Source organism: Nonomuraea sp. NPDC049646 (assembly GCF_044465525.1).
In the GTDB taxonomy this organism is placed as follows: Bacteria; Actinomycetota; Actinomycetes; order Streptosporangiales; family Streptosporangiaceae; genus Nonomuraea.
The window spans coordinates 223,996-280,304 of record NZ_JBITLU010000006.1; the positions used below are offsets into that span (position 1 = coordinate 223,996).

The 56,309-nt window shown below is 71.0% G+C and carries 48 protein-coding genes and 1 other RNA gene (1 of these 49 running past the window's edge); 17 read left to right on the forward strand and 32 right to left on the reverse strand.

Features of this window, described 5'->3' with window-relative positions:
- The first annotated feature begins 389 nt into the window (after positions 1 to 389).
- Entirely contained in the window at positions 390 to 1,820 is a 1,431-nt protein-coding gene (locus ACIBQ8_RS19565) for an AMP-binding protein (protein WP_397192627.1), read from the forward strand.
- 19 nt (positions 1,821 to 1,839) lie between these two features.
- The gene (locus ACIBQ8_RS19570) at positions 1,840 to 2,928 is read left to right on the forward strand and encodes a S1C family serine protease (RefSeq protein WP_397170172.1); all 1,089 of its coding nucleotides are present in this window, start codon (positions 1,840 to 1,842) and stop codon (positions 2,926 to 2,928) included.
- 72 nt (positions 2,929 to 3,000) lie between these two features.
- Here the strand turns inward: ACIBQ8_RS19570 and ACIBQ8_RS19575 are convergent, their stop codons facing one another.
- The 3 genes from ACIBQ8_RS19575 to ACIBQ8_RS19585 form a co-directional block, all read right to left on the reverse strand.
- Positions 3,001 to 3,540, reverse strand: coding sequence for an OmpA family protein (locus ACIBQ8_RS19575; RefSeq protein ID WP_397192628.1), 540 nt, complete (start codon positions 3,538 to 3,540; stop codon positions 3,001 to 3,003).
- Positions 3,524 to 4,093, reverse strand: coding sequence for a lipoprotein (locus ACIBQ8_RS19580; protein WP_397170176.1), 570 nt, complete (start codon positions 4,091 to 4,093; stop codon positions 3,524 to 3,526). The genes ACIBQ8_RS19575 and ACIBQ8_RS19580 overlap by 17 nt, the downstream gene beginning before the upstream one ends.
- Before the next feature lie 83 nt (positions 4,094 to 4,176).
- Positions 4,177 to 5,145: a GlxA family transcriptional regulator gene (locus ACIBQ8_RS19585; RefSeq protein ID WP_397170177.1), complete on the reverse strand. Its 969-nt coding sequence runs from the start codon at positions 5,143 to 5,145 to the stop codon at positions 4,177 to 4,179.
- 99 nt (positions 5,146 to 5,244) lie between these two features.
- Here ACIBQ8_RS19585 and ACIBQ8_RS19590 point away from each other — a divergent pair, with 99 nt between their 5' ends.
- From ACIBQ8_RS19590 to ACIBQ8_RS19600, 3 genes are all read left to right on the forward strand, one after another.
- Positions 5,245 to 5,670 (forward strand): hypothetical protein, encoded by a 426-nt coding sequence (locus ACIBQ8_RS19590; RefSeq protein ID WP_397170179.1) that lies wholly within the window; start codon positions 5,245 to 5,247, stop codon positions 5,668 to 5,670.
- A gap of 47 nt (positions 5,671 to 5,717) precedes the next feature.
- On the forward strand, positions 5,718 to 6,179 hold the full coding sequence (locus ACIBQ8_RS19595; RefSeq protein ID WP_397170181.1) for an SRPBCC family protein: 462 nt from the start codon (positions 5,718 to 5,720) through the stop codon (positions 6,177 to 6,179).
- Positions 6,180 to 6,247: 68 nt separating this feature from the next.
- Positions 6,248 to 7,567: a hypothetical protein gene (locus ACIBQ8_RS19600; RefSeq protein WP_397192629.1), complete on the forward strand. Its 1,320-nt coding sequence runs from the start codon at positions 6,248 to 6,250 to the stop codon at positions 7,565 to 7,567.
- 78 nt (positions 7,568 to 7,645) lie between these two features.
- On the opposite strand, the gene ssrA is transcribed toward ACIBQ8_RS19600, so the two are convergent.
- From ssrA to prfB, 6 genes are all read right to left on the reverse strand, one after another.
- Positions 7,646 to 8,030: a transfer-messenger RNA gene (gene ssrA, locus ACIBQ8_RS19605) on the reverse strand.
- Positions 8,031 to 8,332: 302 nt separating this feature from the next.
- A complete protein-coding gene (locus tag ACIBQ8_RS19610; RefSeq protein WP_397192630.1) occupies positions 8,333 to 10,198 on the reverse strand; it encodes a penicillin-binding transpeptidase domain-containing protein in 1,866 nt (621 codons plus the stop codon).
- Positions 10,199 to 10,218: 20 nt separating this feature from the next.
- Positions 10,219 to 10,686: an SsrA-binding protein SmpB gene (gene smpB, locus ACIBQ8_RS19615; RefSeq protein ID WP_397170184.1), complete on the reverse strand. Its 468-nt coding sequence runs from the start codon at positions 10,684 to 10,686 to the stop codon at positions 10,219 to 10,221.
- Between the two features lie 23 nt (positions 10,687 to 10,709).
- The gene (ftsX, locus tag ACIBQ8_RS19620) at positions 10,710 to 11,618 is read right to left on the reverse strand and encodes a permease-like cell division protein FtsX (protein ID WP_397170185.1); all 909 of its coding nucleotides are present in this window, start codon (positions 11,616 to 11,618) and stop codon (positions 10,710 to 10,712) included.
- A 20-nt stretch (positions 11,619 to 11,638) separates the two neighbouring features.
- Positions 11,639 to 12,328 carry a cell division ATP-binding protein FtsE gene (gene ftsE, locus ACIBQ8_RS19625; protein ID WP_020541427.1) on the reverse strand — a complete coding sequence of 230 codons (690 nt, stop codon included), beginning with the start codon at positions 12,326 to 12,328 and terminating at the stop codon, positions 11,639 to 11,641.
- A gap of 379 nt (positions 12,329 to 12,707) precedes the next feature.
- Entirely contained in the window at positions 12,708 to 13,823 is a 1,116-nt protein-coding gene (gene prfB / locus ACIBQ8_RS19630) for a peptide chain release factor 2 (protein WP_397170186.1), read from the reverse strand.
- Positions 13,824 to 13,870: 47 nt separating this feature from the next.
- Between prfB and ACIBQ8_RS19635 the strand changes: the two genes are divergently transcribed.
- Positions 13,871 to 14,902, forward strand: a complete 1,032-nt coding sequence (locus ACIBQ8_RS19635) for a hypothetical protein (protein ID WP_397192631.1) — start codon at positions 13,871 to 13,873, stop codon at positions 14,900 to 14,902.
- 19 nt (positions 14,903 to 14,921) lie between these two features.
- Here the strand turns inward: ACIBQ8_RS19635 and ACIBQ8_RS19640 are convergent, their stop codons facing one another.
- The 3 genes from ACIBQ8_RS19640 to ACIBQ8_RS19650 all read right to left on the reverse strand — a co-directional run bounded on the left by ACIBQ8_RS19640 (position 14,922) and on the right by ACIBQ8_RS19650 (position 20,791).
- Positions 14,922 to 19,790, reverse strand: coding sequence for an NAD-glutamate dehydrogenase (locus ACIBQ8_RS19640; RefSeq protein ID WP_397192632.1), 4,869 nt, complete (start codon positions 19,788 to 19,790; stop codon positions 14,922 to 14,924).
- Positions 19,791 to 20,048: 258 nt separating this feature from the next.
- A complete protein-coding gene (locus ACIBQ8_RS19645; RefSeq protein WP_397170189.1) occupies positions 20,049 to 20,246 on the reverse strand; it encodes a zf-HC2 domain-containing protein in 198 nt (65 codons plus the stop codon).
- Positions 20,246 to 20,791 (reverse strand): sigma-70 family RNA polymerase sigma factor, encoded by a 546-nt coding sequence (locus ACIBQ8_RS19650; RefSeq protein WP_364325670.1) that lies wholly within the window; start codon positions 20,789 to 20,791, stop codon positions 20,246 to 20,248. Before ACIBQ8_RS19650 ends, ACIBQ8_RS19645 begins: the two co-directional genes overlap by 1 nt.
- A gap of 150 nt (positions 20,792 to 20,941) precedes the next feature.
- Here ACIBQ8_RS19650 and ACIBQ8_RS19655 point away from each other — a divergent pair, with 150 nt between their 5' ends.
- The 4 genes from ACIBQ8_RS19655 (at position 20,942) to ACIBQ8_RS19670 (ending at position 26,525) form a co-directional block, all read left to right on the forward strand.
- Positions 20,942 to 22,360, forward strand: coding sequence for a DUF1996 domain-containing protein (locus tag ACIBQ8_RS19655; protein WP_397192633.1), 1,419 nt, complete (start codon positions 20,942 to 20,944; stop codon positions 22,358 to 22,360).
- 55 nt (positions 22,361 to 22,415) lie between these two features.
- Positions 22,416 to 23,261, forward strand: coding sequence for a ferric reductase-like transmembrane domain-containing protein (locus ACIBQ8_RS19660; protein WP_397192634.1), 846 nt, complete (start codon positions 22,416 to 22,418; stop codon positions 23,259 to 23,261).
- Positions 23,262 to 23,292: 31 nt separating this feature from the next.
- On the forward strand, positions 23,293 to 24,900 hold the full coding sequence (locus tag ACIBQ8_RS19665; protein ID WP_397192635.1) for an NADH-ubiquinone oxidoreductase-F iron-sulfur binding region domain-containing protein: 1,608 nt from the start codon (positions 23,293 to 23,295) through the stop codon (positions 24,898 to 24,900).
- 86 nt (positions 24,901 to 24,986) lie between these two features.
- Positions 24,987 to 26,525: an FAD-binding oxidoreductase gene (locus ACIBQ8_RS19670; protein WP_397192636.1), complete on the forward strand. Its 1,539-nt coding sequence runs from the start codon at positions 24,987 to 24,989 to the stop codon at positions 26,523 to 26,525.
- A 1-nt stretch (position 26,526) separates the two neighbouring features.
- Here ACIBQ8_RS19670 and ACIBQ8_RS19675 read toward each other — a convergent pair whose 3' ends face one another.
- The gene (locus tag ACIBQ8_RS19675) at positions 26,527 to 27,198 is read right to left on the reverse strand and encodes a L,D-transpeptidase family protein (RefSeq protein ID WP_397170195.1); all 672 of its coding nucleotides are present in this window, start codon (positions 27,196 to 27,198) and stop codon (positions 26,527 to 26,529) included.
- A 561-nt stretch (positions 27,199 to 27,759) separates the two neighbouring features.
- Here ACIBQ8_RS19675 and ACIBQ8_RS19680 point away from each other — a divergent pair.
- Positions 27,760 to 28,395, forward strand: a complete 636-nt coding sequence (locus tag ACIBQ8_RS19680) for a GNAT family N-acetyltransferase (protein ID WP_397192637.1) — start codon at positions 27,760 to 27,762, stop codon at positions 28,393 to 28,395.
- A gap of 10 nt (positions 28,396 to 28,405) precedes the next feature.
- Here the strand turns inward: ACIBQ8_RS19680 and ACIBQ8_RS19685 are convergent, their stop codons facing one another.
- From ACIBQ8_RS19685 to ACIBQ8_RS19695, 3 genes are read right to left on the reverse strand one after another with little or no spacing between them, the layout of a single operon-like run.
- Positions 28,406 to 30,370, reverse strand: coding sequence for an acetoacetate--CoA ligase (locus ACIBQ8_RS19685; RefSeq protein ID WP_397170199.1), 1,965 nt, complete (start codon positions 30,368 to 30,370; stop codon positions 28,406 to 28,408).
- Between the two features lie 58 nt (positions 30,371 to 30,428).
- Positions 30,429 to 31,286 carry a serine hydrolase gene (locus ACIBQ8_RS19690; RefSeq protein WP_397170201.1) on the reverse strand — a complete coding sequence of 286 codons (858 nt, stop codon included), beginning with the start codon at positions 31,284 to 31,286 and terminating at the stop codon, positions 30,429 to 30,431.
- Positions 31,283 to 32,212 carry a LysR family transcriptional regulator gene (locus ACIBQ8_RS19695; RefSeq protein ID WP_397192638.1) on the reverse strand — a complete coding sequence of 310 codons (930 nt, stop codon included), beginning with the start codon at positions 32,210 to 32,212 and terminating at the stop codon, positions 31,283 to 31,285. The genes ACIBQ8_RS19690 and ACIBQ8_RS19695 overlap by 4 nt, the downstream gene beginning before the upstream one ends.
- An 86-nt stretch (positions 32,213 to 32,298) precedes the next feature.
- Here ACIBQ8_RS19695 and ACIBQ8_RS19700 point away from each other — a divergent pair, with 86 nt between their 5' ends.
- Entirely contained in the window at positions 32,299 to 33,906 is a 1,608-nt protein-coding gene (locus tag ACIBQ8_RS19700) for a penicillin-binding transpeptidase domain-containing protein (protein WP_397192639.1), read from the forward strand.
- Between the two features lie 28 nt (positions 33,907 to 33,934).
- Here ACIBQ8_RS19700 and ACIBQ8_RS19705 read toward each other — a convergent pair whose 3' ends face one another.
- The 10 genes from ACIBQ8_RS19705 to ACIBQ8_RS19750 all read right to left on the reverse strand — a co-directional run bounded on the left by ACIBQ8_RS19705 (position 33,935) and on the right by ACIBQ8_RS19750 (position 41,901).
- Positions 33,935 to 34,642, reverse strand: a complete 708-nt coding sequence (locus tag ACIBQ8_RS19705) for an HAD family hydrolase (RefSeq protein ID WP_397192640.1) — start codon at positions 34,640 to 34,642, stop codon at positions 33,935 to 33,937.
- A 95-nt stretch (positions 34,643 to 34,737) separates the two neighbouring features.
- Positions 34,738 to 35,364, reverse strand: coding sequence for an HAD family hydrolase (locus tag ACIBQ8_RS19710; RefSeq protein WP_397192641.1), 627 nt, complete (start codon positions 35,362 to 35,364; stop codon positions 34,738 to 34,740).
- 34 nt (positions 35,365 to 35,398) lie between these two features.
- Positions 35,399 to 35,908, reverse strand: a complete 510-nt coding sequence (locus ACIBQ8_RS19715; protein ID WP_357990569.1) for a DUF6912 family protein — start codon at positions 35,906 to 35,908, stop codon at positions 35,399 to 35,401.
- A 31-nt stretch (positions 35,909 to 35,939) separates the two neighbouring features.
- Positions 35,940 to 36,587 (reverse strand): HAD family hydrolase, encoded by a 648-nt coding sequence (locus ACIBQ8_RS19720; protein ID WP_397170209.1) that lies wholly within the window; start codon positions 36,585 to 36,587, stop codon positions 35,940 to 35,942.
- Positions 36,588 to 36,646: 59 nt separating this feature from the next.
- Positions 36,647 to 37,957 carry a glycoside hydrolase family 3 protein gene (locus ACIBQ8_RS19725; RefSeq protein WP_397170210.1) on the reverse strand — a complete coding sequence of 437 codons (1,311 nt, stop codon included), beginning with the start codon at positions 37,955 to 37,957 and terminating at the stop codon, positions 36,647 to 36,649.
- A 59-nt stretch (positions 37,958 to 38,016) separates the two neighbouring features.
- On the reverse strand, positions 38,017 to 39,681 hold the full coding sequence (gene ptsP / locus ACIBQ8_RS19730) for a phosphoenolpyruvate--protein phosphotransferase (RefSeq protein ID WP_397170212.1): 1,665 nt from the start codon (positions 39,679 to 39,681) through the stop codon (positions 38,017 to 38,019).
- A complete protein-coding gene (locus tag ACIBQ8_RS19735; protein ID WP_352321677.1) occupies positions 39,678 to 39,941 on the reverse strand; it encodes an HPr family phosphocarrier protein in 264 nt (87 codons plus the stop codon). Before ACIBQ8_RS19735 ends, ptsP begins: the two co-directional genes overlap by 4 nt.
- A gap of 180 nt (positions 39,942 to 40,121) precedes the next feature.
- Positions 40,122 to 40,568, reverse strand: a complete 447-nt coding sequence (locus ACIBQ8_RS19740; protein ID WP_397170214.1) for a PTS glucose transporter subunit IIA — start codon at positions 40,566 to 40,568, stop codon at positions 40,122 to 40,124.
- A 10-nt stretch (positions 40,569 to 40,578) separates the two neighbouring features.
- Positions 40,579 to 40,815: a PTS glucose/sucrose transporter subunit IIB gene (locus ACIBQ8_RS19745; protein ID WP_352349299.1), complete on the reverse strand. Its 237-nt coding sequence runs from the start codon at positions 40,813 to 40,815 to the stop codon at positions 40,579 to 40,581.
- Positions 40,816 to 40,866: 51 nt separating this feature from the next.
- Positions 40,867 to 41,901 (reverse strand): SIS domain-containing protein, encoded by a 1,035-nt coding sequence (locus tag ACIBQ8_RS19750; RefSeq protein ID WP_352321673.1) that lies wholly within the window; start codon positions 41,899 to 41,901, stop codon positions 40,867 to 40,869.
- A gap of 177 nt (positions 41,902 to 42,078) precedes the next feature.
- Here ACIBQ8_RS19750 and ACIBQ8_RS19755 point away from each other — a divergent pair, with 177 nt between their 5' ends.
- The 3 genes from ACIBQ8_RS19755 (at position 42,079) to ACIBQ8_RS19765 (ending at position 45,559) form a co-directional block, all read left to right on the forward strand.
- On the forward strand, positions 42,079 to 42,819 hold the full coding sequence (locus ACIBQ8_RS19755; protein ID WP_357703032.1) for a GntR family transcriptional regulator: 741 nt from the start codon (positions 42,079 to 42,081) through the stop codon (positions 42,817 to 42,819).
- A gap of 69 nt (positions 42,820 to 42,888) precedes the next feature.
- A complete protein-coding gene (locus ACIBQ8_RS19760) occupies positions 42,889 to 44,205 on the forward strand; it encodes a PTS transporter subunit EIIC (protein WP_358282778.1) in 1,317 nt (438 codons plus the stop codon).
- A gap of 79 nt (positions 44,206 to 44,284) precedes the next feature.
- The gene (locus tag ACIBQ8_RS19765) at positions 44,285 to 45,559 is read left to right on the forward strand and encodes a PTS transporter subunit EIIC (RefSeq protein WP_397192642.1); all 1,275 of its coding nucleotides are present in this window, start codon (positions 44,285 to 44,287) and stop codon (positions 45,557 to 45,559) included.
- A 103-nt stretch (positions 45,560 to 45,662) separates the two neighbouring features.
- Here ACIBQ8_RS19765 and secA read toward each other — a convergent pair whose 3' ends face one another.
- Positions 45,663 to 48,452, reverse strand: coding sequence for a preprotein translocase subunit SecA (secA, locus tag ACIBQ8_RS19770; protein ID WP_397170217.1), 2,790 nt, complete (start codon positions 48,450 to 48,452; stop codon positions 45,663 to 45,665).
- 224 nt (positions 48,453 to 48,676) lie between these two features.
- Between secA and ACIBQ8_RS19775 the strand changes: the two genes are divergently transcribed.
- Together ACIBQ8_RS19775 and ACIBQ8_RS19780 are read left to right on the forward strand one after the other, a co-directional pair.
- Entirely contained in the window at positions 48,677 to 48,937 is a 261-nt protein-coding gene (locus ACIBQ8_RS19775; protein ID WP_397170219.1) for an HGxxPAAW family protein, read from the forward strand.
- Between the two features lie 502 nt (positions 48,938 to 49,439).
- Positions 49,440 to 50,633 carry a winged helix-turn-helix domain-containing protein gene (locus ACIBQ8_RS19780; protein WP_397170221.1) on the forward strand — a complete coding sequence of 398 codons (1,194 nt, stop codon included), beginning with the start codon at positions 49,440 to 49,442 and terminating at the stop codon, positions 50,631 to 50,633.
- A 329-nt stretch (positions 50,634 to 50,962) separates the two neighbouring features.
- On the opposite strand, the gene ACIBQ8_RS19785 is transcribed toward ACIBQ8_RS19780, so the two are convergent.
- From ACIBQ8_RS19785 to mtrB, 5 genes are all read right to left on the reverse strand, one after another.
- On the reverse strand, positions 50,963 to 51,661 hold the full coding sequence (locus tag ACIBQ8_RS19785) for a response regulator transcription factor (protein WP_352326269.1): 699 nt from the start codon (positions 51,659 to 51,661) through the stop codon (positions 50,963 to 50,965).
- 264 nt (positions 51,662 to 51,925) lie between these two features.
- The gene (gene hpf, locus ACIBQ8_RS19790) at positions 51,926 to 52,591 is read right to left on the reverse strand and encodes a ribosome hibernation-promoting factor, HPF/YfiA family (protein WP_397170222.1); all 666 of its coding nucleotides are present in this window, start codon (positions 52,589 to 52,591) and stop codon (positions 51,926 to 51,928) included.
- Between the two features lie 626 nt (positions 52,592 to 53,217).
- Positions 53,218 to 53,817 (reverse strand): ComF family protein, encoded by a 600-nt coding sequence (locus ACIBQ8_RS19795; protein WP_397192643.1) that lies wholly within the window; start codon positions 53,815 to 53,817, stop codon positions 53,218 to 53,220.
- 310 nt (positions 53,818 to 54,127) lie between these two features.
- A complete protein-coding gene (locus ACIBQ8_RS19800) occupies positions 54,128 to 55,849 on the reverse strand; it encodes an LpqB family beta-propeller domain-containing protein (protein ID WP_397170226.1) in 1,722 nt (573 codons plus the stop codon).
- Positions 55,836 to 56,309, reverse strand: the final stretch of a protein-coding gene (mtrB, locus tag ACIBQ8_RS19805) for an MtrAB system histidine kinase MtrB (RefSeq protein ID WP_397170228.1). Its footprint extends 1,263 nt past the window's final position; the window shows 474 of its 1,737 coding nt (coding positions 1,264–1,737); its start codon lies beyond the right edge, outside the window; its stop codon occupies positions 55,836 to 55,838. Before mtrB ends, ACIBQ8_RS19800 begins: the two co-directional genes overlap by 14 nt.

Genomic DNA, 56,309 nt, shown 5'->3' on the forward strand with positions numbered 1-56,309 from the left:
CGGCCGTCCCTGCGGGCCGGACGGCGGCTGGGGGCGCACCTGCGGACCCGACGGCGGCCCGGCGTACGGACGCGGCTGCGGACCGGACGGCGACTGCGGGCCCGACGAGGGGTGCGGGCCGGACGAGGGCTGCGGGCCCGAGTGCGGCTGCGGGGAAGGGCGCACCGGCTGGGACGCGCCCGGCCGCGGCGGACGCGGGATCTTGACCGTCTGCTCGGCGGGCGGCACGACCGGCTCGGCAGGCGGCACGACGACCTTGCGAAAAGGTTGGGTGTCCTGTGCTGATCTCTCGTCGCCGACGTCCGCCATGGCCTTGAGGTTACGTCACCGAAGAGCGGGATAATTCCTCTATTCCCCCAGCAGAATCTAATTCTGTATGGTCTGCGGACATGAGGGGTTTCTACGAGATCGCAGCCGCCGACCCGGACCGTCCCGCCCTGCTCGGCGACGACGGCGCGACCTACGGCGAGCTGCTCGCCCGCGCCAACAGGACCTCCCACGGCCTGGTCGCGCGCGGCGTCCGGCCGGGCGGCTCCGTGGTGACCGTGCTGAAGAACGGGCTCGACGCCCTCACCATGATGCTGGCCACCTACCAGATCGGCGCCTACCTGGTGCCGGTCAACTGGCACTACACGGCCGATGAGATCGACTACATCGTCGCCGACTGCGGCGCAGACGTCGTCGTCCGCCCCGGCGCGCTCACGGTCGCCGACCTGGCCGACGGCCGGCCGGACACCGCGCCCGAGCACCGCCGGGCCGGCTCGATGATGCTCTACACCTCCGGCACCACGGGACGCCCCAAGGGCGTGCGCCGCCGGCTGCTCGACCTCACGCCCGAGGACCTCTACCCCATCCTGATGCGCAAGAGCTGGCGGCACTTCGGCCTGCCGTCCGACGGGGTGCACCTGGTGTGCTCGCAGCTCTACCACTCGGCCCCCTACGGCCAGGCGATGATGGCGCTGCAGTTCGGCCACTCGATCGTGGCGCCGGAACGCTTCGACGCCGCCGAGGCGCTGGCGCTGATCGAGCGGCACCGGGTGACGAACGCGTTCATGGTGCCCACGATGTTCCACCGGCTGCTCGCCGTGCCGGACCGGAAGAGCTACGACCTATCCTCCCTCACCCACCTCTACCACGGCGCCGCCCCCTGCCCGCCCGCCACCAAGCAGGCGATGATCGACTGGCTCGGTCCCGTCCTGTGGGAGTACTACGGCTCGACGGAGGCGGCGGTGGCGACGATGGTGTCGTCCCAGGAGTGGCTGGAGCGGCCGGGCACGGTCGGCAGGGCCCTCGACGGCATGGCCTTCACGATCATCGGCGACGACGGCCACGAGGCGCCCCCCGGCGAGCCCGGGACGGTCTACATCGGCGGCATCAACCGCTTCGAGTACCACCGCGACCCCGGCAAGACCGCCTCGGCCATGCGCGGCGCCGCCTACACCCCCGGCGACATCGGCTACCTCGACGCCGACGGCTACCTGTTCCTGCTGGACCGCAGGACCGACCTGATCATCTCGGGCGGCGTCAACATCTACCCCGCCGAGATCGAGGCCGCGCTGCTCGAACATCCGTCGGTGGCCGACGTCGCGGTGATCGGCGTGCCCGATCCCGAGTGGGGGCACCGGGTCGTGGCGCTGGTCCAGCCGGTGCCGGGCGTGACGGGCGGCGCGGAGCTGACCGCGGAGCTGCTGCGGCACTGCGAGCCCCGGCTGGCCCGGATGAAACACCCCCGGGTGATCGAGTACCGCGAGTCGCTGCCGCGCACCCCGACGGGCAAACTCAGCAGACGGGACGTCCGGGAGGCGTATCTTTCCCGCTGAGCTGGGCAGAGACCTCCCCATGAGGGAGATCGTCGCCGGACTGGCAGCCGTCGTACTGCTCACCGCGTGTGGGCGGTCGCCGTCCGCCCCGACGTACACCTCGACTGCCACCGCGAGCCCGGCCACGACCACGCCGGGCTCGCCGACCGCCGGCGAACAGGCGCCCGGGAGCGCGCCGCAGTCGCTGGAGAGCGCGTACGAGCGGGTCATCACGGACGTCCTGCCGTCGATCGTGCAGATCAACACCAAGGTGGGCCTCGGCTCCGGCATCGTCTACGACACGGCGGGTCACATCGTCACCAACGCGCACGTGGTCGGCGAGGCGACCGAGATGAACGTCACGATCGCCACCGGCGGCGCGCCGCGCCCGGCCAAGCTGGTCAAGGCCTTCGGCGCCGGCGACCTGGCAGTGATCAAGGTCGACCGGCCCGATGGGCTGCGTCCGGCCAGGTTCGGCGACTCGGGCAAGCTGCGGGTGGGCCAGATCGTCCTGGCGATGGGCAACCCGCTGGGCCTGTCGGGCAGCGTCACGAACGGGATCGTCTCGGCGCTCGGCCGTACCGTCAGCGAGCCCCAGAGCCCCGAGTCGCCGGGGGCCACCATCAGCGGCGCGATCCAGACCTCAGCCGCGATCAACCCCGGCAACAGCGGCGGCGCGCTGGTGAACCTGGCCGGCGAGGTCATCGGCATCCCGACCCTCGCCGCCACCGACCCGCAGCTCGGCGGCGGGGCCGCGCCCGGCATCGGGTTCGCGATCCCGAGCAACACGGCCACCGACATCGCGGCCCAGATCGTGAAGAACGGCAAGGTCACCAACAGCCACCGGGCCGCGCTCGGCATCCGCGGCAGCACGGTCATCGGCGCCACCGGGCAGCCGAGCGGTGTGGGCGTGGCGAGCGTGGAGAAGGGCGGGGGCGCGGAGAAGGCCGGGATCCGGGCCGGTGACGTGATCCTCTCGATCAACGGCAAGAAGACCACGACCATGGCCGCGCTGTCGGAGGAGATCACCGCCTTCAAGCCCGGCGACCAGGTCAAGGTGGAGATCCTGCGCCCCGACGGCGGCACCCAGACCGTCACCGTCACCCTGGGCGAGCTCAAGGCCGAGTGACGACCCGGCCGGGCCGCTGCCCGGCCGATCCCCTCACTGCCCGGCCCATCCCCCGTTACCGGGGCCGACCGCTCACTGCCGGGCCGTGAAGACGACCTCCACGCGCCGGTTCTTCGCCCGGTTCCGCTCCACCGGCTTGCCCTCGACCAGGTTGGGCAGCTTGGGCCGCGTCTCGCCGTGTCCGGCGGCCCGGAGGGTCACGTTCCCGCCGCCGAGCAGGCCCTCCAGGGCCGCGCGCACGGCCTGCGCCCGCCGCCGCGACAGCCCCAGGTTGTACGCGTCGCTCCCCTGGTCGTCGGTGTGCCCCTCGATCCTGACGACGCCGCCCGCGCCCTCCGCCTCGACCTTCGCGGCCACGCCCGCCAGCCGTTTGCGAGCCTTGGGCGTGAGCCGCCACTTGTCCAGCGCGAACAGCACGTCGCTGGTCAGCGCGACCGTCACCGTGCGGCCCTGCCTGGTCTCGCTCTGCGCGCCGTCCATGGACTCGACCTCGCCGACGATGTCCTCGACCGGCAGCACCAGGTCCTCCACCGGGCCTGTGGCGCCCGGCGGCACCGGGACGGGCGTGGGCGCCAGGACGAGGGCCAGCGCCAGGCTAAGCGAGCGGAACATCGGTGAGCACGCCCAGCATCGGCATCTCGACGTTGACCTTCGCGACCTCCGGCGGCGGGGCGGCGAAGACCGCGTACAGCGTGCTGGCCTGCCCCGCCTCCAGGAACTGGCCCTGCGTGCCGGAGCACACGCACGTGGCGTCGGCGGCGGTGCCGTTGCGGGCGACGCGGTAGCGCTTGGCGTTCACCGGGTCGATCAGGGAGACGTTGGAGACCGTGTAGTCCAAGCTGCCGCCGCCCAGGCCGTTGTGCACGTTGACCTTGCCCTCGACGGCGGTGATCGTCCAGTTGAGGGTGACGGTCCTGCCCTGGCGGGTCAGGGCGGTGATCTCGACGCGGGCCCTGCCGTACTGGCCGCCGGAGCCGACCTTGGCCTCACGGGTGGCGATGACCGCGTCCGCCTGCGGGGCGGGCGTCTGCTGAGGCGCGGTCCGCGGCGGCGCGGGAGCGGTGGTGGCCGCCTCCTCGGCGGCGGTCTGCGGCTGCCCGCCGGGCGACAGGCCACACCCTGACAGGACGACGGCCGCCCCGATGAGAACGATCGTCTTACGCATCTGCTGATCACCTTAATGCTCAGAAAAGGCTCAAGTCAGACACCCTAGCCCGGATCCTCCATTTCGGGCGGGACAAATGACGATCAGCCGGACGCGGACGACTGGGTCAGCCGGTAACGGGAGGGCGGGATGCCGTACCGGTCCACGAACGCCTGGCGCAGCGTCTCGGCCGTCCCGAACCCGCAGCGCACGGCGATCGCGGACATGGGCAACGAGGTCGAGGCCAGCAGCTGAGCCGCCCCCTCGGTACGGGCCCGCCGCACGAACCGGCCCGGCGTCTGCCCCAGATGCCTGAGGAACAGCCGGGTGAGATGGCGTTCGCTGACGCCCGCCGCGGCGGCCAGCGTGGCCGCGCTGAGGTCGGCGGCCAGGTTCGCGCCGATGTGCTCGACGATCCGCCTGACCAGGCCGTCGGCGGGCGCCGGAGGGCTGACGAACATGCTCATCTGGGCCTGGTTGCCCGGCCGTTGCAGGTAGGTGACCATGCCGCGGGCCACCGTCCTGGCCAGTTCGGCGTCGTTGTCCTCCTCGACCAGGGCGAGCGTCAGGTCGAGCGCGGCGGTCACCCCCGCGGACGTGGCCACCTCGCCGTCGCGGACGAAGATCGGGGCCGGGTCCACGGTGACGCGCGGGTAGCGGGCGGCCATGTCGGCCGCCTCCCGCCAGTGGGTGGTGGCGCGCCTGCCGTCGAGCAGCCCCGCGGCGGCCAGCACGTACGCGCCGGTGCACACGGACGCCACCCGCCTGCTCTCCCGCGCCAGCCTGCGGACATGGCCGACGACCAGCGGGTTCGCCGCGGCGTCCACGTGGCCGGTGCCGCCGGAGACGATGATCGTGTCGAGCGGCCCGGTGATCCGCTCCAGCGCGAGCTGGCCGTGCAGCACCAGCGCGCCGGCGGTGGTCACGGGGTGACCGCCGGGGGTGGCCAGCCGTACCTGGTAGTACGGTGAGGCGCCGTGCCAGTTCGCGTTCTCCAGCGTCGAGGTGACGCACGCGATGTCGAGCAGCTCGGCCGCCTCGTAGGCGACGACCACGACCCGCCGGTACTCCATGGCACGACTGTAGGTCCGGCAGACAAAGAACCCAAGTTTCCGGACATATGCGGCTTCGCCCCCTCCTCCGCGTCCCCCTGCCCGGCCACAGTCGGAGCCATGACACCGACGCCTCCCGCACCCGCGGCCCCCTCTGCGGCCGGCCGCCGCTGGTCGAAGTTCGCCCTCCACTACGTGGAGATGATCGTCGCCATGTTCGTCGGCATGTTCGCGCTCGGCGCCCTGCTGTCGGCCGTCGGCCTCTCCGTCTCCCACGACGAGTCGCCCGAGCTCGCGTACCTGATCATGGCCGTCGACATGTCGGTGGGCATGGCCGTGTGGATGCGCTTCCGCGGCCACCGCTGGGCGCCGACGCTGGAGATGTGCGCGGCGATGTTCGTCCCGATCGTGCCGCTCTATCCGCTGCTCTGGCTCGGCGTCATCGACGGCGGCGTCCTGATGGTCGTCGCGCACGTCGCGATGTTCCCGCTCATGCTGGCCGCCATGTTCCGGCGTCTCGACGAGTACGCCGGCTGCGCCCACTAGCCCGGCCCCCTCGGCCGCGCGCCCACGAGAGTCCCTAAGATGCCGCTATGGCGCGTTTCGAGACCGTGACCCTGGTCTTCGCTCCCCCGGACGTGCTCTTCGACACGTCGCTGTCGGTCGAGACCCACACCGCGTCCATGGCCGGCTCGTCGGAACGCGCCGTCGCGGGCGTCACCACGGGCCTGCTCGGCCCCGGCGACCAGGTCACCTGGCAGGCCAGGCACTTCGGCCTCACCTGGCGGATGACCTCCACGATCAGCGCCTGGGACCGGCCCGGGTACTTCGTGGACGAGCAGGTGTCCGGGCCGTTCCGCCACTGGCGGCACGAACACCGCTTCGAGGCGGCTCCGCACGCGGGCGCCACCCTCATGACCGACGTCGTCGACTTCTCCGCCCCCGCCGGTCCGCTGGGCCGCCTGGCCGAGCTGCTGGTCCTGCGCCGCCACATGACCCACCTCATCACCATGCGCAACCGGCACATCAAGACGATCCTCGAACCGTCCCGTTGACCGAACCCGAGCCTCCCGGCGGTCGTCCGAGCGAGCGGCGAAGGCCGCCGCGCGGTACGCGGACCGGGATGCCCACGTCGGAACCGCTGCTGGTCCTGGCCCAGCTCACCGCCGCCTGGGCAGCCGGGTCGGTCTTCCTGCCGACGGCGTGGCTGGTCCTGCCGGCGGTGCTGTTCGCCGGCAGCGAGGCGGTGTTCCTCGCCGCCGCCGCACTGGTCGTGGCGGCCCTGCTCGGCTACCTGGTGATCGTGATCAGGGCCACCCGCGGCGCGTCCGTGCTCGGCGCGACCCGCGGCGGCCGGCTCCTGTGGGCGCTGCTGGTGCTGGGCCTGGGAACCGCAGGCTGGGCCCTCGGCTGGGCGGTGACCGACGTCGCCGGCCTCGGGGTGAGCCGCGACATGCTCCTGACGGCCGTGCTCGGCGGGGTTCCGTACGCCCTCGTGGCCGGGACGCTGCTGCGCGGGTGGCGTCACAGGGGCGTCGCGCTCGGGCTGGGCGTGGCGCTCCTGGGGGCGGGCGTGGCGGTGCTGCGCCAGGAGCCGCCGGACGACCTGGAGGCGCGCCTGACGGCCGGCGACCTCCACCGGGAGACCGCGTACGTGGTCGCCGTCCCCGGCTACCGGCCCGACGACCGCGACTACGGCGGCGGGCTGGGCGGCTCCGGCTTCACCCCGGCGGACCCGGCCGCCATCCCGCCCGACCGGTACGTCAGGATCGTCGCCCACGACCGGCTCCTGCCGGGCGCCGCCGTGTGCGGCCAGCCCACCGCGCAGGACGCCGATCTGCCGACCGGCTCCTGCACGGCCGAGCCCGGCGGCCTGGTCCACCGGCAGGGCCCGGTCGAGCACGGCTACCAGGTGCGGGTGGGCCGCCGGTACGTCACGGTGGTGGGGAGCGCCGCCGTCCCCCGCGACCTGCTCCGGTCGGCCGCCCGGACCCTGCGCCCGGCCACCGCCCGCGAACTGGGCGACCAGGAACAGACCGGCGACTACTACGCGGCCCGCATCCCGGGCTACACCCCACAGCTCATGGGCATCCCGGCGGGCCTGGTCTACACGCCCTCCGACCACACGGGCAACGGCGCCCAGAGCGTCCGCATCACGTTGTCCGTCAGCCAGGCCGGCGACGTCTGCCACCTCGCCGAGAAGTGCATCCCTGTCGGCTCCGGCCTCACCTACGTCCGCCGGGAGGACACGCACGGTTACGCGGTGCGCCGCGGCACGGTTACCGTCCAGGTGCTCGGCGGCCTGCGGGTGGACGCGGAACCGCTGCGCCGGGCCGCGCTCGACGTCCGCCCGGCCACCGACGACGAGCTGCGCCGCCTGCTGCCCCCGCGGGAGCCGCGCACCCCCCTGGACCGCCTCCGCCGCTGGCTGCGCACGTTCTGAGCTCGGACGCGCACGCCTTCCGGACAGCGAAAAGCCTCCGACCCGCCGAGTAATCGGCAGGTCGGAGGCTTTTTGATCACGTGGAGGTGGCGGGAATCGAACCCGCGTCCTTCAACCCCAAGTCAGGGCTTCTCCGGGCGCAGCCTGCTGTGCTTTTCTCAGCCCCGGCGATCACGCAGGCGAGTCGCCGACGGGCTCAGCCACTGTTTGATTTCCCGATCTCCCCCGTGGCCGGGTCGATCGGTTGAGCCTTCTAACGATGCCAGACACCGGGCCGAAGGCACTCCCGGGCTGACAGAGGTTTCGCTACTTAGGCAGCGAGGGCCAGGGAACCCTGGCCGACCTCAGTGCGCTTGGAATTGGCACTTATTGTTTTGCGGTCACAGGATTAACGAGGTTATGTCCGCAGTCCTCGGCCCGCTTCACCTGGCTTGCAAGATCGAAGTCGAAGCCAGTCACCCCCTGTGCAGTTGTCAACACGCCTTCACGCTGATCACGCAGAGGCGAGCAACACTGAATCTACAGGGGACAACGCCCCCAACGCCAACTTAATTCCAGCATGGCGAAACCCCCGGGAGCGTGGCACAGCAGCACGCGCTCCCGGGGGCCGACCGGCAGGGTCGAGCCGGTCCGGACGGCAGGACTTCCCCCGAGATGAAGTCCTGATCTCATCACGGCGACTGAGTCCGCAACCCCCCGAGCGGGCCCAGTCATTCAGTAAGACGCAGCCACGACCCGCAACGGTTGCTTGCCGTCACAAGATTTTCACGCAGAGTCATGAAGGCCCGAGAAGAAGCTGCCCGCGACGGCCGCCGCGTCGTAGTTCTTGGCCAGGACGGCGATCGCCACGTCCCCCTGCCAGCCGACGAACCAGGTCATGGGCTTGTCCTGGGTGCCCGCCGTCGCGCGCACGCCGTAGACCCTGCCCCGGCCCGCCTGCGCGGGGCTGCCGATCGCCCCGGCGCGCATCATCGCGGTCAGCGCGGTGCGCACCTTCGGATCCACCGGGACGGCGTCCGGCTGCTTGGCCGGGACGACCTCCGCCGCCGGATCGGGCGACGCGGGCGAGGTCACGAGCACCGGCGGCCGCCAGGTGCCCGACCCCACGGCCGCCGCGACCAGCGCCATCGACAGCGGGCTGACCTCGACGGTCTGGCCCGCGATGGCCCTGGCCTTGTCGGCGTCGCTGGACAGTTCGGGCATCGCCCCGCTGAACGACTTCAGCGGCAGCCGCCACGGCTGGCCGATGCCGAACGCCTTGGCGCTCGCGGCCAGGCCGCCGGCGCTGGCCCGGCGGGCCAGCGAGGCCAGCGCGGTCACGCAGCCCTTGGCGAAGTTGTCCTGGAACGTGGCCGACGACGTGACCCCGGCGGTCTGGCTGGTGTGCACGAACTTGGCGCCGCCCACCGTGCGCTCGGCCGGGCAGGCCAGCCGCTGCTTGGTGCTGACGCCGCTCTTGATCAGCGCGTCGGCCGCCACGATCGAGAAGGCCGTGCCCGCGGGGAACCTGCCCGCCAGCGCGTCCTTCTCCTGGTTGAGCCCGCTGGTGCCGACCGCGAGGATCTCGCCGGTGTCACGCTGGACGGCCACCAGCGCGCTGGTGGCCGTCTCGGCCACCGCCCGCTCGGCCGCCGCCTGGGCGCGGCTGTCGATCGTGGTCTTGACCGAGACGTTCTGGCGGCCCAGCCACTCCTTCAGTTTGGCCACCTGCCGGCCGGTCTTGAGATCGAGGGTGATCACCTTGGTCTCGGTGGAGCCGGTCAGATAGTCCTGGTACGCCTGCTGCAGGCCGCTCTGGCCGATCGAGTCGCCGGCCCGCTGGGGGCCGCCGAGCTTCTGCTCGTCCTCGGGGGTGAGCGCGCTGACCTTGCCGACGATCTGCTTGGGGGCGGCCGGGTCGATGGGCTGCGGCTGCGGGTCGGTCTGGATGCCGGAGATACCGGCCAGCTTCGACTTCATCGACAGGTAACGCGAGCGCCCGAACGTGACCAGCGGCACGAACTTGTCGGGCGGCGAGGACCTGATCCGGCTCAGCAGCCGGTCCTGGGCGTAGCCGGTGATCGCCGACAGCTTGGCCACGACGTCCTCGGCCCGGTCGCCCAGCGCGGACGGCACCACGCCCACGACGTAGACGTAGAGCTCGTTCTGCAGGGGGTCGTCGGCCCGGTCGACCACCGGCTGGCGCGGCTTGGGGTTGGTCTCGACCGCGAACCGCTGGCCCTCCTTGAGCTGCGGATGCAGCACCGACGGCGACCAGCGCACCTTCCACCTGCCGTCGACCAGGTGCAGCGGCAGCGAGCCGTCGTACGCCCAGAGCGGGGTGTTCTCCCCCAGGTCGACCTCGGCGCGGAAGTCGGCCTTGGACTCCTCGCCGGTCACGCTCACGCTTTTGATCTTGAAGCGGAACGAGGCCGCGTCGAGCTCCAGCTTGGCGTTGGCCAGGGCCTTGCCCACCTTGGCGGGGTCGCCGTCGGTGCGGCCCGCGGCCAGGGCGTAGTCCTCGGACTGCCAGCCCACGAGGAAGTCGCGCACCGCGTCGTGCGGCGAGGACTCCTCGAAGCAGCCGGTCAGCGTCATGCTCGCGACCGCCAGGGTGACGGTCGCGGCAAGGGTGCGGCGCGCGCGTGTCATCGGTTAGAGTGCCGCCGCTCTCATCGGTTGCGGTGCCGCAGGGCCCGCGCCATCTCCCGCTTGGCCTGCTGCTCGGCCAGCGACTGCCGCTTGTCCCAGTCCTTCTTGCCCCGGGCGACGGCGATCTCGACCTTGGCCCGGCCGTCCTGGAAGTACAGGACCGTGGGGACGATCGTGAGGCCGCCCTCCTTGGTCATGGCGGCCAGCTTGTCGATCTCCTTGCGGTGCAGCAGCAACTTGCGCTTGCGCTTGGCGGCGTGGTTGGTCCACGTGCCCTGCATGTATTCGGGGATGTGCACGTTGAGCAGCCACGCTTCGCCGTCGTCGATGCTGGCGTAGCCGTCGACGAGCGAGGCGCGGCCCTCGCGGAGCGACTTCACCTCCGTGCCCTGGAGCACGAGCCCCGCCTCGAAGGTGTCCTCAAGGTGGTAGTCGTGCCGGGCCCGCTTGTTCTGGGCGATGACCTTCCGCCCGGTCTCACGTGGCATGCTTCGACCTTACCGGCGATTCCTCACACCCTGAGGTATCGGCGGAGCGTCACGAACGAGGCCAGCACACAGATCACGACGCCGATGGCCATGGTGAGCGTGATGGTCTGGGCCACCGCGTCCCAGCCGAGCTGGGCCATGCCGCTGCCGAAGTAGCCGGCGATCTCCTCGAACAGCAGGACCTTCGTCACGATCAGGATGATGGCCGCGAAGACGCCGCCGATCAGACCGGCGATCACGCCTTCCATGACGAACGGCAGCTGGATGTAGAGGTTCGAGGCGCCCACCAGGCGCATGATCCCCGTCTCCCGGCGCCGGTTGAAGGCCGACAATCGCACCGTGTTGCCGATCAGCAACGCCGCGGCCAGCACCAGCACGATGGCGACGGCCAGCGCGTAGAAGGACAGCTTGTCGAGCAGGTCGAAGAACTTGCCGATGAGCTGCTTGTGGTCCATCACCTGGGACACGCCCGGCTGGCCCTTCACGGCGTCGATCACCGGCTGGTAGTTGTCGGGGTCGACCAGCTTCACGCGGAACGACTGCGGCATGTCCTCGACCCTGGTGGCCTGGACGAGCGTCGGGCTGGCCTGGTAGGCCGTCTTGAAGTTCTCGTACGCCGTGCTCTGGTCCTCGTAGAAGACCTCCTTGACGCCCTGGAGGCTCTCCAGGCGGGTCTTCAACGCCTTGGTCTGGGCCGGCGTGACGGCCTTGCCGTTGCACTCGGGGATCGCGGTGCCCTTGGTGCACAGGAAGACCGAGATCTCGACCTTGTCGAACCAGAAGGTCTTGAGCATGGAGACCTGGGCGTTGATCATCAGGCCGACGCCCAGCATCGCCATGCCGACTGCCACGGTGATGACGACCGCGATCGTCATGGTCAGGTTGCGACGGAGGCCGATCCAGACCTCGGAGAAGATGAAGTTCGCCCGCATGTTCTGTCTGCCGCTCCCTGTCAGTACGCCTGGCCGTACACGCCACGCGACTGGTCACGGACGATCTTCCCGTCCTCCAGCTCGACGACGCGTTTGCGCATGGAGTCCACGATGGCCGCGTCGTGCGTGGCCATGACGACCGTGGTGCCAGTTCGGTTGATGCGGTCGAGCACCTTCATGATGCCGATGCTCGTCGCGGGGTCGATGTTGCCCGTGGGCTCGTCGGCCAGCAGGATCATCGGCCGGTTGACGAACGCGCGCGCCATGGCGACACGCTGCTGCTCGCCGCCGGACAGCTCGTCGGGCATGCGATGGGCCTTGCCCTCCAGGCCGACCAGCTCGATGACCTCGGGCACGACCTTGCGGATGAACCGCCGGGGCTTGCCGATCACCTCTAGGGCGAACGCCACGTTCTCGTAGACGTTCTTGTTCGGGAGCAACCTGAAGTCCTGGAAGACGCAGCCGATGCGGCGGCGCAGGTGGGGCACCTTGAAGTTGGAGAGGCGGGCCAGATCCTTGCCGGCGACGTGGATCGCCCCGGAGTTGGGCCGCTCCTCCTTCAGGACCAGACGCAGGAACGTGGACTTGCCTGACCCCGAAGGGCCGACGAGGAACACGAACTCGCCCTTGTCCACGTCGACGGAGACGTGGTCGAGAGCGGGCCGGTTCTGGTTCGCGTAGACCTTGGTGACATTATCGAAATGGATCACGAGAGCATCACGGCATGCCAGTCTAGGGGTCAGGACGGAAGCGAGGGTGGCACATGCCCATTTCCCGCCGCCGGCCGATCGGGGGCGCCGTCTTTACTGATGATCGACGTTCCGATTGGCCAGACGACAGTCTAGGGGGAAGACTGGCATGGAACGTCCATAACGGAAACAAAACGATTGTGCGGCTAGACTTGGGGCTGTCATGAGTTGTGAACACCTCGTATGCGCGCAGTGCGCCCACCCCGTGATCGAGGGCCGCTGCCCCCTCTGCCGAGCCAACAGGGAGCGGATGCACAATCACGGCTTCGCCGGACTGTCACCCGCCCTCGTCGTCGTCCTGCTCCTGGTGCTGCTCTTCGCGACGCTGGTGCTCAGGCACCTAGTCGGTGCCTGACTCCGCCCTGCGCATCCAGCGGATCTCCGACTCGATGAACCCGTCGAGGTCGCCGTCGAGCACCGCCGACGGGTTGCCCGCCTCGGTGCCCGTGCGCAGGTCCTTCACGATCTGGTACGGGTGCAGCACGTAGTTGCGGATCTGCGTGCCCCATGACGTGGTGGTCGCGCCACGCAGCTCCGACATCTTCTCCGCCTCCTCCTGCCGCTTGCGCTCCAGCAGCTTGGCCTGGAGCACGTTCATGGCCGAGGCGCGGTTCTGGAGCTGGGAGCGCTCGTTCTGGCAGGAGACCACGATGCCGGTGGGCAGGTGGGTGATGCGCACCGCCGAGTCGGTGGTGTTGACGCCCTGGCCGCCGGGGCCCGAGGACCGGTAGACGTCGACCCGCAGGTCGTCTTCGTTGATGTCGATGTGGTCGGTCTGCTCGACGACCGGCACGATGTCGACGCCCGCGAACGAGGTCTGGCGGCGGCCCTGGTTGTCGAACGGGCTGATGCGGACCAGCCGGTGGGTGCCGTGCTCGCCGCGCAGCGTGCCGTAGGCGTAGGGGGCCTTGATGGTGAACGTGGCCGACTTGATGCCGGCCTCCTCCGCGTAGGAGGTGTCGTAGACCTCGGTGGAGTAGCCCTTGCGCTCGGCCCACCGCAGGTACATGCGCAGCAGCATCTCGGCCCAGTCGGCGGCGTCGACGCCACCGGCCTGGGAGTTGATGGTGACGAGCGCCTCGCGGGCGTCGTACTCGCCCGACAGGAGCGTGCGCACCTCAAGGGCGCCGATGTCGGTCTTGAGCGACTCCAGCTCCTTGTCGGCCTCAAGGCGCGTGTCGTCGTCGCCTTCCTCGGCCGCGAGCTCGTAGAGCACCTTCAGGTCGTCGAGACGGCGTGCGACGCCCTCGACGCGGTTGAGCTCGCCCTGAAGGTGGGAGAGCTTGCTGGTGACCTTCTGCGCCTGATCAGGGTCGTCCCACAGGTCTGGGGCGGCAACCTGCTGCTCCAGCTCCTCGATCTGCTTGCGCATCGCGTCGAGGTCGAGCACGTCCTGGATGCTGCGGAGCGTGTTCGCGAGCTCGTTGATCTCTTCTGCCGGATCGATGCCTGCCACGTCTCCCTAGGGTACGCGACCCTCGCGTGCACGAATAACATGGCGAGGTGCGTGCATACGGTCGGGGGAAGTTGCTGGCGCTCGCCGTCGGCGTGCTGGCCGCGGCTACCGCGTGCACAGGCCCTGCTCAGACGTCCCCGGCGGTGACCCAGGGAAAGGCGGGCGCCACGGGCGCGGCGAGCCCCTCGCCCAGCGCGCCGCCGCCCGCCGTCACGCGTCAGGAGGCGGCCGAGGCGGTCGCCGAGATCCTGCCCACCGACGACGTGCTGCGCGTGGAGAGCCCCGTGACGGGCCGGCTGCTCCTCGGCACCGACCTGGTCCGCGACGGGCAGCTTGCGCTCACGCAGGCCGCCTTCGAGTCCACCGGCGACCGCCCGCCGCGCTACGCCTGGGGCTCGCCCACCCTCTACGTGCCCAGGTTCGCCCAGGGCGAGCGGGCGCCCTGGTTCAGCGCGCTGGCGACGCGCAACGGGCAGCCGACGCTGCTGACGTTCGCCAAGAGCGGCGACGACTGGCTGCTCAGCTCGGCCGCGCAGCTGCTGCCGGGCCAGGAGCTGCCGCGGGTGCGGCTCGACGCCGACGGCTACGCGACGGCCCTGACGCCCGACGACAAGACCGTCACGATCAGCCCCCAGTACATGGGCCCGGTGCACGCCAGCGTGGCCGAGACCGGGTCGGCCGGGGTGACGGCTGGCCTGCTCGCCGACGGGCCGTACACGACGGAGGTGGCCAGGCAGATCGCCACCGACCGCGAGACGGCCAAGAAGGACGGGTTCAGCTACGACTCGATCTTCAGCGCCGACAACTGGCCGGTCTACGCGCTGCGCACGGCCGACGGCGGCGCGCTGATCCAGTACTCGCTGTCGCGCAACACCTCGACCCGCACCGTCGCCAACAACACCTACATCATCCCGGTGCCGCCGGAGGCGAGCTGGGCCATCTCGACCTCGTCGGTGCGCCGCAGCCTCAAGCTGACCGAGGTCCACCAGTACGCCACGGCGGTGCCCCCGCTGTCGGCCCCGGCCGCCGCCCGGGTCGTCGCCCACGACGGAGCCCTCACCCGCGCCAGCGGCGAGTGAGGGCCCCTTCGGGCGGCTGCTACGCCTCCGTGTGAGGCAGGTTGCTGGCGGCCACCAGCGTGCGGATCGCGCGCAGGGCCACCGAGAGCGTCGCCAGGTCGAAGTGGTCGCTCTCCCAGATCTCCGACAGCGTCTGGCGGGCGCGTCCCACGGCGGCGGCGTTGCCGTCGGTCCACCGGGCCAGCCGCTCCTCGGGCGGCAGGCCGGACGTGCTGTGGGCCAGCACGTCACGGGTCAGCGACGCGTGCGCGGCGTACAGGTCGTCGCGCAGCGCCGAGCGGGCGATGGAGTTCCACCGGTTGTCCCTGGGCAGGGCGATGACGCGCTCGCGCAGGCGGGCCAGCTGCAGGCGGTCGGCCAGGTCGAAGTAGACCTCCGCCACCTCGTTCACCGGACGGCCCGTCAGGGACGCCACCTCGACCAGGTCCAGCGTCGAGTAGGCCGGCACCATCGCCGCCACCCGCTCGGCCAGCTCCTGCGGCACCCCGCGGGCCACGAAGGAGTCGCGGCGCTCCTCGTACGCGGCCAGGTCGGGCCCGGTGAGCAGCTTGGGGATGTGCGCGGACAGCCCGTTGACGCCCTTGAGGAAGAAGGCGACCGACCCGGCCAGGTCGAGCGGCGGACGCCGGTTGACCAGCAGCCAGCGGGTGCCGCGCTCGACCAGCTTGCGGCCCTCCAGCAGCATGGCGATCTGGGTGGCGGTGTCGACCTCGTTGTCCAGCGCCTCCACGGCCCGGTAGAAGCTCGGCAGGTCGAAGACCTCCCGCGCCACCAGGTACGCCCGCACGATGTCGGACGTGGAGGCGCCGGTCTCCTCCGCGAAGCGGAACATGAACGTGGTGCCCATGGCGTTGACCAGCTCGTTCACCACGCAGGTCGTGATGATCTCGCGCCGCAGCGGATGGGCGTCCATGTACGTCCGGAACCGCTCGCGCAGGTCCGACGGGAAGTACGACACCAGGCACGAGGCCAGGTACGGGTCGTCGGGCAGCTCGGAGCCCAGCACCTCGGCGTCGGCCACCAGCTTGGTGTAGGCCAGCAGGACCGAGAACTCCGGCGCGGTCAGCCCGAGCCTGGCCTGCCGCCGCTCGGCCAGCGTCTTGTCCGAGGGCAGGAACTCCAGCTCCCGGTTGACCAGGCCGTCGCGTTCGAGCTTGCGCAGGTAGCGGGCGTGGATGTGGAGCATCTCGACCGCCTGGGCGCGGGCCGCGTCGAGCACCACGTTCTGGGCGTGGTTGTCGCGCAGCACCAGGTCGGCGACCTCGGCGGTCATCGACGTGAAGACCTGGTTGCGCTGCTTGTCGGTCAGCTCGCCGTCGCGCACGACCTGGTCGAGCAGGATCTTGATGTTCACCTCGTGGTCGGAGGTGTCCACGCCGGCCGAGTTGTCGATGAAGTCGGTGTTGACCAGGCCGCCGTTCAGGGCGAACTCGATGCGGGCGAGCTGGGTGAAGCCCAGGTTGCCGCCCTCGCCGATGACCTTGCAGCGCAGGTCGCCGGCGTCCACCCGGAGCATGTCGTTGGCCTTGTCGCCGACGTCGGCGTGGGACTCCGAGCCGGCCTTGACGTAGGTGCCGATGCCGCCGTTCCACAGCAGGTCGACGGGGGCCCGCAGGATGGCGCTGATCAGGTCGTTGGGGGCCAGCGAGTTGACGCCCGCCTCGATGCCCAGCGCCTCGCGCATCTGCGGGGTGATCTGGATCGACTTGGCGGTACGCGGGAACACGCCGCCGCCCGCGGAGATCAGCGAGGGGTCGTAGTCGTCCCAGGAGCTGCGCGGCAGGTCGAACAGGCGTTGCCGCTCGGCGAACGACCGGGCCGCGTCGGGCGTCGGGTCGATGAAGACGTGCCGGTGATCGAAGGCGGCCACCAGCCGGATGTGCTGGGACAGCAGCATGCCGTTGCCGAACACGTCGCCGGACATGTCGCCGATGCCGGCCACGGTGAAGTCGGTGGTCTGCACGTCCACGCCCATGGTGCGGAAGTGGTACTTGACCGACTCCCAGGCGCCGCGGGCGGTGATGCCCATGGCCTTGTGGTCGTAGCCGACCGAGCCGCCGGAGGCGAAGGCGTCGCCGAGCCAGAAGCCGTACTCCTTGGCCACGCTGTTGGCGATGTCGGAGAAGGTGGCGGTGCCCTTGTCGGCGGCGACGACGAGGTAGGTGTCGTCGCCGTCGTGCCTGACCACGTCGGCCGGCGGCACGACCTTGCCGTCGACCAGGTTGTCGGTGATGTCGAGCAGGCCGGAGATGAACATCCGGTAGCAGGCCACGCCCTCGGCCAGCACGTCCTCGCGGGCGCCGGAGGCGGGCGGCTGCTTGACCACGAACCCGCCCTTGGACCCGGTGGGCACGATGACGGTGTTCTTCACCATCTGCGCCTTGACCAGGCCGAGGATCTCCGTCCGGAAGTCCTCCATGCGGTCGGACCAGCGCAGGCCGCCGCGGGCGACCTTGCCGAAGCGCAGGTGCACGCCCTCGACGCGGGGCGAGTAGACGAAGATCTCGTACTTCGGCCGCGGCAGCGGCAGCACGCTGATCGCCTGCGGGTCGACCTTGAGCGAGATGTACGGCTTGCGCTGCCCGTCGACCGTCTGGAAGTAGTTGGTGCGCAGGGTCGCCTGGATCATCTCCAGGTAGGCCCGCAGGATGCGGTCCTCGTCGAGGGAGGCCACCTCGTCGAGGGCGCCCAGGATCTCCTCGTTGAGCGCCTCCACGAGGTCGACCCGCACGTCGTCGCCGCGCCTCGGGTCGAGCTTGGCCTCGAACAGGCGGACCAGCAGCCGGGCCAGCCGCACGTTGCCCAGCAGCACGCGTTCCATGTAGAGCTGCGAGAACGTGCTGCCGGCCTGCCGCAGGTACTTGGCGTAGACCCGCAGGATCTCGACCTGCTCCCAGGTCAGGCCCGCCCGCAGGATGAGGGCGTTGAAGTTGTCGGCCTGGACGCGGCCCTGCCACAGGGCGCTCAGGCCGTCCTGGAAGAGCCGCTTGAAGTCGTTCCTGTCCACCTCGACGGAGGGGGTGTAGCGCAGGCCGAAGTCGTAGATCCAGGCGTTCTTGGTGCTCGCGTCGCCATCCCGGTCGACCTCGTACGGCCGCTCGTCCACGACCTCGACGCCGAGCCGCTGGATCAGCGGCAGCGCCTCCGACAGGGAGATCGGCGAGCCGACCTTGTAGATCTTCAGTCGCCGCTCGCCCTCGGTGGCGTCGTACGGCTCGTAGAGGTTGATCGCCACCTCCTCGCCGTCGGCGACGAGCTGCTCCAGGCGGCGCAGGTCGACCACGGCGACCTTGGGCGGGAAGTCGGCCTTGTACCCCTCGGGGAAGGCGGAGACGTACCTCCTGGCCAGCGCGGGGGCCTCCTCCTCGGAGGTCATCTCGTCGAGGGCGGTGGCCAGGTCGTCCTCCCAGGAGCGGGTGAGCGCGGCCAGGCGCGCCTCCAGCTCCTCCACGTCGACGGAGGGCGCGGGGAGCTGCTTGCCGCGCTCGCCGCGCACGACCACGTGCAGCCGGGCCAGCACGGACTCGCCGATCATCGCGCTGTAGTCGAGCGACCTGCCACCGAGCGCCTTGAGCAGCACCTCCTGCATCTTCAGCCGCACCTTGGTGGTGTAGCGGTCGCGGGGCAGGTAGATCAGGCAGGAGATGTAACGTCCGTAGTCGTCGCGCCGCAGGAACAGCTTGACCTGCTTGCGCTCGCGCAGCCGCAGCACGCCGAGCGCGATCGGCAGGAGCTGGGCGACCGAGGTCTGGAACAGCTCGTCGCGCGGGAACGTCTCCAGGATCTCGATCAGGTCCTTGCCGTCGTGGCTGTCGGGCGCGTGGCCGGCGGCGTTGAGCACCTCGGCCAGCTTGCGCCGCAGCACGGGGATCCTGGAGATCGACTCGTTGTAGGCCACGTGCGTGAACAGGCCGAGGAAGCGGCGCTCCCCGATCACCTCGCCCTCGGGCGAGAACAGCTTGACCCCGATGTAGTCGAGGTAGGTGGCGCGGTGGACGGTGGCCCGGCTGTTGGCCTTGGTGATGATCAGGAGCTGCTTCTCGCGGGCCTTGGCGCGCACCTCCGCGGGCAGCGCGGAGAAGCTGTCGGAGCCGACCTTGTCGTCGCGCAGGATGCCGAGCGCGGCCCCGGGCAGGGCCTTCAGCATCTCGCCCTGGTCGGTGTGCTCCAGCCGGTACTCGCGGTAGCCGAGGAAGGTGAAGTGCCCGTCGGCGAGCCAGCGCAGCAGGTCGAGGCTGTCCTCGACCTCGGCGGGCTCCAGCGGCGGCGGGTTCATGCTCAGGTCTTCCGCCGTCTGGACGGCCAGGGCCCGCATCTTCCTGAAGTCCTCGACCGCGTACCGCACGTCGGCGAGCACCCGCTGCAGGTCGGCCTCGACGCGCCGGAGCACCGCGGGGTCGGCCTGGCGGTCGATCTCGATGTGGATCCACGACTCGACCAGCATCTGGCCGGTGACGTCCTCCTGGCCGCGGCCGAGCATCCGGCCCGTCATGTCGCGGCGCACCCGCATCTGGGGGTGGACCACGAGGTGGATGCCGATGTCCTGCCGGTCGAGCTCCATGGTGACCGAGTCGACCAGGAACGGCATGTCGTCGGTGACCACCTCGACCACCGAGTGCCCCGGGTCCCAGCCGTTCTCCTCCAGCGTGGGGGTGTAGGCGCGGACCACCGCCCGGCCCTGGGGGCGTACCTCGGCGAGCTGTCGCTGGGACATCGCCGGGCCGTACACGTCGACGGGGTTGCGGTCGAGCAGGTCCTCGGGTGCGACATGGCGGTAGTAGAACCGCAGGAAGGAGAGGGCCTCCTCCGCGCTCATGTGCTCGCTGCCGACCGCGCAACTTTCCGCGGCTCTTTGCAGCAGCTCATCCTTGGCCTCGTCGAGCGGCATTTCGCTCTCACTCCTTTGTGAGGGTTTGCCATGACTGTTCATAGCCAGGCTCTTAGTTCCCATAGCGAGGGGAAGTAGTGCAGACGTGTACGTCCGCGGAGTCGGGCGACAGTCGGTCGCCCTCCTCGCCGGACCGCCGACGCGGGGAGAACGGGCGCATCACCGTCGATGCCCACCGAACACCTCCCCCTGAACGCCCGGCCCTGATTCCGGGCGTGTGCCTCGCCGTACCGATATCACCCGAAAAGGGCATAGACGTCAACGTGACATCGACATGGGGGGATCGTCACCGGAGGCCGAGGGGGCAGTCCTGAGGTCGTCGAGCCGGTCGGGAAGCTCGGCCAGCTCGATGAGCTCGGCCTGGCACCGCTCGCACGCGTCGAGGTGGCGTTCGAACGCCTCGTGCTCCTCATCGTCGAGGACGCCGAGGACGTAGGCGGCCACCCCGTCGTGCATCAGCCGGCTACCCCCTTGTCCCGCAGCTGTTCGCGGAGAGCCCGGATCCCGTAGTAGAGCCGGGACTTCACCGTGCCCGGCGGAATCCCCAGAATCTCCGCCGCTTCACTTATCGTACGGTCTCGGAGGTAGGTCTGCTCAATGACTTCGCGGTGTTCGGCGGACAGGCTGCGCAGCGCGTCCGCGACGACGATCGCCGACAGCGCGCGCTCGGAGCCGTCCGGCACCGACATCTGGTCGACTTCGGGCGGCTCGACCTCGTGAGGCCGGGCGCTCTTCCGTCGGCGTCCGTCGATGACGATGCGGCGGGCCACTGTCAGCAGCCACGCCCATAAAAGGCTCGGTTCCCATTGCAGTCTTGCCGAGTTTCGCCAGGCCCTGACCAGCGTCTCCTGTACGACGTCCTCGGCCCATTGCAGATCGTTACCGGTCGATTTGCGTACGTGGCGCAGCAGAGGGCCGCCGAACTCCTGGTAGAGCACCGCGATGCGATGTTCCGCCTCGGCATCCGCACTCTCGAACCTGCCGTCGAGGTGACCTAGCACGGGGCACATCTTTACACCTTCGTTATTGGTCCGGCAGCCACTCCGATAACTCCAGTTATTTCTAACTATCTCCGGTCATGGGTGAACCTGATGGTGTAAGCCCGCGTACCTCCCACCATGCAACGGCTGACAACCATGAGAACCGGGCGCATGGCCGCGGCCATGACCGCTCTTGCCGTGGCGGCGGGCGGCCTGGTGTCCGCCGCCGTCATCGGCGTGGCGCCGGCGCGGGCCGACCACTGCGACCCCGCCCAGGCGAGCCAGGACGACGCCCGCCGCCAGGGCGACCGCGCCCCCGACCAACAGGCCCCGGACCAACAGGCACCCGACCAGCAGGACCCTGACCAGCAAGCGCCGGACCAGCAGGTCCCGGACCAGCAAGTTCCGGATCAGCAGGCCCCGGACCAGCAGGCTCCGGACCAGCAGGTGCAGGGCGGCGGGATCGTGCTGCGCGACCCGGCGCCGTCGCCGGAGCCGGAGAACGCCGGCGACGGCTTCTTCCGCCGCGACCGCTCCCGCCGCACCCCCACGGCCGCGCCCCAGGACCCCCAGGACCCCCAGAACCCGCAGGATCCTCAGAACCCGCAGGATCCCCAGAACCCCCAGAACCCGCAGGACCCCGGTGACCAGTCGCAGGACCGGCGTGGCCGGCCGACCCGGACCGCCTCCCCCTCCCCCACGGCCTCCCAGGACGACGACTGCAAGGACCTCGGCCCGTTCGTCACCGACTTCGTGGACATCCGCCAGGTCCAACCCCTCAGGCTCGACGCGGGCATAGGCAGGAACGGCTCACGCGGCACTTTCGTCGCCCAATGCGGCACCAACCGCAATGGTCACAACAATCCCGACAATTTCATCGTGGCCCCCGGCGTCAGCAACGGCGCCCACCATCTCCACGACTATGTCGGCAACCTGTCCACGGACGGCTTCTCCACCGACGAGAGCCTGGCCGCCGCCGGAACCACCTGCCGCCTAGGGGATAAATCCACTTACTTCTGGCCAGTTCTACGCGACCGCAAAGTGGACGCGAACGTCCAGGACCCCGACGGCAACGTGGGCCAGGTGATCCGCGCCCGTACGGTCAGCCTGCAGTTCCGGGGCAACGCGACCTCCAGGGTCGTCGCGATGCCGAGGTTCCTGCGGCTGATCACCGGCGACGCCAAGGCCGGGACGAACGGCGCCGCGAACGCCCGCGCCCGCTGGAGCTGCACAGGATTCACAAATCGCATAAGTCCCGATAAATATCCGCTTTGCCCGCGCGGAAGTCAGGTTCTTCGTATTCTGGATTTCCCCAGCTGCTGGGACGGTCAGAACACCGACAGCGCCAATCACCGCACGCACGTGGTCTTCCCCGGGCAGAACGGCGCTTGTCCGCAAGGCACCAAGGCGATTCCGCAACTGCGCATGCTCCTCGCCTACACGGTTCCACAGGGTCCGTCGTTCGCCGTGGACGCGTTCCCTGAACAGAAGCACAACCCGGTCACCGACCACGCGGACTTCGCCAACGTCATGCCCGAACGGCTGATGCAGTTCGTCGTCTCGTGCATCAACCGGGGTCGCCGCTGCTGACACGTCCCCATCAGCCTTCCGAGTCGTACCCTCACCCGACCTTGGAGGGAAATAGATGCTCCACAGACGACACCCCCGGCACGCCCCCACCAAGCTGGACACAAGGAATGTCCGGCTGGGGGCGAGCGCCTCGTTGACGGCCGTCCTGTTGTCGGTGTTCGCGCTGGCCAGGACAGAACGCGGCGTCGCGCTGCTCGGCCGAGGAGTGAGTTTCCTAGAGTTCTACGCGGGCGTGTTCGCCCTGGTGCTGCTGACCGCGACGGTCGCGCTCGGCCTGCTCACCACCGAACGCGTGTTCCTGTCCCCGCCCAACCGGGTCAGGGCCCAGCTCGCGCACCGCGCCACCGCCCTCATCGGGCTCGCCTACCTGGTCACGCACATCGTCCTCATGGTCAGCCTGGGACACGCGCCGCCGGGCGCCGCGATCGTGCCGGTCGCCGGGATCTACGTGGGGTTCGGCGCGCTCGCCTTCGACCTGATGGTCGTGGCGGTGGCCACGGGGATGCTCAGGGGCCGCTTCGCCGTCCGGGGCACGCCGTGGCTGTGGCGGCTGCTGCACTCGGCCGCCTACCTGGCCTGGCCCATCGCCATCATGCACGGGCTGACGGCGGGCCGGTCGCCGGCCGGCTGGGTGGCCTGGTCGTACGTGGCGTGCCTGGCCGCGGTCGGGTCCGCGCTGATCGTGCGGGTGCTGGCCACGCTGCGCAGGCCGCCCGTCGTACCGGAGAGGGTCGAGGCCCCCGCCGTGACGGCCGGGGTGGCGGCGGACGTGCCCGTCGAGCGGCCACGGGCGACGGCCGCGGCCACAGCGGCGGCGACAGCGGCGGCGACGGCGGCGGCGACGGCCGACGCGCCGGTGAGCCTGGCCGACGCGCGGCGCAGGTACCGGGAGGCCGGATGAGCCCGCGCCGCGCGACCCCGGGGAGCCGGTCGTGATCCCGCACCGGGTGCCGCGCGTGCTGCGGATGGGCCCGGCCCGGCTGACCGCCGGGCTCGACCACTGCCGGCGGCTCGACCTGCCCGCGCACCGGACGCTGCACGGCGAGCCGCGGCCGCGCGAGCTGGCCGAGCTCATCTCCATGGTGAACGAGGTCGACATGCGCGGACGGGGCGGCGCCGCCTTCCCGTTCGCCCGCAAGCTGCGGGCCGTGGCCGACGCGGCGGGCGCCGGCGAGAGCGTGGTGCTGGTCAACGGCGCCGAGGGCGAGCCGGCCAGCTCCAAGGACGCCATGCTGCTCACCCGCAACCCCCACCTCGTGCTGGACGGCGCCATCCTGGCGGCGGAGGCGCTGGGCGCCCGCGAGGTGGTCGTGGCCACGGTCGAGGGCGAGGTGGCCGAGTCGTCCGTGGCGGCGGCCGTGGCCGAACGCCGGGCCGCGAACGTGTCGGGCGGTTCGGAGAGCCGCATCCCGATCCGGGTGGTCGGGCTGGCGGAGAGGTTCATCAGCGGGGAGGGCGGTGCGCTCGTCCGCGGCGTGAACGGCGAGGAGGCCATCCCGCCGGGAAGGAAGCGGCGGGCCGCGACGAGCGGCGTGGACGGGCTGCCGACCCTGCTGTCCAACACCGAGACCTACGCCCAGTTCGCGCTGCTGGCCGAGTACGGCCCGCAGAAGTACGCCGAGGTGGGCACCAGCAAGGAGCCCGGCACGATCCTGCTCACGGTGAGCGGCGGCGCGGCCAACGGCGCGGTGATCGAGGCGCCGACCGGCGTCCTGCTGGCCGACGTGCTCGCGCTGTGCGAGGCCGAGGCCGGGGACGGCGTGCTGGTCGGCGGCTACCACGGCGCGTGGCTGTCGGCCGAGGTGGCCGGGTCGGCGGTGATCTCGCGCGAGGGCATGAAGCTGGCCGGCGCCACGCTGGGCGCGGGGATCATCGTGCCGCTCGGTGACGGCACCTGCCCGCTGGGCGAGGCGGCCAGGGTGGCCTCGTACCTGGCCGCCGAGTCGGCCGGGCAGTGCGGGCCCTGCCGTCTGGGGCTGCCCGACGTGGCGCGGGCCCTGTGCGCGATCGCCGAGGGCACGGGCTCCGTGGACGCCGTGCGCCGGTGCGTGCGGGCCGTCGAGCGGCGCGGCGCGTGTTTCCATCCCGACGGCACGGCCAAGTTCGTGCTCTCGGCGCTGGACGCGTTCGAGAGCGAGATCGCGCTGCACCTGGAGCACGGCTCGTGCGGCCGGCCGGTGCGCGGCGTGCTGCCGATGCCCGAGCCGGAGGTGGAGCCCGAGTACCGGCTGGAGGTGGACTGGACCCGCTGCCAGGGGCACGGCCTGTGCGCGCACCTGCTGCCGGAGTTCGTGGACCTGGACGACTACGGGTTCCCGTCGTTCCGGAACGTGCCGGGGTGGATGGTCAAGGACGCGCGGCGGGCGGTCGAGATGTGCCCGGCGCTGGCCCTTCGGATCGTCCAGACGAGCGGGGAGGCGCCGAAGCCGCCCGCGTCGCCGCTGCGGCTGGTCAAGGACGGCGTGCTGCGGAAGGCTCCCGGGCTGACGCGGGTGGGGGCCAATGGCAACATCTTCGGCTTTGGCGGGACAGCGGGGTGATGTCGGTAGTGATGTAGTTGTGACGAACTTGTCCGGAGGGCCAGGCGTCTCATCGATCGGTTCGACACGACCGACGGGGGACGCCCATGGACCGCCGCGACTTTCTCCACCTCACCGCGCTCGCGCCGCTGGCCCTGGCCGCCGACGCGAGGACGCCCGCCGCGCCGGCTCCCGGCGCCCCGCCGTACGGCCCGGGTCCCCATAGCCCGGGTCTTCACGGCAGAGGTCTTCACGGGCAGGGTCCACGCGGCGCGGAGCTGGTCGGCGCGCGCGGCGCCGGGCGGTCGGCGCCGCCGCCGGACTGGGCGCGGCTGCGCGGACGGCTCGCCGGCACGCTGGTGCTGCCCGGCGACTCCGGGTACGACGCCGCCCGCCGCCTGGTCAACCCGGCCTACGACCGGATCAGGCCGGGCGGGGTGGCCTACTGCGCGAGCCCGGCGGACGTCTCGGCGTGTCTGGCCTTCGCGCGCGCGAGCGGCGTCGCGGTCACCCCCCGCTCCGGCGGCCACTCCTACGCGGGCTGGTCCACCGGCACCGGCCTGGTCATCGACGTGTCCCGGATGAACACGGTCTCCTACGCCGCCGGACGGGCCACGATCGGGGCGGGCGCCAAGCTGGTCGACGTCTACGACGGGCTGGCCCGGCACGGCGTGAGCATCCCCGCGGGCTCGTGCCCCACGGTCGGGATCGCCGGGCTGGCGCTGGGCGGCGGCATCGGGGTGGTGTCCAGGAAGTACGGCCTGACCTGCGACACCCTGGAGTCCGTCCGCGTGGTCACGGCCGACGGCCGGCTGCTGACGGCGGACGCCACCCACCACTCCGGCCTCTACTGGGCCTGCCGCGGCGGTGGCGGCGGCAACGTCGGCGTCGCGGTCTCCTTCACCTTCCGCACCCACGCCACGCGCGACCTGACCGTGTTCTTCCTGCACTGGCCGTGGTCGAAGGCCGGGGCCGCGGTGCGCGCCTGGCAGTCGTGGGCGCCGTCCGCGCCGGACGAGCTGTGGTCCTCGCTGCACCTGGCGCGCGAGGAACGCGACCTGGACGTGCTCCTCGTCGGCACGTACGTGGGCCCGAAGGCGTCGCTCGACCGGCTGCTCGCCCCGCTGGTCGCCCGGGTCGGCGCGCCGTCGTCGAGGTCGGTGCGGACGACGTCGTACCGGGAGGCCATGATGATCATGGCGGGATGCGCGTCACAGCCGGTGGCGCAGTGCCGCCGGCCGCGGCGGGAGACGTTCGCCGCCAAGTCGCACCTGGCCTACGCCGAGCTCCCCGCTGGCGGCGTGCGCCGCCTGGTGGACGGGGTGGCGCGCGGCGGACGGCACGCCGTGCTGCTGGACGCGCTCGGCGGCGCGGTGGGCCGGGTCAAGCCGGCGGCCACGGCGTTCCCGCACCGGGCCGCGCTCTACAGCGTGCAGTACTACGCGAAGGGCACGGACCGGACGTGGCTGCGCCGGCTGCACGGCGAGATGACCCCCCACTTCGGCGAGCACGCCTACGTGAACTACGTCGACCCCGACCTGACCGGCTGGCGCGGCGCCTACTACGGCCCCAACGCCGCCCGCCTGGCCGAGGTGAAGTCCACCTACGACCCCGACCGGCTGTTCCGCCTGCCGCAAGGCGTCTGACCTACTTCTCCCGCACATAGACCGGCTCGCCGATCTTCACCATGTCGAACAGCCGCTTCGAGGTGGGCAGCGGCAGGCGGACGCAGCCGTGCGAGGCGGGCCGCAGCGGCACCTTCGACGAGCCGTGCATGGCGATGCCCCCGACGAAGTAGAGCGAGTCGTACATCGTGCCGAGCGGGCCTTCGGTCCAGCCGGGCGCGCGGCTGGTGACGTGGAAGTCGCCGGTCGGGGTGATCGCGTTGCCGCAGTGGCCGTTCTCGCAGTAGTTCACCCGCGCGCCCGTCGAGACGTGCGAGATGAGCGCCGGGCGGCGGTGGCGGTAGACGATGAGGAGCTGGTAGCGCAGGTTGATCTCGACCCGGTCCGCCTCGCCGCGCGGGACCAGCGGTTTCATCCGCACCGGACGGTCGAAGGCCCGCCACACCTCCGGCCCGACCGCGCCCTGGGGACGCAGGTGCCGGTGCTTCTGGAAGGCCCACACGCCGAACTTGGTCTGCTCGTCGTAGACGCCGTTGAGCCTGCCGTAGTAGTAGCCGTTGCGGTGCAGCCGCTCCTGGAGGCGTCTGACGGTCTCGCCGCGGTCGCCCGGCCGCAGCACGATCTCCGCGCCGGGCACCGCCTTGCCCGTCTTGCCCGCCCGGTCCACCCGGTCCGTCCTGTCCGTCCGGACCACCCGGTCCGTCCGGTCAGTCCTGTCTGCCTGGTAGGCCCTGTCTTCTACGTCGACCGCGTCCGCCGCGTCCGCCGTGTGCGCCCTGTCCGCCTTGTCCGGCGTGTCCGCCACGGCGGGCGTACCGGCCAGGAAGGGAAGCCCGCCACACCCTAGAGCGGCGAAAACAACCGCTCTCCGAACCTTTGTGATCATAGGTCAACGCCTACCCAGATCGCCGACAATTCACGACACTGGCAAATACCGCTAAAAGCAGGCATATCGCTTTTATGCGACGGCACAGTCAAAGCTTTAGCAAGTGTGGACCCAGGCGAGACACGCGCGAACTGGGCGGAACGAAGAAAAGGCGGATGCGCCATGGACGCATCCGCCTTTTCTCCAGAGGCCGGGGAGCGAGCTGCGCGTTCACCCGCCCGGCCTCTGTCCACCCCTCCGAACAGCCCCAACCTTAACCAAGGCACGACCCGCAACGCACACCGTTCCGCAAAACCTTTCCAGGAATCCTCGGGCGCGGGCAAAAAACGAGTCGCACCCGCGCGGGTACGCCTGGAAGTATGCCGGAATATGCGTAACTGGCCGCTCTTTGAGCTCTCCATCACCACGCCACGGCTGGAACTACGGCACCCCACCCTCGACGACCTCGACGAACTGGCCGACCGGGCGGCCGAGGGCGTCCACGAGGCCGATTTCATGCCGTTCTTCGTCCCGTGGACCGAGGCGCCCCCGGCCGAGCGGGCCCGCCGTACGGTCCAGTACCACTTCCGCAGCTGGGCCGGGTTCACCGCCGACGACTGGTCGCTGGAGCTGGTCGTGGTGCACGAGGGCCAGGTCGTCGGCACCCAGGGCCTCGCCGCGACCAGCTTCCCCGTCGCCCGCGAGGTCAGGACGGGCTCCTGGCTGGCCCGGCGGTTCCAGGGCCGCGGCATCGGCACGGAGATGCGCGGGGCCGTCCTGCACCTCGCCTTCGCCGGCCTCGGCGCGCGGCACGCCGTGACGGAGGCGTTCGAGGACAACCACGCCTCGCTGGCGGTGACCAGGAAGCTCGGCTACCGCGAGGACGGCGTCACCGTCCACGCGCGCCAGGGCGAGCCGGTCGTCACCCGGCGCTTCCGCATGGCCCGCGAGGACTGGTCGCCGTCCCCCGACGTCGAGATCCGCAACCTCGACGCCTGCCTGCCGCTGTTCGGCCTGGAGTCCTGAAGCGCGGCCGTCACGACGGCCTGAAGTGCCGCAGCACCTCCGGGTTGGCCATGGCGTCGGGGTTGGCCGCCTCCTCGACGGGCGTGCCGAGCAGGATCTTGCGCACCGGCACCTCCAGCTTCTTGCCGGACAGCGTCCGGGGGATGCCGGGCACGACGCGGATCTCGTTCGGCACGTGCCGGGGCGACAGCTCCTGGCGCAGGGCCGCGCACAGGGCGCGTTCGAGCCGCTCGCCGAACTCGGCGCCCTCGGCGAGGGTGACGTAGAGCAGCAGGCTGCCCTCCTGGCCGAGCTGCCCGGTGTCGATCACGAGGCTGTCGGCGATCTCGTCGAACCGCTCCACGACCCGGTAGAACTCGCTGGTGCCCATGCGCACGCCGCCGCGGTTGAGCGTCGAGTCGGAGCGGCCGTAGATGACGCAGCTGCCGTCCTCGTTGATCTTGATCCAGTCGCCGTGCCGCCACACGCCCGGATAGACGTCGAAGTAGCTGTCGAAGTAGCGCCGCCCGTCGGGGTCGTTCCAGAACATCACCGGCATCGAGGGCATCGGCCGGGTCAGCACCAGCTCGCCCACCTCGCCGATCACCGGCTCGCCCTTGGGGTCGTACGACTCCACCTTGGCCCCCAGCGACCGGCACGGGATGATGCCCGCCCTGATCGGGTGGAGCATCGTGGCCCCGACGAACCCCGTGCACACGTCGGTGCCGCCGGAGAACGACCCGATCGGCGTGCCGGGCAGCTCGGCGGCGACCCAGGCGAAGCCCTCGGGCGGCAGCGGCGAGCCGGTCGAGCCGATGCCGCGCAGCCGCTCCAGCCCGTCCGGACGCAGCCCGGCCTTCAGCGAGGCCATGATGTACGGCGCCCCCACCCCGAAGTACGTCACCTTCTCCGAGGCGGCGATGCGCCACAGCGCGGCGGGCGAGGGATGCGTGGCCGAGCCGTCGTAGAGCACCGGCGTGGCCCCCACCAGCAGGGCGCCGACGAGGTAGTTCCACATCATCCAGCCCGTGGTGGTGTACCAGAAGAACACATCGCCCTCGCCCAGGTCCTGGTGGAAGGCGAGCGACTTGAGGTGTTCCAGCAGCACGCCGCCGTGCCCGTGGACGATCGGCTTGGGCAGCCCGGTCGTGCCGCTGGAGTAGAGGATCCACAGCGGATGGCCGAACGGCACCCGCTCGAACTCCAGCGGCCCCGCCTCGGCCCGCAGCCCCTCCCAGCCGATGACCTCGCCGTGCGGCGCCGAACGGGCGTGCGCGGCGGCCGGCTCGGCCTCCTGGGGGGCGCGGCCCTCGCCGGCCGCCGACAGGTAGGGGATCCAGACCGTGGCGCGCAGCGTGGGCAGCTCGGCGGCGATCTCGTTCACGGCCTCGGAACGGTCGTAGGTCTTGCCGTTGTAGTGGTAGCCGTCGACCGCGATGAGCACCTTGGGCTCGATCTGCCGGAACCGGTCGACGATGCTCGGCACCCCGAAGTCCGGCGACCCGGCCGACCAGACGGCCCCGAGCGAGGCCGTGGCGAGGAAGGCGATCAGGGCCTGCGGGATGTTCGGCAGGTAGCCGGCCACGCGGTCGCCCCTGGTGACGCCGAGCCTGGCCAGGCCGGCGCGGACGCGGGCCACCTCGTCGCGCAGCTCGGCGTGGGTCAGCTCCTGGCGGGCGCCGTCCTCGGAGACGAAGACCAGGGCGGTGCCCTCGGTGCGCCGCAACGCGTTCTCGGCGTAGTTGACCTCGGCGCCCGCGAACCAGGTCGCGCCCGGCATCTCCCCCGACAACACCGGCCCGTCGCCGCGCTCCCCGATGACGTCGAAGTAGTCCCAGACCGACGTCCAGAACTCCTCAGGACGGTCGACGGACCACTGCCACACCTCCTCGTAGCTCGCGCCGGACCGTCCCAGCCACTCCAGGTAGCGGGTCAGCTTGGCGGCGGACACGACCTCGCCGGTCGGTTCCCAGAGAAGCGCACCTTCAGCAACCATGTGCCCCATCCTGTCGCCCGTCAGGTGGAAAGTCATACCTGACCTCCCCCATAACTTGCTACCTCCGTAGGTGGTCCACCGCCATACGGGCGGCGGTGCCGATCACCGCGTCCGCGCGCGGCTGGATGACCGCCGTGCTGAACGAGCGGGTGAACACCGCCACCGCGTACCGGCCGCCGTCGGGGTACTCGACCACGCCGACCTCGGTGCGCAGCGTCGGCAGCGACCCGGTCTTGCCGCCGACCTCGACGTCGTCGTACGGGAAGCCCGAGGCCAGCCGGTGCGGCCACACCTGCATGTTGAGCACGCCGCGCATCCAGGAGCACGACTGCGGCGAGGCGGCCTCGTCCCGCCAGATCATGGACAGCAGGCGGGTCAGCTCGCGCGGGGTGCTGCGGTTGGTGTGCGCGGGGTCGAGGGCCCGCATGCGGGAGATGTCGTCGGGATCCAGGTACGGCCACCCGTGGCCGGTGTCCAGCTCCATGGTCTCGTACAGGTCGCGGCCGCTCTGCCGCAGCCGGGTGCCGTCGAGGCCGAAGGCGTCCAGCATGGCGTTGACGTTGTCCATGCCCACCCGGTCGAGCAGCACGTCGGCGGAGGTGTTGTCGCTCACCGCCATCATCAGGTACGCCAGGTCGCGCAGCGACATCGTCACGTCGTCGAGCATGGCCGACAGCCCCGTGGGCCCGGAGACCCGCTGGCCGGACGTCACGGTCGTCGGAGCGGTCGCGTCCAGCCGACCGGCGTCGGCCTGCCGGCAGAACTCGACCAGCAGCGGCAGCTTGTACACCGACGCCAGGGGCATCGGCTCGTCGGCGCCGTGGCCGGACTCCCGTCCGGAGTCGATGTCGCAGGCGTGCAGCCAGCCCGTCACCCCGGCCATCCGGAACAGCGCCGCGTAGTCGGGACCGCTCATGCCAGCATCCCCGGCCTCCGGCTGATCCGCCGCGCGGGCGCGGCGCCCTCGTCGGTCATCCCGGCGCTCTCCTTCAACGTGCGTACGGCGACGTCCGAGAACTCGGCGACCCAGTGCTGCTTCGGGCCCGTCGCCGCGCGCCAGGCCGTGGAGACCCGGCACGCGATCGGCGAGCCTAGCAGCGGCCGCCAGGCCAGCCCAGGGACGTCCGCCCTGGGCCCGAACGCCACCGCCTGACCGGCCAGCACCAGGCCGAGCCCGGCGCCCTGGTGCACCTGGCCGGGCACGTACCCGTGCCGGCGGCACTCGGCCAGCGTCTCGGCGTGCCAGCCCGGCTCGCCCTCCTTGGGCGGCATCAGCAGCTCGCGCCCGGCCAGGTCGGTCAGGTGCACCTCGCCGGTCCCGGCCAGCGGGTCGTCCACGGCCAGCAGCACGCCGAGGGGCTGCACGAGCACCTGGCCGAAGTCCAGGCCGGGGGCGGCGACCGGATGGCGGACGAGCCCGACGTCGATCGCGCCCCCGGCCAGGGCGGACACCTGGTCGGACGTCCAGGTCTCGACCGGGACGAGCCGTACGTCCGGATTGACCGCCCGGAAGCCCGCGACCAGGGCGGCGATCACCGAGGCGGCCAGGTCGGGCGGCACCCCGATCTTGAGCACGCCGCCGTCGCCGCGGCGGGCCAGCTCGCGCAGCCGCTCGACCCGGGAGACGATCTCGCGGGACTCGGCGAGCAGCAGCCGTCCGGCCTCGGTCAGGCGTACCTGCCGGGCGGAGCGGTCGAAGAGCTGCACGCCGAGCTCCTCCTCCAGACGTTTGATGCGCTGGCTGAGCGGCGGCTGCGCCATGCCGAGGCGGATCGCGGCGTTCCCGAAGTGCAGTTCCTCCGCCACGACGACGAAGTAGCGGAGATGCCGGACCAAGTCCATGACCAGCCACTATATCCAGATTTATATCCATATTGCCGTCATATCAATATTGGACGGGACTCCTCCGTCTCTGGTGTCCTCGGGCCATGGCATCACAAACGGGGACACTGTACGGGCGCGCTCGGCCGGGGGGACCGCGTCGCGGACGGCGGCGCAGGTGGCCGCTGGTCCTGACCGTCCTGGTCGTGCTGGTCGTGGCGGCGGGGGCAGCGGTGTGGCTGTTGCGCACGAAGGGCTCACCCGAGCAGACGACCGACGAATACCTCTCGGCCTGGTCCGTCCAGGATTATGCGAAGATGCGCGGGCTCGTCGCCGACCCGCCCACCGACTTCGAGGCCTGGCACCGGCGTTTCCGCACCGACCTCAAGGTCGACCAGGCCACCTTCGCCCGCTCCCGCTCGACCGGCCCCTTCGCCGACGACGGCCCGGACGACGACGGCTACCTGGGCTTCTCCGCCAGCCTGCAAGGCCGGCGGGACTGGACGTACAGCGGCCGGCTCAAGCTGGTCGAGCGGGACGGCGCCTGGAAGGTCGCCTGGACCCCCGCGGCCATCCACCCCAAGCTCAGGAAGGGCCTCTCGCTGCGCCTGGTCGCCCAGAAGCGCGACTCCACCCGCGTCCTGGCCGCCGACGGCACCGAGATCGGCGGCGCGGACGCCCCCGGCTCGGTGCAGCAGCTCGTCGAGGGCATCAAGCAGACCTACCCTGACTGGTTCAATCTGGGGGGCGACTCGATCATCGGCCTCTACAAGGGCGACGAGCTGGTCGAGACGCTGGCCGAGCCGGGCGGCACCGAGCCGGTCAGCACCACGATCGACCTGAAGGTGCACGCGGCGGGGGCCGCGGCGCTGGACGGCGTCACCAAGCCGGCCTCGCTGGTGGCGCTGCGCGCCTCGACCGCCGAGATCCTGGCCGTGGTCAACAAGCCCGGCGGCTTCAACCGGGCGCTGCTCGGCAAGTACCCGCCCGGCTCGACGTTCAAGGTCGTGACGGCCTCGGCGCTGGTCGCGGACGGGGTCGAGCCCGGCAGGACGGTCACCTGCCCGGCCGAGAAGAACATCGGCGGCTTCCCCTTCCACAACGCCGGCTTCAAGGACTACGGCACGCTCTCCTTCCAGGACGCCTTCGCGCACTCGTGCAACACGACGTTCGGCGAGATGAGCGTGGCCGAGCTGAACGGCGGCAGGCTGGCCGAGGTGGCCAGGAGCTTCGGCTTCGGCGTCCCGATCAAGCCGGGCGTGCCCGCCGTGCGGGCCGAGTTCCCCGACCCCAAGGACGACACCGACCTCGCCTCGGCCTCCATCGGCCAGGGCCGGGTGCTGGCCAGCCCGCTCAACATGGCCTCGGTCGCCGCCGCCATCGCCTCGGGCGCCTGGATCCCGCCGCGGATCGTGTCCAAGGAGGTGGCCGCCGACGACCGTCCGCGCCCGCTGGAGCGGGGCGTGGTGTCGGCCCTGCGCAAGCTCATGCCCGCCGTCGTCACGGACGGCACCGCCAAGGGCGCGCACTTCCCGGCGGGCACCGCGGGCAAGACCGGGACGGCCGAGTACGGCTCGGGCGAGGAGCCGCCCGCGCACTCGTGGTTCATCGGCTACAAGGGTGACGTGGCGTTCGCGGTGATCGTGGAGGGCGGCGGCGCCGGCTCTGCCGTGGCGGCCCCCGTCGCGGCCCGCTTCCTCAACGCCCTGCCCTGACGCAGGGAGGGGGCGGCGCCGGGCGAGGTCAGCCGGCCTTGCGGTCCAGCGGGGAGGTCAGGCCGGCCACCGCGGCCACCACCTCCAAGGCGTCCGACAGGTCGGGCAGCACCAGGTCGGCGCCCGCCTCGCGCAGTTCGGCGGCCGTCGACCGCCCCGACGCGACCCCGATCACGGCGGCCCCGCCGATCCTGGCGGCCTGCACGTCGCGCGTGGAGTCGCCGATCACCACCGTGTTGGCCGCCGTGAACGGCGTGCCCAGCCGCTGCTTGGCCCTGCCCTGCGCGACCTGCAGCAGCGTCGCCTTGGGGTAGACCTCCTCGCCGTAGCCGCCGAGCTCGAAGTCGACGTACCTGTCCAGCCCGAACGCCTTGAGCTTGTGCACGGCGTTGCCCTTGATCGTGCCGGTCAGCACCGACTGCACGACGCCGTCGAGCCGGGCCACCGACTTCAGCGCGTCCTTGGCCCCCGGCATCATCCGGCCCTCCTTGGCCAGCCGGCCGCGCCGGTCGGCGAAGGCGAGGGCCAGGGCGGCCAGGAACCTGGGCAGGTGGTCGTCCTGCGCCGGGATGCCGTTGACGGCCAGCGTCTCGAAGACGATCTCGGAGTCGGGACGGCCGAGGGGCGGCACGAGCTTGACCAGCGGCCGGCCGGTCACGGCGCGGAACGCCTCGGCGTAGGCGTCCCGGGTCACGATGGCGACGTCGACCAGGGTGAGATCGACGTTCCAGAGCACAAGGCGGTTGATGGCGACCTCCTGAGGGGTTCCCGGCAAGGGTACGGCCCCGGCCCGGCCGGGGGCTGCCCCCCGGCGGATCCGGCATATCCCCCTCAGGCGTACTGAAGCGCCTGGGCGAGCGTGTCCACCACGGGCAGGCCGGTGCCCTCCAGCTCGGCCCGCGTGGTCATGCCGCCGGTGTAGAGCACCGCCCGCGCCCCCACGTGCCGCGCGGCGAGCCCGTCGTCGACGCTGTCGCCGATCACCAGGACCTCGCCGGGGTCGAGGTCGAGGGCCTGGATGTGGGCGGTCATGTGCACGGCCTTCTCGCCGCCCGTGACGCCGACCAGCCCGTCGATCCGGGTGAAGTGCCGGGTGATGCCGAAGGACTCGACGATCGGCACGAGATGGGCGTGGGGGGCCATCGAGCACAGCGACTGGGTGCCGCCCCAGCCACCGAGCACCACCTCGGCGTCGGGGGCCAGCCCGCAGGCGGCGCTGAGCCTGAAGTAGTGCTCGTGGAACCCGTCGTCCAGCAGCTCCCACTCCCCCTCGGCCAGCGGCCTGCCGAGCAGCCGCTCGTAGGCGACCCAGATGGGGCGGGTGTAGACCGCGCGGAACCCGTCGGCGGTCAGCTCAGGCAGCGCGTACGGCTTGAACAGGGCGTTGGTGGCGCCGACGACGGCCTCGACGTCGTGGAAGAGCGTCCCGTTCCAATCCCAGATGATGTGTTTTGTCATGTCCCATCAAGCTTATTCGACAGGTGTGACGATCCTATGACCCGAGCAGGTCCGGGATCTCCTGGGTGGCGTACCACATGAGCTCGTGGGCCTCGGCGCCGTCGACCGTGAAGCGGGCGTCGTCGTCGCCGTCGTCGGCGGCGGGCAGCGCCTCGACGGCGGCCTCGATGTCGCCGACGGCGTCGTGGTCGTCGACGTGCACCGCGGCCACCTTCGCCATCGGGACGGCCGCGGCCAGGCGCACGCGGGCCCGCTCCTCCAGGTCGACGCCGGCCGAGACCGACCCGTCGGGCACCTCGGCGGCCACCACCACCCGCCGGTGCGCGGCGGCCACGCCGTCGGCGCGGTCGGCGGCCAGCATGCGCAGCGAGGCGCGGGCCGCCTCGGTCAGCGCGACGTACTCCAGTTCCTCGGTGTCGCCCGAGGCGTACCACTCGGTCAGCGCGGGGGTCACCGCGTAACCGGTCAGGGGGGCCGGACCCAGCTCCCCCGCCTCGACCGCGCGGGCGAGGGCGGGGAGGGTGCACGGCAGATAGACGCGCATCACGAACCTTTCCGAAATCGCAAGGGCACCATCATGCCCGTCGCAGCGTGAGCCGGAGTACGGTCTCCAGCTCTGTGAGGGTCGTGTCGGCGTCGCGGTGGTGGATGCCGGTGATGCCGAGCGCGCGGGCGGCCACGATGTTGGCCTCGATGTCGTCGATGAAGACGCACTGCTCGCCGGGCAGCCCGACCTGGTCGAGGGCGTGGCGGAAGATGCGCTCCTCGGGCTTGCGCATGCCTACCTCGCCGGAGATCACGACCGCGTCGAAGAGGCCGTCCCATTCGTGGCGGGGGTAGGTGTTAGACCAGGAGTTAGACAACAAACACGTCTTAACACCATTTTTCCGTACGTCGCGGAGCATGTCGTACATGGCGTCAACCCGTTCGAAGCCCGCGAACATGCGCTCCAGCAGCCCCTCGGCCACCGGCGGCACGCCGTCCAGGGTGAGCAGCCGCGCGGCCAGGTCGCGCTCGAAGGCCGGGCCGTCGAGCTCGCCGCGTTCGAGCGCGTGCACGACGTTCTGTCCCTCGCCGCCCCGGTAGGCGTGGTCGACCAGCTCGCGCATCACCGAACGGTAGTGCTCGGCGTCGATCCGGTCGGCCGCGAGCCACCGGGCGATGGAGTCGGTCAGGCTGGTCGTGAGCACGCCACCCCAGTCGATGAGCACCCCTGCGACCACGACCGCCTCCTCGCTCGAATCCGGTTCTAGGATAGAACCCCGCGAATCGGCTTTCGCGCCTACCCCGCGGCCCGCACCTTGGCGGCCAGCCTGCGGTGCTCGGGCGAGCGCAGCACGCCGGCCGCCTGCTGCGCGGACGCGACGGGCGCCGCCGGCAGCAGGCCCCTCTTCTGCTTGAGCCTGAGCAGCCGGACGACCGACTGGTCGAGGCGGTCCTCGGAGATGCGTCCCGACTTCACCGCCGCCAGCACCGCCTGGTACGCCTTGCCCAGGTCGTACGGCATGAGCAGCAGGTCGGCCCCGGCCAGCACGGCGCGCACCGCCACCTCGCCGTCGCCGTACTTCTTGCGCACGCCCTCCATGTTGAGCGCGTCGGTGGAGATCACGCCCTTGAAGCCGAGCTTCTGCCGCAGCAGGCCGGTCAGGATGGGCTTGGACAGCGTCGCCGGGTCGCCCGACGGGTCGAGCTTGGGGAAGACGATGTGGGCGCTCATCACGGCATCGACCCCGGCGCCGACGGCGGCCCTGAACGGCGGCGCGTCGATCCTCTCCCACTGGGCCATGGTGTGCTTGATCACCGGCAGGCCGGTGTGGCTGTCGACGGAGGTGTCGCCGTGGCCCGGGAAGTGTTTGGCCGTGGCCGCCACCTTGGCGTCGCCGAAGCCCTTGACCGCCGCCGCGACCATCTTCGCCACCGCGGACGGGTCGTCGCCGTAGGCCCGCCTGCCGATGACCGGGTTCCGCGGGTTGACGTTGACATCGGCGACGGGCGCGAAGTCAAGGTTGACCCCGAGCGCCCGCAGCTCCTCGCCGGTCGCCCTGGCCACGGCCCTGGAGTTCGCCGGGTCCTTCGTGGCGCCGATCTCGGCCGCGCCGGGGAAGTCGGTCATCAGCGCGGACATGCGGGAGACCAGGCCGTTCTCCTGGTCGGTGCCGACCAGCAGCGGGACCTTCTTCGACGCCTCCTGCAGGCCGTTGGTGAGCCGGACCACCTGGGCCGTCGACTTGACGTTCGCCGGGAAGAGGATCACGCCGCCCAGGTGGTAGCGGGCGATCACCTTGGCCGGGGTCTGGGCGCCGTAGCGGGCCTGGTTCTCGCCGGAGACGGTGTCGGCCGCGGTGCCGTACAAGACGGGCATGAAGAGCTGGCCGACCTTCTCCTCCACCGTCAGCCGCCGCAGGGCCCGCAGCACCGGGTCGGACTCGGCCTGGGGCGGGCTCTGGGGCGTCGTGCCGGCCGTGGCGGTGGCGGGGGTGGCGGGGGTGGCCCCGTCGCCCGCCGGGGCCGCGCTCGCCGGGGCGCCGGCGCCGCCGCCGCACGCGGTCAGCGCCAACACCAGGAGCCCTGCCGGGCCGATCCGTCTGAACATGCCTTCCAAGGTATCCATGCCGCGGCCCGGACGAGTCCCGCGACCCGGAAAAGGCCCGTTCACACCCCCAGCGCCGCGAGCCCCGGCAGGTGGGTGCGCGCGACCGCGCGCGCGTTCGCCGCCGTGACCTGGGCCCGCGCGTTGCGCGCCGCCAGGGTGCACTGCTCCAGCGTGTGCGCGGCCAGCGCCGCCCGTACGGCCGCCAGCGCCCCCGCCCCCATCGACAGCGTGGTCGCCCCCAGCCCGACCAGCACGCACGCCAGAGCCGGGTCGGCGGCGGCCTCACCGCAGATGCCCACCGGCTTGCCGTGTCCGCAGGACATGGCGATCAGGTCGAGCAGCGCCGGCTGCCACGGGTCCTGGAGCCCGCTCACCGTGCCGAGCTGGCGGTCGGCGGCGAAGGCGTACTGGGCCAGGTCGTTCGTGCCGAGCGAGACGAAGTCCACCACCCCGGCGAGCTGCCCGGCCCGCAGCGCCGCCGACGGGATCTCGATCATGACGCCCACCTTGGACAGCCCGCGCGCCCGGCAGGCGTCGGCGAACCACCTGGCCTCCTCGGCCGTGGCCACCATGGGCGCCATCACCAGCAGCTCGGCCGGCGCGCCCTCGGCCGCCGCCGCCAGCGCGCGCAACTGCGCGTCCATCACCTCGGGGAAGCGCCTGAACAGGCGCAGCCCGCGCTCCCCCAGCGCCGGGTTCGGCTCGGCGGGTGCGGGCAGGAACCGCAGCGGCTTGTCGGCGCCCGCGTCGAGCGTGCGCACGACCACGGTGGCGCCGGGCACGGCCTCCAGCGCCGCCCGGTAGGCGCGCTGCTGCTCCTCGACGGCGGGGGCCTCGGCCCGGTCGAGGAAGAGGAACTCGGTCCGGTAGAGCCCGACGCCCTCCGCCCCGGCGGCCAGCGCCTCCTCCAGCTCGGCGGGCCCGGCGACGTTGGCCAGCAGCGGCACCGCGTGGCCGTCGGCGGTCCGGCCCGGCCCCTTGGCCGCGCCGATCGCCGCCTGCTTCGCCGCCGCCGCGTCCCGCGCCCCGGCCACGTGGTCGTCGGACGGCTCCACGCTCACCTCGCCCGTCGTGCCGTCCACCAGGACGGGGACGCCGGCGGGGATGCCGGTCGCCCCCGGGCAGGCGACCACGGCGGGCACGCCCATCGCCCGCGCCATGATCGCGGTGTGGCTCGTGGGCCCGCCCTGCTCGGTGACGAACCCGGCCACGTCCCGCTTGGACAGCAGAGCCGTGTCGGCGGGCGCCAGGTCGGTCGCGACCAGCACGTACGGCACCTCCGGCGCGGCCGGCAGGCCCGGCAGGGAGTGCCCGGTCAGCAGGGCGATCACCCGGTCCCTGATGTCGTCGAGGTCGGCGGCCCGCTCGCCCAGGTAGCCGCCGGCCCCGCTGAGCACGTCCCGGTACTTCGTGAACGCCTCGAAGACCGCACGGGGAGCGGCGAGGCCCCGGTCGATGAGGGTCCTGACCTTCACCACCAGACCGGGGTCCTCGGCCATCAGCGCCTGGGCCTTGAGGATCTCGCCGGCCTCGCCGCCCGCCTGGTTGCCGCGGGACTCGAGCTCGCCCGCGACCTGTGAGAGCGCGGCCGAGGCCCGCTCCTTCTCCTGCTCCGCCTCACCGGTGTAGGTGCTGCCCTCGGGGGGTTCGGGCACAGAGGCGGTCAGAACGTACGCGGGGCCGTGCCCGATTCCCGGGCTGACCCCAACCCCCCGCAGGTTCATGGCGCTCCGGCGATCGTGGCCAGTTCGTCCAGGATCTCCTCGGAGCCGTCGCCCTCCGCCGTGATCACGACGGTCTCGCCCTGCCGGACGTCGAGCGCCATGATGGCGAGGATGCTCTTGCCGTTGACCGGGGCCCCGCCGCCGCTGGCCTTGGCGACGCTGATGTCCATCGGGGCCAGCTGGGCCCGTTTCACGAACGTCGCCGCGGGACGGGCGTGCAGACCCACCTCCGCCGCGACCGTGACCTTGCGCTCACCCATGAGCCTCTCCTTCTGTACCCGGTCCAGACCAGCTGGACCCTTGCGTGAACGGCGGCCGGCCGCTCGCGGTCGGGCCGGGCGCCGGCATGGCTGGGGGCATGCCTATTGTGACGTCTTCTGCCGGTACGACCGTGCCGCTGAGGCGTCGCACGCCGGTCTCGGGGACCGCGCCGACGCTGTCTACCTCCATGTGAACAGCTCGTCCCCCACGCGCACCGCCCCCTGGACGATGCCGGTCACCGACTCCGAGAGGGCGTCCAGGGCCACGACGGGGCAGACCGGGGACCGTCCGCCGGCCTCGACGACGGACGGGTCCCACGCCACCACGGGCTGCCCCGCGCTGACCCTGTCGCCCTCGGCCGCCAGCAGCTGGAACCCCTTCCCCTTGAGCTGGACCGTGTCGATGCCCAGGTGCACCAGCACGCCCCTGCCGTCGTCCCCCACGATGACGTAGGCATGCGGATGCAGTTTCATAATTTTTCCCGCTATGGGGGCTACGGCCTTGCCGGGCCCCCGCAGCGGGTCGATCGCCGTTCCCGGTCCCACCATGCCCGCGGAGAAAACCGGATCGGGCACGGCGGCCAACCCCACAGCCGCCCCCTCGACCGGGGCGAGAACAGTCGTCATGGTCTCGCCCTTAGCCGATGATGTCCTCGATGTCGCTGGCGATCGTGTCCGCCTCGGGCCCCACGACGACCTGGACCACGTTCCCCGCGGCCATCACGCCGTGCGCCCCCGCCGCCTTGAGCGCGGCCTGGTCGACCTTGGACGCGTCGTGCACTTCGGTGCGCAACCGGGTGATGCAGGGCTCGATCTCGATGATGTTGTCGGCACCGCCGAGACCGGCGATGATCGCATTCACATCCGCCGCCATCCGGTCCTCCCTCGTTCCAACTCCGTGACCAGGCTAAACGAGGCTCCTCGCTCAGTCCGTCTGCGTGACCTTGTTGAGGCCGCGCGGCGAGTCGGGGTCGATGCCGAGGCGCCGGGCCAGCGCCTCGGTGAGAAGCTGGCCGGGGATGATCAGGCCCATCGGCGCCACCCATTCGGGCAGGTCGGGGCCGTTCAGCGCGGCCGTGCCGGCCTGCGCGAGCGCGTCGCCGCCGCCGATCGTGTACGCCGCCGCGCCCGCCGCCACGACCCGCTCGGCCAGGGCCACCGTGCCGGACAGCGTGGGGCTGTTCTCGGCGGCCACCAGCAGCGCCGGGGTGTCGGCGTCGACCACGGCGATCGGGCCGTGCAGCAGGTCGGCGTAGGACAGGCCCATGGCGTGCAGGTAGCAGGCCTCCTTGAGCTTGAGCGCGGTCTCCAGGGCCGTGGAGAAGGCGAGCCCGCGTCCGGACACGACCACGCCCGGCTTGTCCAGCAGCCCCTCGACGACCGCGTCCAGGTCGCCCGGCTCGGCGATCAGCTTCTCGACCGCGTCGGGCACCCGGCGCAGGTCCTCGGCGTCCACGTCGGCGCCCAGGCCCAGCGCGAGCACGGCCAGCGCGGCGAGCTGCGTGGTGTAGGTCTTGGTCGCCGGGACGGCCTTCTCCTCGCCGGCCAGCGTGCACAGCGCGACGTCGGCCGCCTGGGCGAGCGGGCTGTCCTCGCCGCCGTTGGTGATGCCGACCGTCTTCGCGCCGCAGTCCTTGGCCCAGGCCAGGGTCTCGACGATCTCCTCCGTACGGCCCGACTGGGAGATCGCGACGGCCAGCACGCCGTCGAGGTCGAGCTTGCGCCGGTAGGTCGTCGCGATGGACGGCGCCGCCAGCGCGCCCATCCGGCCCGCGTGGGACTCGACCAGGTAGCGGCCGTAGACTGCGGCGTTGTCGGAGGTTCCACGCGCGATGAACAGCAGCTGGCGAGTCTGCTCGCCCACCGCCTTCACCTCGCCCACCCTGGGGAGCAGGGCGTCGAGCGTGGCCCGCAGCGCTTCCGGCTGCTCGGCGATCTCACTGCGCATCTTGGTGGTCATCCTGAGCTCATCCCTCGATTCATACGGTGTCGGACTTGACCGTCTTTCGCGACATGTGGTCTAGTCCGGACTAGACCAGTACGAACCATAGCCCATGGCCACCAAACAAGAAATCTGCCCATAGACTGCCGCACCACCAGATCCAGATTTCTTCTTTGCCGATCGAGGGGAGGATCCGTGGCGCACATCGATCCGGATAGCCCGGTGCCCAAGTACTTCCAGCTTCGCGAGATCCTGCTGGACCTCATTGACAGCAACGAGCTCAGCATCGGCGCGGCCATCCCGTCCGAGCGCGAGCTCTGCCAGCGCTTCGGCCTGTCCAGGATGACCGTACGGCAGGCCGTCGACCACCTGGTCTCCGAGGGCCGCCTGCACCGCGTGCCGGGCAAGGGCACGTTCGTGGCCAGGCCCAAGATCGAGCTGGCGTTGCAGCTCACGTCGTTCACCGACGACATGAGGGCGCGCGGGATGATCCCGGGCTCGCGCGACCTCGACCGCCGCATCGTGCGGGCCAGCGCTCACCTGGCCAAGGAGCTGGGGATCCAGCCGGGTGAGGAAGTGCACTTCATCGAACGCCTGCGCACGGCCGACGGCGAGCCGCTGTCCATCGAACGGGCACACATCCCGGTCAAGCTCGCCCCCGACCTGGCCGATTACGACCTGTCGGACAAGTCGCTGTACGAGCTGCTGGAGAGCCGCTACGGGCTGGTCATGGACGCCGGCGAGCTCACCATCGACGGCGGCATCGCCGACCCGAGCGACGCCGACCTGCTGAAGCTGCCGCGCGGCGGCGCCGTGCTGCTGCTCCAGCGCAGGTCCTTCTCCGGCGGCGTCTGCGCGGAGCTCGGCGTGTCCACCTACCGCGCTGACCGCTATCAGCTGCGGACCATCCTCGAAATGCCCGTTAGACGGGGCTAGGGCCACTCCGCCGGGCCCGGACGGCCTGCCCGGCGGACGCCTGACTCCCACCCCCCGGAGGAACGCCCGGTGAACGAGACCACCGCCGCCGCCCGGCCTTCGCCGTTCGCACGCGTGATGAACGTGCTCCAGCGGCTGGGCCGCTCGCTGATGCTGCCCATCGCGGCCCTGCCCGCGGCCGCGCTGCTCTTCCGGTTCGGGCAGCCCGACATGCTGGGCTCCAACGGCCCGGCCCCCGGCGGCCTGGCCGACGTGCCCGGGTTCGCGTGGATGAGCCAGGTCGCCGAGGTGCTGGCCGCCGCCGGGGACGCGCTGTTCCAGAACCTGCCGCTGCTGTTCGCGGTGGGCGTGGCCATCGGCTTCGCCCGCAAGGCCGACGGCACCACGGCGCTGGCGGCCGTCGTCGGCTACCTGGTGTTCGACCGGGTGACCAAGGTGATGTTCTTCGGCTCCGACATCCGCGACACCGTGGCCATCCGCCAGGTCCAGGACCAGGGCATCAAAGAGGTCATCAACTACGGCATGCAGAACCCCACCAAGGTGCTCGGCGGCATCGTGATGGGCCTGGTCACCGCCCTGCTGTGGCAGCGCTTCCACCGCATCAAGCTGCCGCCGTGGCTGGCCTTCTTCGGCGGACGCCGGTTCGTCCCGATCATCACCTCCATCGTCGCGCTGCTCCTCGGCGTGCTGTTCGGCTGGCTCTGGCCGGTGCTCGGCGAGTGGATCCGGCACGCCGGCGAGGCCCTGGCCGCCATCGGCCCGATCGGCACCGGCATCTACGGCTTGATCAACCGCCTGCTCATCCCGCTCGGCCTGCACCACTTCGTGAACTCGGTCGTCTGGTACGTCGTGCCGCAGTGCGAGGTGGGCGGTCACGTGCTGGGCGGCGACTGGAACTGCTACTTCGGCGGCGCCCCGCACTCCGGCCAGTTCATGGCCGGCTTCTTCCCCGTCATGATGTTCGCCCTGCCCGCCGCCGCCCTGGCCATGTGGCGGGCCGCGCCGCCGCACCGCCGGGCCACGGTGGGCGGCATCATGCTCTCGGCCGGGCTGGCCTCGTTCGTCACCGGCATCACCGAGCCGATCGAGTTCGCGTTCATCTTCGTCGCGCCCGCGCTGCTGGTCGCGCACGCCGTCCTGACCGGCCTGGCGATGGCGCTCACCACGCTCATCGGCGGGCAGCTCGGCTTCGGCTTCTCCGCGGGCCTGCTCGACATGCTGCTGAACGCCAGCAAGTCCAACACCCAGAACCTGCCCGGCATCCTGCTGCTCGGCCTGATCTACGGCGTGGTGTACTACGTCGTCTTCACCTTCCTCATCCGCAGGTTCGACATCATGACGCCGGGCCGGGAACCCGAGCCCGACCTCGACTCCGGCGAGACCTAGCGGCCGTTTTCCGCCACGCCCGCCGTGGTAGGAACCTGGCATTCCCCCGCTGACGGACCACCGAGCGGGGGTGAGGACCATGGGCGCGTCGCCCTGGTCGGCGACGTTCGCGGTGCTGCAGCGTATCGGCCGCTCGCTCATGATGCCCATCGCCGTGCTGCCCGCCGCCGGCCTGCTCTTCCGCTTCGGCCAGGACGACCTGCTCGGCAAGGACGGCCTCGGCGGCCTCCTGCCCTGGATGCTGCCCGTCGCCAACGTCCTGGCGGCGGCCGGCGGCGCCCTGTTCGACAACCTGCCCGTCCTGTTCGCGATCGGCGTCGCGATCGGGTTCGCGCGCAAGTCCGACGGCTCCACCGCCCTCGCCGCCCTGGTCGGCTACCTGGTGTTCGACCGCGTCAGCCGCACGCTCTTCTACGACGCGGGCCACGGCGCGGTCTACGACAAGGTCGTCGTCACCACGCCACAGGGGCCGATGCTCAACCTGGGGGCCCAGAACCCCACCGGCGTGCTCGGCGGCATCGTCATCGGCATCACCGCGGCCCTGCTCTGGCAGCGTTTCTACCGGCTGAAGCCGCCGCCGTGGCTGGCCTTCTTCGGCGGGCGCCGCTCGGTCCCGATCATCACCGCCGTCGCCGCCCTGCTGCTCGGCGTCGTGTTCGGGCTGGCCTGGCGGCCGGTGGGCGACTGGCTGTCCGGCGTCGGCGACTGGCTCTCGGCCCACGGCACCGCGGGCACCGGCATCTACGGCGTGGCCAACCGGCTGCTGATCCCCGTCGGCCTGCACCACTTCCTCAACACCATCGTCTGGTTCACCCTGCCCGAATGCCACGCCGGCGTGAACGGCGCCACCCGGAACGCCGCCGGCGACCTGAACTGCTACTTCGCCGGCGAGCAGGGCGCCGGCATCTTCATGACCGGCTTCTTCCCCGTCATGATGTTCGGGCTGCTCGGGGCCGCCATCGCCATGTGGCGGGCGGCTCCGCCGGAACGCCGCAGGTCCGTGGGCGGCATCATGCTGTCGGCCGGGCTGACGGCATTCATCACCGGCATAACCGAGCCGCTGGAATTCGCCTTCATTTTCGTCGCGCCGGTGCTTTTCGTGGTGCACGCCCTGCTGACCGGGCTGTCGATGGCCCTCATGGCGGAATCGGGCGCGCGGCTCGGCTTCACCTTCTCCGGCGGGGCCATAGACATGCTGCTGAACGCCAGCAAATCGAACACCCACCGGCTCGGGCTGATCATCGGCTTCGGGCTGCTGTATTTCGTTCTCTATTATCTGATCTTCGCGTTCCTGATCCGCCGCCTTAACATCCCCACTCCCGGCCACGAACCCCCCGCCCCGCCGCCGCCCTAGCCGCCCCCACGCGCACGACGAAACCCCCGCGTGAACGACGAAGCCCCCGTCCTCCCTGCTCGCGCAGGGGGGACGGGGGCCCGCTCAGACCCGCCTCAGCGGGTCAGACGGCGTTCTTCGGGTCGCCGTGGCAGCGCTTGTACTTCTTGCCCGACCCGCAGGGGCAGGGCGCGTTGCGCTCGACGTTCCCGTACGCGGCCCGCTCGGCCGACGTGGTGCGCACCCGCGTGTGCTCGACGTCGCCCTGCTCGCCGGGGGCGGAGTATTCGAGCTCGGCCGGGCGCTGCGGCGCGCGCAGGGCGGTGGAGATGATCGACCGCGTCTCGGTGACCGCGGCGTCCTCCTCCTCGACGATCGGGTTCTCCTGCACCTCGACCTCGAGGTTGAACAGGAAGCCGACGGAGTCCTCCTTGATGCCCTCCAGCATCGCGGAGAACATCTCGAAGCCCTCGCGCTGGTACTCGATCTGCGGGTCCTTCTGCGCGTAGGCCCGCATGCCGATGCCCTCGCGCAGGTAGTCCATCTCGTAGAGGTGCTCGCGCCACTTGCGGTCGAGCACCGACAGGATGACCTGACGCTCGAAGTTGCGCGTGGCCTCGGCCCCGAGCTGCTCCTCGCGCCTGGCGTACGCCTCCAGGGCGTCGGCCTTGATCTTCTCGGAGATGAACTCGGCGGTCAGCTCCTCGCGGCTGCCGGCCTCCTCGACGAGGTTGTCGATGGTGACCGTGACCGGGTAGAGCTCGCCGAACGCCTTCCACAGCCGGTCGAGGTCCCACTCCTCGGCGAAGCCCTCGGAGGTGGCGCCCGCGACGTAGCCGTTGATCACGTCGCCGATGAAGCCGCGCACCTGCTCGTGCAGGTCGGCGCCCTCCAGCACGCGGCGGCGCTCGGAGTAGATCACCTTGCGCTGCCGGTTCATGACCTCGTCGTACTTCAGAACTTCCTTGCGGATCTCGAAGTTCTGCTGCTCGACCTGGTGCTGGGCGGAGGCGATGGCCTTGGAGACGATGCCCGACTCGATCGGCTGGTCGTCGGGGATGCTCAGCCTGTTCATGATCAGCTCGACCCTGGCCGCGTTGAACAGGCGCATGAGGTCGTCGCCGAGCGAGAGGTAGAAGCGCGACTCGCCGGGGTCGCCCTGACGGCCGGAACGGCCGCGGAGCTGGTTGTCGATGCGGCGCGACTCGTGCCGCTCGGTGCCCAGCACGTAGAGGCCGCCGAGCTGGGTGACCTCGTCGTGCTCGGCCTTGACGGCCGCCCTGGCCTTCTCCAGCGCCTCGGGGTAGGCCTTCTCGTACTCCTCCGGCGTCTCGACCGGGTCGAGGCCGCGCTGGCGCAGCTCCAGGTCGGCGCGGAACTCGGAGTTGCCGCCGAGCATGATGTCGGTGCCTCGACCGGCCATGTTCGTGGCGACGGTGACGGCGCCCTTGCGGCCCGCCTCGGCGATGATCGACGCCTCACGCGCGTGGTTCTTCGCGTTGAGCACCTCGTGCGGCACGCCGCGCCGCTTGAGCGCCTTGGACAGCCGCTCGGACTTCTCCACCGACGTGGTGCCCACGAGGACCGGCTGGCCGGCCTCGTAGCGCTCCTTGATGTCCTCGACGACCGCGTTGAACTTGGCGTCCTCGGTCTTGTAGACGACGTCCGGCTGGTCCTTGCGGACCATCGGCCGGTTGGTCGGGATCGGGACGACGCCCAGCTTGTACGTCTGGTGGAACTCGTTGGCCTCGGTGGCGGCCGTGCCGGTCATGCCGGACAGCTTGGCGTAGAGGCGGAAGTAGTTCTGGAGGGTGACCGTGGCGAGAGTCTGGTTCTCGTCCTTGATCTTCACGCCTTCCTTGGCCTCGATGGCCTGGTGCATGCCCTCGTTGTAGCGCCGGCCGTGCAGCACGCGGCCGGTGAACTCGTCGACGATGAGCACCTCGCCGTCGGCGACGATGTAGTCCTTGTCCTTCTTGAACAGCTCTTTCGCCTTGAGCGCGTTGTTCAGGAAGCCGACCAGGTGGGTGTGCTCGGGCTTGTAGAGGTTGTCGATGCCGAGCCAGTCCTCGACCTTCTCGACGCCGGCCTCCAGGATGCCGACCGTGCGCTTCTTCTCGTCGACGATGTAGTCGCCGGTGCTCTCCTCGCCCGGGTTCTTCGCCTCGACGCCCTTGCGCAGCCGCGGAACGATCTTGGCGAACTCGCTGTACCACTTGCCCGACTGCTCGCCGGGGCCGGAGATGATCAGCGGGGTGCGGGCCTCGTCGATGAGGATCGAGTCGACCTCGTCGACGACGGCGAAGTTGTGGCCGCGCTGGACGCACTCCTCCAGCGACCACGCCATGTTGTCGCGGAGGTAGTCGAAGCCGAACTCGTTGTTGGTGCCGTATGTGATGTCGGCCTCGTACTGCTTGCGACGCTCGTCGGGCGCCTGCCCGGAGACGATGCAGCCGACCTCCAGCCCGAGGAAGCGGTGCACGCGGCCCATGGTCTCGGCGTCGCGCTTGGCCAGGTAGTCGTTGACCGTGACCACGTGGACGCCCTTGCCGGACAGGGCGTTGAGATAGGCGGGCAACGTACAGGTCAGGGTCTTGCCCTCACCGGTGCGCATCTCGGAGATGTTGCCGAGGTGGAGGTTGGCGCCGCCCATGATCTGCACGTCGAAGTGCCGCTGGCCGAGCACGCGGCGGGCCGCCTCGCGGACGGTCGCGAACGCCTCGGGAAGCAGGTCGTCGAGGCTCTCGCCGTCGGCGTAACGCTGCTTGAACTCGTCGGTCAGCGCGCGCAACTCCGCGTCGGACAGGCTCGTGAAGTCGTCCTCGATGGAGTTGACCTGATCGGCGATCCGCTTGAGCTTGCGCAGAGTCTTGCCTTCGCCGGCACGTAGGATCTTGTCGAGAATGGCTGCCACTTTATGTAAAGCTCCTCGCAGGTCTACCCCGGCGGCGCCGCCAGGAGGAGAGGCCGAGACAAACTTCCCCGGTTGCCATCGTAGGCGGTTCCGCAACCAGACACAGCCACCGTGACGACGAGGGCGCCGGACACGTCTGGGAGAATGGGGCCAAGGCAGAGGGTATGCCGGTTGAGCGCCGGTTCGCACCAATAGCGGGATATCCGGCAAAGGAAGGATTAGTCATGGTTGAGGGGAAGAAGTCCGAGCACACGGAGAATCTCGGCAGCCACGGCGGGCGCGCCTCCTCGTGGCTGGCCGTGACTGTCATGGTGGTGGGCACCATCGTGGCCGGCTTCGGGCTGACGGCCGACAACTGGACGCTGGTCTGGGTCGGCGCCGGTGTGTTCGTCGTCGGCGGCATCCTCGCCCTCGTCTTCGACATCTTCACGGACGTGGTGATCGACGCGCCGCGCGTCGGCATGCGCGCCGAAGACCACCGCTGACCCACCCGGCGCACGGCGGGCCCCGACGGATCGGGCGCCCGCCGTTCCCATGCCCGGCCCCCTCCGGGACTCTTTGTTCTCGGCATCCAATTCCCCAACCCCGGTACATCGGCGTGTCGCCCCCGGCCCGCTCACCCCGGCCCCGGACCTCCTGTCCGTAGCCCCGGCCCGGACGTCCTGTCCGTAGCCCTGGCCCGGACGTCCTGTCCGTAGCCCTGGCCCAGACGTCCTGTCCGTAGCCCCGGCCCGGCCTGCGCGCGTGCCCGCCTGCCCGTGCCCCTCACTCAGCCCGGCCTGCCCCTCGCTCCGCCCGGCCCGCCCCTCGCTCCGCCCGGCCTGCCCTCTCTGCCGCCGCCTGCCCCGCCGCGCCGCGTGCCCCGCTCCGCCGCGTGCCCCGCTCCGCCTGCGGACGTACCGGGCGGGCCGATTCTGTCGGTGGGCGCCGCTAAATTCCTCGCATGGATAGCTCTACCGTCCCCCAACGCCGCCCGGGGTTCGCCGCATGACGAACGTGACCGACCTGACCGCCGACGAGGCGCGCCGGGTCATCCTGCGCGCCCAGGGGCTCATCGGCGCCGACGCGCGCAAGGGCGGGGTGCGCGGCATGCTTCGCCGGCTCGGCGCCGTACAACTCGACACGATCTCCGTCCTGGCCCGCTCCCACGAGCTGGTCGCCTACGCGCGCCTGGGCGCGGTGGGCAGGCCCACGGTCGAGCGCGCCTACTGGCACGATCCCGCCCAGAGCTTCGAATACTGGTGTCACGCCGCCTGCATCCTGCCCATCGAGCACTGGCCGCTCTACGCCTTCCGGCGCCGCGCCTACCGCGACCGCCGCTACCGCTGGCACGAGGTGCCCGACAGCGTCGACAAGCTGCTGCAGCAGGTGCGCGACTCGGGCCCGCTCACCACGTCCGACGTCGGCGGCGCCAAGAACGGCGGCCCGTGGTGGGACTGGTCCGACTCCAAGATCGGGCTGGAGTGGCTGCTCGACATCGGCGAGATCACCTGCGTGCGCCGCGTCGGCTGGCGCCGCGTCTACGACCTGACCGAGCGCGTCGTGCCCGCCGACCTGCTGGCCGACGACCTGCCTGACGAGGAGTGCGTCGTCCTGCTGGCCGCCATCGCGGGCCGGTCGCTCGGGGTGGCCAACCGTACCGACCTGCTCGACTTCCTACGGCTCAAGGGCAAGTACGCGGCGATGCTCGACCAGGCCCTGCTCAGCGGCGCCGCCGGGCTGGTGCCGGTCCAGGTGGCGGGCTGGCCGGCGAAGAGGGGCCAGGCCAACGCGTGGGCCGATCCGCAGGCGCTGGAGTCCGAGCCGCGCGGCCGCCACCGCACGACGCTGCTGTCGCCGTTCGACTCCCTGATCTGGCACCGCGGCCGCACCGAGCGCGTCTTCGGCTTCAAGTACCAGCTTGAGCTCTACGTGCCCAAGGAGAAGCGCGTCCACGGCTACTTCACGATGCCGGTGCTGGCCGGGGGCCGTCTGATCGGCCGGGTCGACCCGGCCCGTGAGGGCACCACCCTGGTCGCCCGTCAGGTCCATCTGGAGCCCGGCCTGTCCCCGGCCAAGTGGGCCGACGCCCTGCGCGACGCCCTGTGGTCGGCCGCCGACTGGGTGGGCTGCGACGCCGTCCGCGTCGAACGCACCGACCCTCCGGAGCTCGCCCACCTCCTGACCGGGCCCCGGCCGTAGCCCCAGGCGGGCCGGCACCACGGCCGCGCCCGCCACCGCCGGATATGGGGAACAGGGGACGAGGGACGGCGATCACGCCGAGCCACCGTTCCTGAAGGCCCCGAGTGACCTGAGGAACCCGAGGGATCTGAAGGGCGGGTTCAGGCGCGCGACCGGCAAGCTCTGCACGAGCCCGCGCCACAGTCACGTGATCGCGCGACCGGCGGCGCCGTCACGCGGTCAGGAGGCGCGGCCGGCGGCGCCGTCACGGGATCAGGGGGCGCGACCGGCGGCGGCGTCACGGGACCAGGAGGCGCGGCCGGCGGTCTCCGCACGGGACCGCGCCAGGGTCATGTGATCTCCAGCATGCGTTCGCGTACCGCGTATACCACCGCTTCCATCCGCGAGTGGAGCTGAAGCTTGTCGAGGATGTTGCGGACGTGGTTCTTCACCGTGTTCTCGGAGATGAACAGCTGCTTGGCGATCTCGCGGTTGTTCATGCCCTTGGCGACCAGGCGCAGGACCTCCATCTCGCGGTCGGTCAGCCGGGGCACGGGGAGCTGCGGCGGGCGTTCGGCCTCCTTGCGGCTCATGTTCGCGAACTCGCTGATGAGCTTGGCGGCCATCGCCGGGTTGATTAAGGACTGGCCCTCGTGCACGCCCCGCACCGCGGCGGGCACGTCGTTGATCTGCACGTCCTTCAGCAGGTAACCGGTGGCGCCGGCCTTGATGGCCTCGAAGAGGTCCTCCTCCTCGTCGCTCACCGTCAGCATGATGATGCGGGTGCTCGGGACGGAGGCCCTGATGCTCTTGGTCGCCTCGATCCCGTCCTGCCGGGGCATGCGCACGTCCATCAGCGCGACGTCGGGCATGAGGCGATCGGCCAGTTCGACCGCCTCCTGCCCGTCGCTCGCCTCACCGACCACCTCGATGTCGGGCTCCGCGGCCAGCGTCAACGCCAGGCTTCGCCGGATCAGCTCGTGATCGTCAACGATCAGCACGCGGATCGGCTCGCTGTCTGCCGTGCGGACCTCGCCGGACTCGGTCACGAGCCCTCCTCGGTCCGACTTGCGCCTGCCTTGCTCACGGGGAACCTGCTCATCGGACGGCCGCTCCGCTGTCACGCCCGGTCGGGGCCGTAGCGGCGGTCCGCGTGGCGGTTGTCCCGTCAGTACCCTCGCTTCGCTCGCTCATCTGAACCTGACTGAGCTCGCTCACGTCTCCTCCTCGTCGGGGGGCCAGAGCCGTCGGACCGCCATGATGGCACGTATGGCACGGTCCTCGGGTGGTCGAGAAGATCTTCCGGTGTGCGATCAGGGCTCTACGAGCCGCAACACGCCGTAGTTGTACCCGCGCCGGTTGTAGACCACGCTCGGCAGGCCGCTCTCCTTGTCGCGGAACAGGTAGAAGTCGTGCCCGACCAGTTCCATCTCGAGCATGGCCTGGTCGATGGTCATGGGTTCCGCTCTGTGGAACTTCTCCCGCACGACGAGCGGACCGTCGCCTTCCATCTCGATCGGGACGATGTCGTCGTCGAGCTTCTCCTCCTGCACCGGCAGGTCCTCGTAGGACTCGGCCGGCTCGGGGACGGGCTTGGTTCCCGGGGACGGCGGGCCGGCGATGTCAGGGAGCGTCGCGGTGAACTCCGCCACCGAGGGCGGGCAGTGGTTGCCGTGATGGACCTTGCGCCGGTCGGCCAGCCTGCGCAGGCGGCCTTCCAGCTTGTCAAGGGCTAGGTCGAGGGCTACGAACCGGTCGTCGGCCGAGGCTTCGGCGCGGATGGCCGGGCCTTTCGAATGGATGGTGAGTTCGACGCGCTCGCGCTGGTCGGCGAGGCGAGGGTTGCGTTCTTTGGACACCTCCACATCGACTCGGATGAGTTTGTTGTCCAGACGTTCGATCCTGGCCAGCTTGGTCGTCACCTGGTCTCGGAACCGGTCACTCACTCCTGTGTGCCGACCCTTGACGATGATGTCCATGCAACAGCCCCCCTTCGTCTAACGACTGAGCAAGAGCGCCCGACGATGTGCGTACCGGACGGGGTTTCCTGTCCGCCTCTCTGTCACCGCTACCCTCTTCCGCCACGACGTCACCGGGTTCTCGGGTGGCACCCGTCCGGCCGACCTGGTCTTCGACCCCACATTCGCCTGCTGAGGATTTCGCAGCTCTGTTGCCACTACTGCCCTTCTCTTCTGACGAGGGACATCTGGACCCTCGGGAAGGCAGGACTTACCCCTAAGCCGCACCGTGATCGGTCGACAAAGAGTCGCCTTACGTGGACCGTTTTGCCTGCGGCTGGCCTCGGCTAGCAGAGCCGGGGACACCGGCTCTGCGCAACCACGGACCCGGACGGGTGCCATGTCAGAACGCTATCCGCATCCTGGGCGAATGTCAGCCGGAGCCTCGGCCAAAGGATCACTTTCCGTGATTTTCCCGGGGTTCCGGACGCCCGAATGACCCCGGCGCCGGCGCTCGCCAAGCCCTGCGGCCACGCGCCTTCCGGCCGTCTGAGCTGTGCCACCTCTTGTTCCCCCGAAGAGACATCCCCCCTTCAAGACGCCCCCAAGAATTGGATCTTTCTTTACCGACAGTGATGCCAGGCGTTTCAAGATCTTCGGCGTGTCGCGGCGACGGTGGCCGCCAACGGCACCCGCAGCCCGGCGGCGCGCAGTGCTCGCGCGGCTTCGGTGAGCGAGGCGCCGGTGGTCACGACGTCGTCCAGCAGCACCGCAGACGGCCCTGGAGGGCCTTTCGGACGCCCGGCCACACAGAGGGACCCGGCGAGGTTGGCGGCGCGCTGTGTGGAGCTCAGGCCCGCCTGGTCGGACACCCGGCGAGTCTGCCGCAGCGCCGCCCACGGCTCGGCCGGCACGCCCGAGGCGACCAGATGACGGGCGACGAGCACCGCCACCCGGCCCATGGGATCGTGCCCGCGGACCCGCAGCGCCCTCCTCGCGCTCGGCACCGGCACGACGGCGAGCGGCCCCCGAACCCGTCCGGCTCCGGCCCCCGCCGCCGCGCCCAGCGCCGTGAGCACGGTGAAGGCCAGCACCTGCGCCAGCACGCCGGCCAGCCCCACCGCCCCCCGCTCCTTGTAGGCCAGGATCGCCGCGCGGGCCGCGCCCTCGTACGGCGTGGCCGACCAGCACTCGGGCAGGCCGGGCGGGCCCGGCTCAGGCCCGCGCCTGGCGGGCGCGACCGCCATCCCGGCCGCGCACCCGGCGCAACACCGCGCCCCGGCACGCCCGCAGCCCACGCAGGACTGCGGCAGAAACACATCGAGCACCCCCGCCAACACGCCGCCCAGCATGCCCGCCCCCACCGACAGTTCCAGGACACACGCCTCCCAGCCCGGCCGGGAACCCCGGTCAGCGAGACGAGGTGGAAGGCGGCGCCGAGGGCGGCCTCAGCCCGGGCGAAGAAGGAAACGCCCCACGCGGAAAGCAGCGCCAAGGACGAGCCTCACCCCGGGTGAAAGACGGAACGCCCCTGCGGATGCGGTCCCGGGGACGGGTTCAGCCCAGGGGGAAGAACGGGTTCTTGGCGTTGGGTTCGATCTTGCTGGTCCAGCCCTGACGGTCCTGGTTGAGCTCGATGATCTTGGGCCCCTTCTCGGTGCTGGCCTCCGCGAGCACCCGCCCGTTCAGCGCCGTCACCCTCGCCAGCCGGTCCTTCAGCGGGATCCCGATGGTCTCGCCGTCGCCGATGTCGATCTCGTTCAGGATCTGCCCGGCCTTGCTCTGGATGAGGACGAGCAGGTGCTCGTCGTCCTCCCAGGCGATGTCCTCGATCTTGTACTCGACCTCCGTCGAGGTCAGCGTCTGGAGGTTGCCGAGCATGGGCCCGTTGAGCCCCTCGCTCAGCGCCCCGAGCTGCACGGTGTTCTTGCCGGTGCGCAGGGCCACCCGCACGCCGTCCCTGGCGATCCGGAACGCGGTGACGTCGAGGCCGTCGAGCCCGGGGGCGGAGACGCGCTCGGGGCCGCGCCCGCCGTTGGGGTCGTACCGCAGGACCACCTTGTTGTGCTGGTCGAACGTCCACAGGGAGCCGTCGCGGCGCCAGGTGGGGTCGGTGAGGTCGGCGCCCTCGATGACCTGCTGCCAGCGGCCCTCGGGGGTGAGCCCGGCGATCGAGATGCCCGTGGAGGTGCGCGCCGCGACGATCGCGCCGGTCTGCTGGGTGGACAGCGCGAACGCCTTGAAGTCGGTGTTCCCCTCCCCCGCCGGCCCGGACACCGCGACGCCCGAGCTCTCGTTGCTCATGACGTGCACGGACCCCTTGCTGGTGTAGTACGGCGTGCTGCCGCCGTTCTCCAGCCAGTGGGCCTCCAGGTTGGGCGGCTCGGTCCAGTACTGCTCGCCGTCGACCTGCACCTCGATGGTGCGGCTGTTGGCGACCTTGTTGCTGGTCAGGCTGTACTTGAGCTGCGCCACCAGGGCGGCCTTCTCGCCCAGGTCGAGCGGCAGCAGCGGGCCCGAGAAGTTGATCAGGACGCGGTCGTCGCCGGTGCCGACCGACTCGACCTGCGTGCCCTCGGGGAACACGGTGCCCACGGCGCCGCGCAGCGCGCTGCTCGGCCCCTTGAGCAGCCGCTTGACGATGGTCTGGGCGAAGGTCTCGGTCGGCTTGAGCCGCAGGCACACCCGGTCGACGACCAGGCGCTCGCGGGCGCTGTTGAGGTAGTACAGGTTGGTCAGCCGGTACGCCCGCGCCACGTCGGACTTGGTGAGCAGCAGCCCGTCCGGCAGGTCGTCGACCCGGTAGACGCCGCGGGCGTCCTTCTTCAGCACGAACAGCCGCTCGGGCGCGTTCCCCGACAGCGGCACGTACGCGTCGTCGGGGTCGATGCGGGCGACCTGCTTGCCCTTGAGCCCGTACGTCTCCGCCTCGTCGCCCTCGCCCGGATCCACCTCGTAGACGTCCTCGATCACCGTCACCGGGCCGGACGCCTTCCACTTGGCCTGGGCCTTGGGCGTCAGGTACCTGGCCAGCACGGTGGGGTCGTCGGGGTAGGCCGCCATGGCCGCCTGGAGGCCCTTGATGAGCAGCTCGGGGTCCCAGTCGTCGCGCGGCGGGACGGCGATCATGCGCTGGAACGGCTTGTTCAGCGGATCGCCGCCCCCGGTGTCGCTCACCGTGTACGGCCCGCTCACCGGGATCACGGTGCATCCCGAGCCCGCGCACGCCACGGCCGCGGCGAGGGCGACCGCCGCGCCCACCCGTCTAGTCCTCCTCATGGCCGCCTCCGTCCCCCGAGGCCGGGAGCAGCACCGGCGTCATGTGGCTGCGCCAGGTGCGCCGCATCTCGATCTCGGGCGGCACCAGCGACAGCGGCGAGCCCTTCAGGTCGGCCCCGGCCAGCCTGGGCAGCGTGAGGCGGAACTGCGAGCCCTCGCCCGGCTGCCCCCACGCCTGGAGCCAGCCGCCGTGCAGCGTGGCGTCCTCGCGGGAGATGGCCAGGCCGAGCCCGGTGCCGCCGATCGTCCTGGCCCTGGACGGGTCGGCCCGCCAGAACCGGTCGAACACCATGGTCTCCTCGCCCGGCTTGAGCCCGATCCCGTGGTCGCGCACGGCGACGGCGACGGCGTCCCGGTCGGCCCCCACGGTCACCACGATCTCCCTGCCCTCGCCGTGCTCGATGGCGTTGAACAGCAGGTTGCGCAGGATGCGCTCGACGCGGCGGTTGTCGACCTCGAC

What these genes read in the sequence shown, in the direction of transcription:
- ACIBQ8_RS19565 (WP_397192627.1), top strand. Translation starts at nt 390, where the DNA reads ATGAGGGGTTTCTACGAGATCGCAGCCGCCGACCCGGACCGTCCCGCC.
- ACIBQ8_RS19570 (WP_397170172.1), top strand. Translation starts at nt 1,840, where the DNA reads ATGAGGGAGATCGTCGCCGGACTGGCAGCCGTCGTACTGCTCACCGCG.
- ACIBQ8_RS19575 (WP_397192628.1), bottom strand. Translation starts at nt 3,540, where the DNA reads ATGTTCCGCTCGCTTAGCCTGGCGCTGGCCCTCGTCCTGGCGCCCACG.
- ACIBQ8_RS19580 (WP_397170176.1), bottom strand. Translation starts at nt 4,093, where the DNA reads ATGCGTAAGACGATCGTTCTCATCGGGGCGGCCGTCGTCCTGTCAGGG.
- ACIBQ8_RS19585 (WP_397170177.1), bottom strand. Translation starts at nt 5,145, where the DNA reads ATGGAGTACCGGCGGGTCGTGGTCGTCGCCTACGAGGCGGCCGAGCTG.
- ACIBQ8_RS19590 (WP_397170179.1), top strand. Translation starts at nt 5,245, where the DNA reads ATGACACCGACGCCTCCCGCACCCGCGGCCCCCTCTGCGGCCGGCCGC.
- ACIBQ8_RS19595 (WP_397170181.1), top strand. Translation starts at nt 5,718, where the DNA reads ATGGCGCGTTTCGAGACCGTGACCCTGGTCTTCGCTCCCCCGGACGTG.
- ACIBQ8_RS19600 (WP_397192629.1), top strand. Translation starts at nt 6,248, where the DNA reads ATGCCCACGTCGGAACCGCTGCTGGTCCTGGCCCAGCTCACCGCCGCC.
- ACIBQ8_RS19610 (WP_397192630.1), bottom strand. Translation starts at nt 10,198, where the DNA reads ATGACACGCGCGCGCCGCACCCTTGCCGCGACCGTCACCCTGGCGGTC.
- smpB (WP_397170184.1), bottom strand. Translation starts at nt 10,686, where the DNA reads ATGCCACGTGAGACCGGGCGGAAGGTCATCGCCCAGAACAAGCGGGCC.
- ftsX (WP_397170185.1), bottom strand. Translation starts at nt 11,618, where the DNA reads ATGCGGGCGAACTTCATCTTCTCCGAGGTCTGGATCGGCCTCCGTCGC.
- ACIBQ8_RS19640 (WP_397192632.1), bottom strand. Translation starts at nt 19,790, where the DNA reads ATGCCGCTCGACGAGGCCAAGGATGAGCTGCTGCAAAGAGCCGCGGAA.
- ACIBQ8_RS19645 (WP_397170189.1), bottom strand. Translation starts at nt 20,246, where the DNA reads ATGCACGACGGGGTGGCCGCCTACGTCCTCGGCGTCCTCGACGATGAG.
- ACIBQ8_RS19655 (WP_397192633.1), top strand. Translation starts at nt 20,942, where the DNA reads ATGGCCGCGGCCATGACCGCTCTTGCCGTGGCGGCGGGCGGCCTGGTG.
- ACIBQ8_RS19660 (WP_397192634.1), top strand. Translation starts at nt 22,416, where the DNA reads ATGCTCCACAGACGACACCCCCGGCACGCCCCCACCAAGCTGGACACA.
- ACIBQ8_RS19670 (WP_397192636.1), top strand. Translation starts at nt 24,987, where the DNA reads ATGGACCGCCGCGACTTTCTCCACCTCACCGCGCTCGCGCCGCTGGCC.
- ACIBQ8_RS19680 (WP_397192637.1), top strand. Translation starts at nt 27,760, where the DNA reads ATGCGTAACTGGCCGCTCTTTGAGCTCTCCATCACCACGCCACGGCTG.
- ACIBQ8_RS19685 (WP_397170199.1), bottom strand. Translation starts at nt 30,370, where the DNA reads ATGGTTGCTGAAGGTGCGCTTCTCTGGGAACCGACCGGCGAGGTCGTG.
- ACIBQ8_RS19690 (WP_397170201.1), bottom strand. Translation starts at nt 31,286, where the DNA reads ATGAGCGGTCCCGACTACGCGGCGCTGTTCCGGATGGCCGGGGTGACG.
- ACIBQ8_RS19695 (WP_397192638.1), bottom strand. Translation starts at nt 32,212, where the DNA reads ATGGACTTGGTCCGGCATCTCCGCTACTTCGTCGTCGTGGCGGAGGAA.
- ACIBQ8_RS19700 (WP_397192639.1), top strand. Translation starts at nt 32,299, where the DNA reads ATGGCATCACAAACGGGGACACTGTACGGGCGCGCTCGGCCGGGGGGA.
- ACIBQ8_RS19710 (WP_397192641.1), bottom strand. Translation starts at nt 35,364, where the DNA reads ATGACAAAACACATCATCTGGGATTGGAACGGGACGCTCTTCCACGAC.
- ACIBQ8_RS19715 (WP_357990569.1), bottom strand. Translation starts at nt 35,908, where the DNA reads ATGCGCGTCTATCTGCCGTGCACCCTCCCCGCCCTCGCCCGCGCGGTC.
- ACIBQ8_RS19725 (WP_397170210.1), bottom strand. Translation starts at nt 37,957, where the DNA reads ATGTTCAGACGGATCGGCCCGGCAGGGCTCCTGGTGTTGGCGCTGACC.
- ptsP (WP_397170212.1), bottom strand. Translation starts at nt 39,681, where the DNA reads ATGAACCTGCGGGGGGTTGGGGTCAGCCCGGGAATCGGGCACGGCCCC.
- ACIBQ8_RS19735 (WP_352321677.1), bottom strand. Translation starts at nt 39,941, where the DNA reads ATGGGTGAGCGCAAGGTCACGGTCGCGGCGGAGGTGGGTCTGCACGCC.
- ACIBQ8_RS19740 (WP_397170214.1), bottom strand. Translation starts at nt 40,568, where the DNA reads ATGACGACTGTTCTCGCCCCGGTCGAGGGGGCGGCTGTGGGGTTGGCC.
- ACIBQ8_RS19745 (WP_352349299.1), bottom strand. Translation starts at nt 40,815, where the DNA reads ATGGCGGCGGATGTGAATGCGATCATCGCCGGTCTCGGCGGTGCCGAC.
- ACIBQ8_RS19750 (WP_352321673.1), bottom strand. Translation starts at nt 41,901, where the DNA reads ATGACCACCAAGATGCGCAGTGAGATCGCCGAGCAGCCGGAAGCGCTG.
- ACIBQ8_RS19765 (WP_397192642.1), top strand. Translation starts at nt 44,285, where the DNA reads ATGGGCGCGTCGCCCTGGTCGGCGACGTTCGCGGTGCTGCAGCGTATC.
- ACIBQ8_RS19775 (WP_397170219.1), top strand. Translation starts at nt 48,677, where the DNA reads ATGGTTGAGGGGAAGAAGTCCGAGCACACGGAGAATCTCGGCAGCCAC.
- ACIBQ8_RS19780 (WP_397170221.1), top strand. Translation starts at nt 49,440, where the DNA reads ATGACGAACGTGACCGACCTGACCGCCGACGAGGCGCGCCGGGTCATC.
- hpf (WP_397170222.1), bottom strand. Translation starts at nt 52,591, where the DNA reads ATGGACATCATCGTCAAGGGTCGGCACACAGGAGTGAGTGACCGGTTC.
- ACIBQ8_RS19795 (WP_397192643.1), bottom strand. Translation starts at nt 53,817, where the DNA reads ATGGCGGTCGCGCCCGCCAGGCGCGGGCCTGAGCCGGGCCCGCCCGGC.
- ACIBQ8_RS19800 (WP_397170226.1), bottom strand. Translation starts at nt 55,849, where the DNA reads ATGAGGAGGACTAGACGGGTGGGCGCGGCGGTCGCCCTCGCCGCGGCC.